Here is a 40,927-nt window from a genome sequence, read left to right as displayed (position 1 = left end):
ATTCTAAAAAATATTTTAGAAAAAACAAAATTATATACTTGACTTCATATAGTTAGTCTCTAGGCTTATTATACATCTAAAAAAAAACCATGTAAACTACTGTTTACATGGCCTAATAATTAATGACCGCAGCTACATCCACATCCACCAGATGCTTGACCTTTCTCGTCAACAAATCTAGCGATTTGATCTAATCCTACGTAAGATTGTGTTCCACTACATTTTTCTACTACTAAACAAGGTACAGATCTGATTCCATACATTGCTGCTAACTCTTGGTTTTCCATTGCGTTTATAACTTCTACACCCTCTGTATCTGCTAATAACTCTTTTGCTGGTCCACAGTATTGACAAGTTGGTGTTGTAAATAACATCATTCTCATAATTTCATTCCTCCATTTATACCTATTCTGTATATAATCATATAATATAAAACTTTAGTTTAAAAGTCAAGAATTTTATTTTTCATATTCTAATAAAATAATCGGATCCTCTATATAAAATGCAGGGCATCTCCACTGAGGCAAATTTTCCAAAACATACCCTTTTTCTTTTGTAGCAATCAGTATTTTTTTCTCGGCTTTATTTATTGTTTCCATACTCAAAGTTATTCTTTTATATGGATGATTTGAACTTTCAGTTATAAGAGTTGGTTCCTCTACCTCTACGTCATCTAAGGTAAAAATAGATCCTGTATGACCATCTTCGCCAACTCCTAAATAAACTGCATCAAACTTTATATCACCTTTAAAATATTTTAATAATCTTTTTTCATAGTCTATCTTAGAGTCTAATGGAGTTTTCAAAATCTCTACTTTATGGATATTTTTTTCTGGAATTTCTATCTTATCTAAAAGATTCTTTTTCAACAGATTATAATTACTATGTTCACTATCTAAAGGAACAAACCTCTCATCTACTAAAAATATATTTATCTTATCCCAATCTATATCCTCTTTCGATAATTTTGTAAAAAAATCTTTTGGTGTTCTTCCTCCTGAAAAAGCAATATTGACAACATCTTTTCCATAAGTCGTTTCTTTAAATATATCTATAGCTTTTTTAAATAAATCCACTTTTTTCGAAACCTTTATCAACCTCATAAAACTCACCCCTTATTAAAATATTTTTACTCTATATATTTTTCTCTATAACTTTCTTGATAATTATATTTCGGAGTTCCTTTTTTATTTTTAGCACCAACTAATGAATAACTACCATCTTTATTTTGTATTCTTAATTTTACATTATCTTTTAAAATATCCTTTAAAAATTGTGTAACTTTTTTTCTATCATCTTTATTTTCCAATGGAAATATCGTTTCAACTCTTCCATCTAAATTTCTTCTCATGCAATCTGCACTTCCTAAATATAGCTCCTCATCTCCATTATTTTCAAAATAATATATTCTATCATGTTCTAAGAATCTTCCAACTAAACTATACACTTTTATATTTTCACTCAACCCTTCAACACCACTTCTTAAACAACAAGCTCCTCTAACGATTAAAACAATTTCAACCCCTGCTTTAGATGCATCATATAACTTCTCAATTATCCCTTGATCTGTCATACCATTTACTTTTATAGTTACTTTTCCTGATCCACCTTTTTTTACATTCTCTATCTCTCTATCTATAAGTTTATATAGATTTGCTCTTAAATGTGTTGGAGCAACGATCAATTTTTTCCAATCGTCAATTTTAGAAAATCCTGTAAGTTTATTAAATAGATGACTAGCATCCACCCCCATCTCCTCATCTTTAGTGAAGAACGAGTAATCAACATACAATTTTGCTGTAGAATCATTATAATTTCCTGTTCCTAAATGGATATATCTTTTTATTCCATCCTCTTCTTTTCTAATAACTAAAAGGCACTTTGCATGGGTCTTTAATCCACTCAACCCATATATAACATGACAACCTGCTTCTTCTAGCTCTCTGGCCCATTTAACATTTCTCTCCTCATCAAATCTTGCTTTTAACTCTACAAGCACAGTTACTTGCTTTCCATTTTCAGCAGCTTTTTTCAAATACTTAATTATTGGAGAGTCTCCACTTACTCTATAAAGAGTCTGTTTTATAGCTAGAACCTTAGGATCTTGAGCTGAAACTCTAACCATATCAATTACATGTTCAAAACTTTCAAAAGGATGCCTCAACAATACATTTTTTTTAGATAAAACTTTAAATATATTCTCTCCTGCTAGTTCTTTATAGTATCTCGGAACATTTCTAGTAAACCTTAGCTCATCAGCCCCACTTACATCTACAACTCCCCATAAAAAAGTTAAATCAAGTGGCCCCAATACAGGGTAAAAATTATCCTCTTCTAACTCAATCTGTTCTTTCAAAAACTCTAAACTTTTTTTAGAAACCCCATCAATGTATTCAACTCTAACAGGATTTCCCCACTTTCTATTCTTTACCTCTTTTTCAATCTCTGAAAGCAAATCTTCAGCACCATTATTATCATCTATTCCTAAATCTTCATCTCTAGTTATTCTAAAATATCCGATATCTATTATCTCATATCCATTAAAAAGTTTCTTCAGATTATTTTTTATAACTTCTTCTAATAAAATGAAATTATTTCCACCTGGTAACTTTATCAATCTATTTATTACTCTTGGTACTTCTACAATTGCAAAAGATATACCATCTTTCTCTTTAACATTCAAAATCAAGTTTATAGCCCCACTATTTAGATGTGGAAATGGCCTAAATGTATCAATAGCCATTGGTGTCAAAATTGGAAAAATCGTTTCATTATAATAGTTCTCTATAAATCTTAACTCTTTTCCAGCTAATTCATCATAATTTTTAATTGAAACTTTTCCTTCATTTTTTATTTTTTCCATTATAGAAACATAATAATTATACTGCTTACTTACAACATCTGTAACCTCTTTTTTTATCATTAGTAACTGCTCTTTTGGAAGAAATCCAGCCATATCTCTTAACTCTAAATTTGACTCCTCTTGAGCTTTTAACCCTGCTACCCTAACTTTAAAAAACTCATCAAAGTTCGAACTTACAATGGCTAAAAATTTCAGTTTTTCTAAAAGTGGGTTTTCAGCACCTTCTGCTTCTGATAAAACTCTTTTATTGAACTCTATCCAGCTCAGCTCTCTATTGTAAAAATCTTTTCCAGTATAAACTACCATTACTCCCCAAACCTCCTATTTATTTTAAGCTCTATATCTAAATCAAACAAATATTTAAATAGTTTCGACTGTTTTTCAAAACTACTTTTCTCCATATAAAAATCTTCATCCGTATCCATCTCTATGAATAAAACATTTGATTCTAAATTAATCTTTTCATTATATAGCCTTTGCTTCTTTCCTCTATCTAAAGCTGTTGCAATCTTTATTATTGCTACTATCTTCAGCAATTTTATTAACTCTTCCCCTTTAAATTCATAGTTATAAAGTTCTTCTAGTTTTGCACTCGCAGTATGAGCTCTCACTATAAACGCTATTTTTTCAATAACCTCTTTATTTAATCCAAAAATTGTTGTATTTTCTAAAATATAAACCGAATGTTCACTATGATTTCTAAAAGCTATAGCCTTTCCAATATCATGAAGATAGGAAGCTACAACAAAATATCTATACTCCTCTTTTCCTAAAGAATGAAATTTTTTTAAACTATCTAAAAGCTTTAAACCTAAATCTTTGACAAATTCAGAGTGTGCTTTATCAAAATCAAATCTCTCTCCTAGTTCTACTACTGAATCTAAAGTTATTTTCCATAAAGTTTCATCAAAACTTTTTTTCAATTCTGGATAAAATTTTTCTAAAGCACAAATATCTTTTATATTAAAATCTAAAAACTTAATCTCTTTAATTTCAAAGTAATCACAGAAGCTTATTATTAAGCAAAGTGATATAACCATCAATTTGGCCATTGATAAAGTACATCCATATTTCAAAGCTATCTCGTTATATGAATGCTCTTGAATAAATTTTAATTTGTCTTTTAAATCAGATAGGGATATATCTTTAAGATCTTTTTTAGGAAATAGAATTTTTATTACCTTTTCTTCAAGTTCTCCTTCTAGAATCATTTTTTTTATAATTTTACGACCAATACCTCTTCTTACAAACTCTACATAACTCTCCATATAGTCGCATATAAAATCAAAAGCTTTTTTCGAGTTGATACCGTTCTCTTCTAAAATAGTGTATAACTTTTCAACTCCCAAATTAATATTTTCGTTTATCGAAAGTTCCCCTTTATAAAATAAATATACATTTGAACTAAATGATTTCATATTAAAAAATAATCGACTCTCTTTTTTTGAAAAAATATCTTTTTCAGAATATATAACTTTTTTTATAGAAAGATATGTTTTCTCACTTAAATCTATATTTTCTACTGGCAAATTCACTTTTAACTTTATTTGATCAACTAGCATTGGAAAATTATTTATATTTTTAAAAAAATCACTAAAAATAATTTTTTTCTCTAAAACACCATAATCTTTTGAAAGATTGTTCATTTTTTTTAAAATTTCACACATTTTTCTCATTTTTTCTAAAGATAACTCATTTTTTTCTCTCATCTCTTTAAATATATTTATATCCTCTGTTATCTTTTCTAAAACTCTATAGCCGTTCTCTTTTTTTTCATATATTCTCATCTCTATAAATGTTGAGTTAATCTCAATTACCGCATAAGTTAACATAACTTTCCCACCCTATTTCTTCAATTTAAACTTTAGCTTTTTATCAAATGTATTCACGAATTTTTTTTGAGAAATAAATAGATCAATGACTTTCAAGTCTTCCTCGTCTTTTTCTTTTATGTAAAATACTATTTCATCTTTGGTTATATCTACATCAAAGTTATGCTCATCTAATAACAAATCATCACTAAATATATTCGTTATATTCAATATTTTTGAAAGCATCATAAATTCATCAATCTCAGAGTCCTCAAAGATATCTTTATATTTCTCTAAACCTCTATATTTTTTATTTCCTCTAGCTACAATAATTGCTGCAGCAATTAATTCATTTTGTTCTACACCCTTTATCCCTAAGTTTAGTATCATATACGCAGAATGTAAAGGGTAGTTTACATAATTTATACATTTCCCTATATCATATAGATAAGTAACAATTTTAATTATCTTTTCATTTATTGAATTAAATCTATACTCTTCATTTAATTTTTCAAATATTTTCTTAAAAATTTTATATTGCTTATCTTTTGCAAAAGGATTTACATTTAGTATTTCAATTATATCTTTAAATCCATCTTCAAAAGGATTTTCTACAACTTTTCCACACTCACTTAAACGTTCATAGAGAACTCCTTCTCTAATCCCATATCCACTTATTATAAGCTCTTTTAATTTAAAATATGTCAACACCTCTTCTACAGCTATAGCAGCTCCAATAAACATATCTGCTCTAGCTTTAGACAATCCTTGAACATCTTGTTTTTCTTTATAATCTAACTCTTTTAATTTATTAACTACCTCTTCTACACCTTTGACACTAACTTTATAATTATGTAGAAGTTCTAATGGGTAGTTATTCATATACAAATGTACTCCTCCAATATTTCTAACTGTTCCCCCAACTCCTATCAATGGTAAATTCTTCAAGTTATCTTTCCAATTCACTACCTCAAATTGCTCTCTTATAAAATCTCTTAAAGTCGCTTCATCTTTTTTCCCCAATTTATCTTTTAAATCAACTACCTCTGATAGAGTTACTGCTCCAAAATTCAAACTAACTCTTTCTAAAGCTTCTCTTTCTTTAAAATGAACTATCTCTAAACTTGATCCACCCAAGTCTATAACCACGCCTTCTTTTATATCCAATGTGTTTATAGCCCCTTCAAATGAAAAGTATGCTTCATCTTCACCTTTAAATACAATCACATCTATTCCTGTAGTTTTAAGTATCTCTTTCAATAGTCTTTCTCCATTAGTTGCAATTCTTAAGGCAGCTGTTCCAAAAGCCACTATCTCATCTACATTATTTTTTAAACAAACTTTTTTAAAGAGTTGTATAGTTTTTAAAGCTAGATTTATTTTTTCTGGTTTTAACTCTTTTTTCTCGTTGATTCCTTCACCTAGCCTAATTGTTTCCTTTATATCTTCGATAGGTATAAAAGCTTTATTCGGCGTTATCTCATAAATAACCATTCTTATCGAGTTCGATCCAATATCCATTACACAAATTCTTTTTCTTAAGTTCATCCTACCCCTCCGATATTTTTTTATTTTTAAGGATTTACTGCTCAATTATACATATTCCTTTCAAAATAAAATTCAGTCTCTTTATTTTGATTTTATAAAAGGAAATGTTATCAATTATATGTACTCTAACTATATGATAATATAAATTAAAGGAGGCGTCTATGACTTCAAATAATAATTCTACAGATCTTGTTAATATAAGAGATCTTTTACCTGAAGATATTCCTATTCTTCCACTTGTTATAAGACCTATTTTCCCAAATATTTTAACTCCAATTGCATTTACTGGAGAGGATTTTTTACAAGCTATTAAAGACGCTGAAGAACACTATAACGGCTTCATTGGACTTGTTTTTGTTAAAGATATAGACGACAACGATTATTTCAATTCTACACTTTATGACGTAGGAACTGTTGTAAAAATTAATAAAGTTACCTCTATATCACAAGATTCTGTGCAAGCTATTGTTTTTGGAGTAGAACGTTTTAAAAAGAAAAAAGTTGTTATTGGAAACTCTAGAATCTGCTGGAAGGTTAAGTATAATAAAGAATCTGCTGATTCTTCAGTCGAATTAAAAGCTTATATGTTAGCTATTATGACCTCTTTAAAAGAGATATTTGAAGTTAATCCTATTTTAAAAGAAGAGTTAAAACTTTTAGTTTCACAAGCTTCATATGATCACCCTAGTATTTTTATAGACTTTGTTTCATCTATGCTAAAAGCTGAGGCTAAAGACTTACAAGAACTTTTAGAAGAGTTTAATATTAATAATAGATCCCAAAGACTTTTAACGATGTTGAAAAAAGAGCTAGAGATTTCTCAACTTCAAGCTAAAATATCTAAGCAGATAGAGGACAAAGTTAGCAAGCAGCAAAAAGAATATTTTTTAAGAGAACAATTAAAACTTATCAAACAAGAACTAGGATTAGAAAAAGATGAAAAATCAGCTGTTGTTGATAAAATTGTTGATAAAATAAATCATATTCATCTTTCATCTGAAGCTGAAAAAATAGTAAACGAACAACTTGAAAAACTATCTATTTTAGATCAAGGTTCACCTGAGTATCATGTGGCTAGAACATATGTTGAATCTATTGTTGAGCTTCCTTGGGGAGTTTTTTCCAAAGATAGATTGGATATTAAAAAATCTAAAATGATTCTCGATAGAGATCATTATGGTTTAGAGGATATTAAAAATAGTATCCTAGAGTTTGTGAGTACTGTCATAAAAACTGGAAATGTAAATGGCTCTATTCTTTGCTTAGTTGGACCTCCGGGAGTTGGTAAAACATCTATTGGTAAATCTATAGCAGAATCATTAAATAGAAAATTCTATCGATTCTCTGTTGGTGGAATGGTTGATGAAGCTGAGATAAAAGGTCATAGAAGAACCTATATCGGTGCAATGCCTGGAAAAATTATTCAATCATTAAAACTCGTTCAGACTTCAAATCCTGTGATAATGATTGATGAAATTGATAAAATTGGAAATAGTTTTAGAGGAGATCCTGCTTCTGCTCTTTTAGAAGTTTTAGATCCTGAACAAAATAAAGACTTTTTAGATCATTATCTTGATATCAGATACGATCTCTCTAAAATTCTTTTTGTTACAACAGCTAATCAACTAGATACTATTCCTAGACCATTATTGGATAGAATGGAGATTATTCATCTCTCTGGTTATATTCTTGAAGAAAAACTTCAAATTGCACAAAAATATCTAATTCCTCAACAATTAAAGGCACACGCCCTAGATAATAAAGAGATTACAATCAGTAAAAATGCCTTAAAATTTATAATTGATAAATATGCTCGAGAAGCGGGTGTTAGGACTCTTGATAAATGTATTCGAAAAATAATGAGAAAAGTTAATCTCAAAATTGCTGAGGGAAATACTGATAAAGTTAGAATTAACGAAAATAATGTCGAATCATATTTGGGAGTACCAATATTTACAACTGAAGAATTATACCAAAAAGAAATCCCAGGAGTAACTCTTGGACTAGCTTGGACCTCTCTTGGCGGTGCCACTTTATATATAGAAGCCACAAGTATAAGTAATAAAGATAGTGGCCTTAAACTGACTGGGCAACTTGGCGATGTTATGAAAGAATCTGCAGAAATAGCATACTCTTATATTCGTTCTCTTTTATTTAAAGAGGAGAAATACTCTCCAGAAATAAAAGAATACTTCGACAAAAACAGAGTTCATTTACATGTCCCTGAAGGTGCGACTCCTAAGGATGGTCCTTCGGCTGGAATTACTATGGCTTTAGCTCTTTACTCTTTAGCTACTAATACACCTATAAAAAAAGGTCTTGCTATGACAGGAGAGTTAACTTTAACAGGAAAAGTTCTTCCTATCGGTGGCGTTAGAGAAAAAACTATTGCTGCTAGAAGAGTTGGTATTTTCGAACTTATTCTTCCTAAAGATAATAAAAAAGATTTCGACAGACTTCCAGATTTCTTAAAAACTGGAATAACTGTAAACTATGTAGATTATTTCACTGATGTCTTAAAATATGCCATAAAATAGATAAAATAAAAGAATAGAAGTGCAAACTTTGCACTTCTATTTTAATTTAATCTCTTTTATAATCTCCCCACTTAAATCTTTTATATAGAAAATATCATTTTCAAATAATCCATAGCTATTTTTATTTCCACCTTTCGGAAGTGTGATTGAACCTGGATTTAATATATATATTCCATTTTGATACTTAGCTACTGGTAAATGTGTATGTCCATATATAAGTACATCCCCTTCAGATATATTTGGAATTTTCTCCTCATTATATATATGTCCATGAGTTGCAAAAATTCTTTTTTTCTCTAAAAATAAAACAGTATAATCACTCATAATTGGATATTCTAATAGCATTTGATCCACTTCACTATCACAATTCCCCCTAACAGCAATTATCTTGCTTTTATATCTATTTAACATTTCTGAAACCTCTTTTGGATTATAATCCTGTGGAAGAGGATTTCTTGGTCCATGATATAATTCATCTCCTAAGATTAAAAGATAATCAGCTTTCTCTTTTTCATAAGCTTCTAATGCTTTATTAAGATAATAGCTTGATCCATGAATATCAGATATTACAAATATTTTCATACTTTAAATCACCTCTTATTTTTTTCTAATTATATATTAATTTCATTTAAAAAAAAAGGAATTTATTAATTTATTTTTAATAATATCCTAGAAAAGGGTTGCCTTTTGAATAGTAAAATGGTATACTTCTTGTCGAGTATACTTTAAATTTGTGTATTCATACTTAATATTTTTAAGGAGGTTATTATGGCTCATAGAATTAATGAAGACATCTGTATCGGATGTGGAACTTGCGAAGCAATCTGCCCAGTTAGTTGCATTTCTGAAGTTGATGGTGGAAAAAGAAGAATCGACGAGGACCAATGTATCGATTGTGGTGCTTGTGCGGGTGCTTGCCCTGTTGAGTGTATCGCTCCAGCTGAGTAATAATATTTAATGAGAGATCATAAATGATCTCTTTTTTATTTTTCAAATCCTACTCTGTATACCGAATCTACTTAATTTCTATACATTTTTGTATTTTTTTATTTTTATGGTATAATAGTAATAAAAAATGCTTGGAGGTCAACGTGGAAGACAAATTTTTAATTGAATCTTTAAATAGCCTACTTAAAGATGATCTTTTTAAAATTTTAGCTAAATTTAATATAAAAATCGCTAAAAGTACTGTAAAAGGGAAAATTATAGAAAAAATTGTTGAGGCTTATGAAAGTAATTCAAATACTTTTTTAGAAGTTTTTTCTAAAGATACATTAACTTACCTTTCTCAATTTAACACTGAAAATCATAAGGTAAGCGAAAAAGACTTCTTCGAATATGAAGAGTTTTTATTACCTTTACAAAGTTTTGGATTTATTTCTAAAACTGTTGTAAAAGAAAAAGATAATAACCACTATGTTATTTCAACTTGGTTTATTGAAACAATAAACTCTTTATCTGAAAAAGATGAAAATAAATCACTTATAGATTTCTATCAAGAGTTAGAGATGCTAATTTTAGGAATGATTAGATTCTATGGTGTTATTGATGAACATAAATTGTTAGATCTTTTAACTCCTACATTTAATGATATCACTCTTGAAAAAATACATGCTTTTATTGATTCAAGATGGATTTTAAATGTATTTATCTCTAAATTAGAAGATTCTGGAAGCAAAACTATATATTTAATAGCTGATTCTGTATCTGAACCTGTAGATATTCTACATGAAACTATTAAGTATGAAGGATTAGAGTATAAAGTACTAAGTAATGATGAGTATAAAAACTACTGGAACTATTTCTACATCGAAAAAACTCAAGAAGTTGCCGATTTAATAGCTCTTTTAATGTCACATAAACTACAAGGTCCACAAATTGGTTTTGAAATTACAACTATTATTGACAGATTAAAAAATAATCTATCAGTTGAATCTATAGTTGAAGATATAAAAACTAGAATTACATTTGAAAACTCAAATGCTGAATCTATATTCTTAGCTCTAATAACTAAAATATCAAAATCATTACCTCTATGGATTTTAAAAGGTCACTCTTATACTGAAATATTTGGAGAAAATCAACCTCCTAGAACGGTTACTAAGATTGGAAGAAATGAAAACTGCCCTTGCGGATCAGGTAAAAAATACAAAAAATGTTGTGGAAAATAAAAAATAGGAGCTAGCTCCTATTTTTTTATTTAATTATATTTGGTTTAGTCAATTTCTATACCTTTATAGTATAGTATATTAAAGATTTTGTCAAGAAAATATTTTTATGCTTTAAAATAAAAAAAGGTTGGAAATTTCCAACCTTTTTAATTAATTAAAAACCTGGTAATAAAACTGAAGCTCCTGGTCCAATTGGTAATCCACTTAACATCCAAACTGCTAAGAATACTGACCATCCAATTAAGAACACTATTGAATAAGGAAGCATTACTGATATTAACGTTCCTAGTGAAGCTTTTTTATCGTATTTTTGCATGAATACAATTATCATTGCAAAATATGACATTAAAGGAGAAATTATATTTGTAGTTGAATCTCCTATTCTATAAGCTAATTGTGTAAATTCAGGTGAATATCCTATTCTCATTAACATTGGTACAAATACTGGTGCTAAAATAGCCCATTTAGCTGATGCTGATCCCATGAATAGATTTAAGAATCCTACAATTATAATGAATCCTATTACTAGTGGAATTCCACCAATTCCTGCAGCTTCTAAGAAATCTGCACCTTTTACTGCTAATATTGTTCCTAAGTTTGTATACCCGAAGTATGCTATAAATTGAGCTGCGAAGAATACTAAGACAATATATCCTGCCATTCCTTGCATTGATTTCGTTAACATATCCATTACATCTGAATCACTTTTAATTGTTCCTATTGATTTTCCATAAGCTAATCCTGGAAGAGCAAAGAATAATACGATTACTGGAACTAATCCATTTCCTAAGAAGTTATGTCCTAATGCTAAATAAATTGGTACTAATAAAACTAGCATAACTACTGTTGCTAATCCTGCAGATCTTAATGCTTTTTTCTCTTCAGGTGTAACCTCTTGGAATTCATTTCCACCCTCACCAGTATATTTTCCTAATCTTGGTTCTACTATTTTATCATTTATTAACGTTCCTAAGAATGTAATTATAAATGTTGATGCCATCATAAAGTACCAGTTTGCTGTAGGTGCTACATAGTAAGTAGGATCAAGTATTCTTGCTGCCTCTGTTGAAATTCCTCCTAGAAGTGGATCTATAGTTCCTATTAGTAGATTTGCTGAGAATCCTCCTGAAACTCCAGCAAATGCTGCTGCCAATCCTGCTATTGGATGTCTTCCAAATGATATAAATATAAGTGCTGCTAATGGTGGTAATACAACATACCCCGCATCTGAAGCTACGTTTGACATTATCCCTAAAAATACAACCATTACTGTTACTAATTTTTTTGGTGTAGAAAGTGCTACTTTCTTTAAAATAGCTGCCATTAATCCCGATCTCTCAGCTATTCCTATACCTATTATTGCAACTAAAACTGTTCCTAAAGGTGCAAATCCAGTAAAGTTATTTACCATTGAAGTAAATATATAGTTTACTCCTTCTTTTGTCATTAAAGATTTAGTAGCAATTACCATCTCTTCTGTTTTCATTGTTTTTCTATTGATTCCAACGAAATCAACTGACCAACCTAAGGCTCCACCTATTCCTGAAATAATTACAACCATTACAGCTAATATTGCAAATAATGTTGCTGGATGTGGTAAGGCATTCCCTCCCTTTTCAATTATATTCAAGAATTTGTCTATAAAACTCTTGTTTTCAGTTCTTTTTAATTCAGCTTGCATAATCCCCTCCATATTGATAATTTATTTTCATTTTATATCAAAATGCTTAATAAACTTTCCAGTATTGTATAAAGAATATCATACTTTTGTCCAAATGAAAAAGATTAATTTTATATATCTTTTATAAATAAAATATATATTGTTCGTCAATTCGTGCTTTTTATGAACGATTTTTTATTTTTTTAAAAAAATTTATTTTATTTTTTTAAAAGTTTTATCTAAAGTTGTTAAAACTTCACATGAGTTTTTTCCAACTAAAATGTCATCTTCTATTCTAACTCCACCAAAATCTGGAACATAAATTCCAGGTTCTATTGTTATGATCATCCCTTCTTTTAATACCTTATTTTCAGCTTTAAACGAGATTCCTGGGTACTCGTGTATTTGTAATCCAAATCCATGACCTAATCCATGACCAAAATTATCTCCATAGCCTTTTTGTTTTATAAAATCTCTTGCTATAGCATCTAATTCATGTACAGTAACTCCTTCTTTTACCGCTTTTATTGCTCTTTCATTTGCTTCTCTAACTATTTCATAAATTTCTAAGTGTTTTTCTGTTGGATTATCCCCTACATAGAAAGTTCTTGTTATATCTGAGGCATATCCCTTATAAAAACATCCATAATCTATTGTCAAAAAGCCTTCTTCTACTAATTTTTCACTAGCAACACCATGGGGTAAAGCCGATCTTTCATTAGATGCTACAATTATATCAAAAGAAGCTTTTGAAGCACCTAACTTTCTCATCTGATACTCTAACTCGGCTGCAATTTCTCTCTCTTTAACTCCAACTCTAATTTTAGACATACTTTCTTTCAACGCTTGCTCTGCAATTTTTACAGATTCTCTTATTATTTCTATCTCTTCTTCTGATTTAATCTCTCTCTCTTTTGTAAAAGTGTCATCTAAATATATAAATTCAACTTCAGGAAAATTACTTTGGAACAATTTAAATTGATCAAGTGTAACACTTTGATTTTCAATTGCTATTTTCTTTATTTTAAACTCTTCTAATAATTCTCCCACTTTTTTTAAAGCTGAGATATTTTCACAAATTAATTCAAAACCATTTTTTTCTACTTCACTCTTTCCTTGAGATACATATCTAAAATCTGTTATAAAAAATCTCTTATCTTTTATAGCTATCGCTACTCCTGTTGTTCCTGTAAAACCTGTAAAATATCTTACATTTAGTAGATTTGTTACTAAAATTGCCTCTACCCCTTTTTCATCCATTAATCTTTGTAACTTCATTTTTTAACCCCCTTAAAATATTATTTTTCCTCCAGCAATAACCAAATCATCACTATATATAACTAGATGCTGTCCTTTAGCATTTTGTGGATTCTCCTCTTCGTATTCTAAATATATCTTTTTATTCTCTTTAATTACTTTTCCATAAAAACCTAAACTAGAAAACCTGGGTTTTACGAATACTCTCATCTCTAAAAGAGTTTCTAATGGAATTTGAGTTTTAAAATCTGCTAGTTCAACTTTTTTTCTATATAACTCTATATAATCACCTAAAATTATCTCATTTTTTTCTGGAATAATATCTATGATAAAATATACTTTTGAAAATAGAACTCCCAATCCTCTTCTTTGACCAATTGTGTACAACTGATATCCTTGATGTTGTCCTAAAACATTCCCATTTTTATCAACATAATTTCCTGGCTCTATTTTATCACCTAAAGCTTTTTTTAAAAACTCTAAATATCCTTCTTTTGCAAAGCAAATACCCTGACTATCTTTTTTATCGTGAACTTTTACTCCATAATTTTTAGCTTTCTCTCTTACCAATGTCTTTTCATACTTTGCTAATGGAAACATCATTCTCTCTATTATTTCTGAATCTATTCTATATAGCATATAACCTTGATCTTTTCTTATATCTTTTGGTTTTTTAAATAAGCTTTTTTCAAATCTATTATCCCTACTTACCTCACAATAGTGACCTGTACCTATGTAGTAAGCATCTTTTGAATTTGCAATTTCAATCAGCTTCTTCACTTTTATGATCTCATCACAAACTACACACGGAGACGGTGTCATTCCTTTTGAATATTCATCAATAAAATATTTTACAATTTTTTCATTGAATTCATCTACTATATCTAAAATAATATGCTCTATATCTAACTCTTTTGCTAAAGATATAGCATCCTTCAAATCCTGTGACTCTCTTTGCTCTTTGCTCACAACTAAAGTCACACCTATAACTTCAAAACCATCCTCTTTTAACATATATGCCGAAGTTGAAGAATCAACTCCACCACTCATTCCTAATACTATTCTTTTTTTATTCATATACTCCTCTATTTTTTTGCTATGTGAATTGAACCAATATTATATCTCTTTATTTCATTTCCTACAAATACCTCAAGAGTTCCATCTTCTAAAATATCTCCAGCAATTCCGCTCTCCTCTTTATCGAATGTAACAATATCAATTCTTCTTCCATACAGATAATTTACTTTATTTATTTTTTCTAGAATTTCTTTCCAACTTCCATTTTTAAACTCTTTAAAATTTTCAAAAAAATCTGAAACTATAGTCATTATAACTTCTTCTAGGTTATATTCTTTTCCTGTTTTTTCTCTTAATGACATACCTCTATCTTTAGCTTCTTCTAAATTTAAATTATTAACATTAAGTCCAATTCCAATTATATAGTGATCTTTTATTTTTTCAACCAAAATTCCACTTATTTTTTTCTCTTCTAAATATAAATCATTTGTCCATTTAAATTTATAATCTAAATTCTCTATTTTTTTTAAAGAATATAATAAAGAATACCCTACTAAAAGTGGAAGTTTCATATACTCATCTTCAGATATTTCGAAATCATGCTTTAAAGCAAAAGAAAATAGTGCTGCTCCTTCTGTTGAAACCCACTTATTTCCTCTTCTTCCTCTTCCAGCATTTTGAACTTTAGCTATTGCTAAATCTTTCTCTAATATATCATCTTTCTCTCTTAAAAATCTATTTGTTGAATCTATCTCATCAAATCTATATATTCTCATTCTTTCTCCTTAAAATAAAAAATTAGGCAGAACTCTGCCTAATTTTTTTAGTCGTTATATCCTTCTGGATTTTCTTTATGCCATTTCCATGCTGTTTCAATTATTGATTCTAACGAAGCATATTTAGGTTTCCATTTTAATTCGTTCATAGCTTTTTGAGAACTCGCAACTAATTTTGCCGGATCTCCAGCTCTTCTAGGAGATACCTCAGCTGGTATTTCATGCTTTGTAACTTTTCTAGCTACATCTATAACTTGTTTAACCGAGAATCCCTCTCCATTTCCTAAATTATAAATTGTACTATCTCCACCATTTTTTAATCTATCTAATGCTAAAATATGAGCATCAACCAAATCCATTACATGAACATAATCTCTAATACAAGTTCCGTCCTCTGTTGGATAGTCATCTCCATATATTCCTATTTTTTCTCTTTTTCCTAAAGCCACTTGCAAAATTATTGGAATTAGATGTGTTTCAGGACTATGGTCTTCTCCAATCTCTCCTGTTGGATATGCTCCAGCTACATTGAAGTATCTAAGAGCTGTATATTTTATTCCGTAAGCATAGTCATACCATTTTAATAGTTTTTCAACCATTAATTTACTTTCACCATATGGATTTGTTGGATTTGTTTCATCCGTTTCAAGAATTGGAATATTTTTTGGTTCTCCATATGTTGCCGCTGTAGAAGAGAAAACTATATTTTTTACTTCAAACTCTCTCATTATATTTAATAAATTCATAGTTCCAAGAACATTATTGTCAAAATATTTAGCAGGATTTGTCATACTTTCTCCAACTAATGAATCTGCAGCAAAATGTATAACTCCTTCTATTTTATTCTCTTTGAATACTCTTTTTAAAAATTCTATATCTCTTAAATCTCCTAATGCTAACTTTATATTCTCAGGTACTGCTTCTACATGCCCCGTTTGCATGTTATCTAAAACAACAACCTCTCTTTTTGCTTCTAATAAAGCTCTAACCGCATGACTTCCTATATATCCGGCTCCACCACAAACTAATATTGCCATCTTTCTCCTCCTATGGTTTTTCTTTATTATATTTTCTTTTTAATGTCCAGTCAATCCTTTTAAATCTGTTTCTATACAATCTTATTTAATTTATTAAAAAAAGATATATTTTGTAAAAATAGCTAGATTAAAATCTAGCTATTTTTATTATCTTATTTTATTTAAAATTCCCATTCCATATACAGGACCAGTATGAGATGCTATAGTTGCCCCAATCTCCATTCTAGCTCTATAATCTAACTTCTTAGTTTTTTCAGCTATACTTCTTAGTTGGTCTGCTGCTTCTAACTCATTACGAGTTCCTCCCCAACCAGTATACATTATAATAGAATTCTTTTCGTTTTTAATAAGTTTCTCCATATAAGATAAAGCTCCTCTTTCACCAAGTGCTTTAGCCTCGATACAAACTTCCCCGTTCTCTAATTTTAAAACAGGTTTTATTTTTAAGAATCCACCAATAACCGATGATGCTCTTCCTATTCTTCCACCTTTTTCTAAATAAGATAACTCTTTTACAACAAAGTAAACTTTCATTTTGCTCTTTGTTTCATCTATCCATTCAATAATTTCATCAAATGATTTTCCATCTTTTACCATTTTTGCTGCCTCAATAACGATATGAGCCAAAGCAAATGTTACAACTTTAGAATCTACTATAGCTATATCATCCTCTTTGTTTAACATACCTCTTGCTACTCTTGCAGCTTGTTGAGTTCCACTCAATTTACTCGAAATATGTATAGAGATAATCTTTTTATATCCTCTCTCTAACAATTTCTCATATAACTCTTTGAACTCTGCTGGTGATGGTTGAGATGTTTTTGGAACAACTCCCTCTTTTAACAATTGTTTCCAGAACTCACCTTTAGACATATCTACACCATCTCTGTAATATGTATCTCCAGCCAATTTGATTTTTAACGGTATAATATCAACATCTAAGCCTTTTATCATTTCTGGAGTTAAATCAGACGTAGAATCTGTTACAATTGCTATTTCAGGCAACTCAGGGTTTCTATTAGTTATATATATATAGTATGGGTAATTTTCTTGCCCTATTACTAAATCTGAATATCTAACTGTCGACTTAATTCCTTTTAAAACTTTATTAGCTTCCTCTGTTGAACCTTTTCCTATACACGCGAATATATTTAAAGTTTCGCTATTTACACACATCTTATAAACAGTTTCTATTAAAGTTTCTAAAGTTGCACCTTTAGCTTTTATTTTTCCATTTACTAAAGCTATATAATCACCTTGAGATATGATCAACTCATCAACTTTCGTATCTCTTACTGCTTGAGTTATCTCTATTGATGTATTAAATGGAAGTTGTTTTAGAATTTCATCCATTCCAAACTCTTTATTTTTTACAACATACTCACCCTCTAGCATAGTTTTAGTTTCTAAAACCATTACCTCTTTTGAAGCTCTTTCTGCAGCAATTTTTGCTGATGATATAATATTTTTGTTATTTGGTAAAATAACTATTTTATCAGCTTTTATTTTATTGATTCCCTCTTCTATATCAGCAACACTTGGATTTTGTGTTTGTCCACCTATTAAAACAGCTGTTGCTCCATTATCTAAGAATAAGTTTCCTAACTCCATGTTATCAACAATAGCAAAATAAGCTATTGGTTTGCTATTTTCATTCTGAACTAAAACTTTTCCTTTTTTATCAACTTTATAATGCTCAGCATCAGCTAATAGCATATTTTTATGTTGAATTTCCATATTATCAATTTTTATATTTGATAAATTTCCTAATTTTCCAGCTATTTCTAAAACTAGCCCTGGATTATTTGTATGGATATGAGTTTTTGTTTTCTTTGATGTCTGTGCACAAACCATTGAATCTCCATGATTTACAATTTTTGATTTATAATCATCTAAATCAAAATCTCCAGATTCTATAACAAACTCTGTACAATACTTAAATTTAATATCTTCAAAAACATGAGTTCCTGAATGTTCCATAATATCTTTTCTTTTAGCTTGAGATTGAACTATTCTCTCTAAATCATGTAACATATCTGGATCTGTAACAGATTTTTCAAATCCTTCTAAGATATAGAATATTCCTTGCCCTCCTGCATCTACAACTCCAGCTTCTTTTAACTTAGGTAATTGATTTGGAGTTTCTTGTACCGCTTCTTGAGCAGCTTCTTTTAAATATACTAAGAACGGAATAAAATCATCTGAAGGTCCTGTATACTTTTCAGCTTCTTCTGCAACCCTTCTTATTACAGTTAACATCGTTCCTTCAACAGGTTCACTTACTGCTTTATATGCCTTTTCTTTAGCAATTCTAAAAGCAATCTTAACATCTTCTACTCCAACTTCCTCTTTGGTTCTAACACCATCTAAGAATCCTTGAATTATTTGTGATAAAATTGTTCCTGAGTTTCCTCTAGCTCCTAAAAGAATAGCTTCTGATACAATATCTGCTAACTCTTCCATATCCGGTTCATGGTTTAATTTTATTAACTCATTCTCCACCGCTTGCAATGTCATTGACATATTTGTTCCTGTATCTCCATCTGGAACAGGATACACATTTAAATCATTTAGAACATCTGAATATTTTGATAACCATCTACTTGCTGCAATTAACAATTTTGTTAATCTTGTAGAATTCAATACCTTAACTTCTATATTCATTATTTTCCTCCATTATTAGAATGTAGGTGGATTTACCACCCAAAGAGCTCTTGCTCTTTTATCTGTATTATTTTTAAATCTATGCTTTTGACTAGATTTAAAGTAGAAGCTATCTCCTTCGTGTAAGTTGTGTACAGCTTCCTCTATATATATATCAATACTCCCTTCAAGAACAAATATAAACTCCTCTCCAGGATGTGTATAATAGCTTCTTCCGCTTTCTCCTCCTGGCCCAATCTCATATAAAATTGGCTCCATGCTCTTCTCTATATTTGATGATGTTAAAAGTGATAATGTTGTATTCGAATCCACACTCTCTACAAATTTTCTCTCTTTTGCTCTAATTAAATCAGAATTTTTCTTTACCTCTTCATCTTCAATTAGATAACTAACTCTTACGTCTAATGAGTTTGCTATTTTCTTCAAATTTTCAATTGAAGGAGATGCTTTTCCTTGTTCTATTTGTGATAAAAAGCTAGCTGATAAATCGACCATTGTTGCCAACTCTCTTAATGATAATGATTTTTCATTTCTGCTCTTTTTTATTCTCTCTCCTATACTCACTTTCTATTCATCCTCCTCTAACATTTTATATAGTTCAAATAGACTATGGAGAACTGTTTTTCTTCTTATTCTCTCTCTATCCCCCGTGAAATTAAATCTAAAACTTGTTATCTTATCTTTCACTCTAACTCCTACATAAACAAGACCAACAGGTTTTTCTTCCGTTCCCCCATTTGGACCAGCAACTCCTGTTGTTGATATTCCAACATTTGTTTCTAATCCATAAACCATTGCTTCTGCTACTTCTTTACTTACAGCTCCATATCTCTTTATTATATTTTTATCAATATTTAAACGCTTCGCTTTTGATTCGTTACTATACGTTATCAATCCCTCTGTGAAAAATTGTGATATTCCTGATACACCGACAATTGTAGATGCTAACATTCCTCCAGTACATGATTCTGCAACTGATATCGTATAATTTTTATTTTTTAAAAACTCAAATACTTTCTCTTCTATTTTTTCATCATCTTCAGTTATAATATATTTTCCTATACTATTATATATCTTTTCCTTAATTTTTTCCACTGTGTTTTTATAGCTCTCTAATGTTTGCATTCTCACTATTATACCATAATCTTTTACTAAAAACTCATACTCTATATTTGGATCTATAAAAAACTCTTTTATTTTCTCTTCTAATATAGATTCTGGAATTCCTGATACTATTATATCCTTTATATATATTGGGTCTATACTCTCACAATAGTTATTTGTATAATATTTCAAAAACTTAGGAAACATATTATAAAGTTCTTTAGGAACTCCTGGAAAAGCTGCAATCCCATCAATAAAAAATGCTGGTGCCATTCCCACATCATTTTTTATTGAAACTGCTCCTTCAGGTTTTTCAACTTCTTTATAGTTCTTTTTTAAGAATTCGATATTTAATTTTTTAAATTTCTGTTTTATCTCTATTAATTCCTCTTCATCAACTAACATCTTTTTATTTAAAAATTTACTGATTGCTTCTTTTGTTAAATCGTCATCTGTTGCACCTAGACCACCAGATAAAATAACTAAATCACTCTTTTCTTTAGCAAATTTAATCGCTTCAAGAATTTTTTCCAAAGAATCCCCTACAGTTAATTTAAAATCTATTTTTATTCCTACTTTATTTAATTCGTTAGCCATAAAAATACTATTCGTATCCAATGTAGCTCCATTTAATAACTCTGTACCCACCATAAGTAAAACACATCTCATTTTTATCTACCTCTTAGAAAAATATAGTCCAAATACAAACCATTAAAAAGTTTCCAATTACCCCTGCTAAGAAATCATCTAAAACAACACCTACTCCATTTCCAAAGAACTGTGATTTATAAATAGGTCCAATTTTTGTTATATCAAAAAATCTAAATATTACAAATCCTAATACTATAGCTACTATTGTTTCAAAAATTCCAACTGGATTTATTAAAAATAACGTTGTTAAAAAACCTAATACCTCATCTATTACTACTTTTTGTGGATCTTTTTCTTTGAATATATCTCTTTCTGCAATATCACAAACATAAACTGATATCGCGAAAAACGTCATTAAAAACATAAAGTAAAATGAGTTATATATCATATTGTTTGGAAATATTCTTTTTAATAAAACTAAACCAATATATATAGGAATTCCACCCAAAGTTCCAAATGTTCCTGGGGCTACAGGCATATCTCCCAAACCGAATACTGTTGCTAAGTTTCTAACTAACTTTATATTCACTTAAAACACTCCTTTTTCATAATTGTAAGGTCTATACTCTCCGTTACCATCTAATATATCCTTTATTTCACTCTCTGTTTCTGTTGTAAACTCTAAAACTAACTCCGAAATTCCAATACTTTCTAAATACTCTTTATCTTCTAATATATTAAGTGGATGCTCTAAATATATTTCACTATTTCCAATATCATTTTGAATAACTGTGAATCTATCCCCTTGTTCATTTTCAATAATTTTTTGATTTTCTGTAGCTATTGATAACTCTGTATACATAGCTCTAGGTCTTCCGTAAGCTAAAATAGCTTTTTTAACTGTCGTTTCTCCAATCTCTTCTAATCTTCTATAGCTAACCTCTGGAGAAACTATTATCGTATCTACATTTGTTAACGTTGAAAAATGATCAAACGCATAACGATTAGATATATTTAAATTCCATCCTAAAGTTATTTCTGAATTTTTATTTTCCAATGCTTGATATAGATTAGTTGCCAATTTATTATATAAATCAACTTTAGTTAGAATCCCCTCTCTCGCTACGTCATAACCTTTATTATAAATTTTTGTTACTCCTAAGTTTTCTAAAACGCTCTTTTGACTATCGTTTGAAACAATAGCTGATATTATCGCCTTTTTTTCTTTTGATTCAAGTCTTGAAAGTTTTATAATCTCTTCAGAAACTTCTCTTCTATAACTTAGAATTAATTTTTCTAAAAGTTCTTTTACAACATCTCTTTTCAGCTGTTTTATAACAGATATTGGTAAGAATATATTTTCATCAATCTCTATATTTTTTACAATCCCTTTAAATGTCGTATCACCAATTTCCAGAATCTTTTCTTCTATAACCTCTTTTGAAGTACCTTTATTTTTAGCTAGTTCAATAGTAGTATCTGAAGATAATTCAGCAGTTATTAATTCTAATCTATTATTTAAAGTCGAAACTTTTATTTTAGGAACATCTCCAAGTTTAGCTGTAAATTGGAACTCTATTAAATGTTTTTTATCTGTTGTTTTTAATTTTTGTTCTATTAAATCACTCACTTCTTTTGAGTAATTTCTATAAACATACTTAGTTCCAACTGGTAAATCTCTCAATACTACCGTTTCTCCAGGATTAGCATCCTTTCTTCCTCTTTCGAATTTAGTATCAATTTTATTTATATAAGTTCCACCGATTTTTTCGTAATCTTTAGATAAAAATGTAACTCCATCACCTAAAATTATTCTCTCTTTTAATTTCAAGTGATTTTCTTTTAACTCACCTAAATTTTTACCTAAATGGCTTGCAAACTCTCTATTCATTATTTCAGGTCTATTTTTATAAAAATACCCTGTGCTGTATCCTCTATTAAATATTTGTGAACTTTTTTCCTCTACATTTTTTCCCTCTATTAGCTCTTTATAATAGCTAACTGTTTGGAATACATAGTTAGGTTCTTTCATTCTTCCTTCTAACTTAATACTATCAATACCTATCTCTTTTAACTTTTGAATCTCTTCAAATCCATATAATTGATCTTTTGGACTTAATAAATATCCTTCTTCCTCTCCATTAGAAGAATATTTTTTTCTGCAAGGTTGAGCGCACATACCTCTGTTTCCACTACGTCCACCTATAAAGCTGCTCATATAACAATTACCAGAATATGATATACAAAGTGCTCCAGAAACAAATATCTCTAGTTCAATTTCACTCTTTTCTCTTATCTCTTTAATCTCCTCAAATGATAACTCTCTTGGTAGAACAACTCTTTCAAATCCTATAGATTTCAAGTAGTTTGCCTCAATATGATTTGCTACCGTCATTTGAGTACTTCCGTGCAATTCAAGTCCTGGATAGTTTTCCTTTATAAATTTTGCTAATCCAAAATCCTGAACAATTACAGCGTCTAATCCGTGTTTGTAAAGTTCTCTCAAATTAATTGAAATTGCTTCAATTTCTACATCCATCATTATCGTGTTTAAAGTTAAAAATACTTTAACACCTCTTTCATGAGCATAATCTAAAGCTTCTTTATACTCTTCTAAAGTTAGATTTACAGCATTTCTTCTAGCTCCAAATCCTTTTAATCCCATATAAATCTCATCAGCACCTGCTTTTATAGCAGCATAAAATCTTTCAATACTTCCTGCTGGAGCAACTATTTTCATATCTTTCCTCTCTCTATACTCTCTATTATTTTTTCTACTTTAATTTTTAATTCTTCTAAAGTTCCATTATTTTCTATAATAATATCAGCTTTTAAATTTCTTTCCTCTCTTGAAATTTGTTTTAAGATAATCTTTTCTATGAGCTCATCATCTATTCCATCTCTTTTTTTTATTCTTTGAATCTGTAATTTTTTCTCTATATCCACAACGATAACCTTATTGCAATACTTATCTAAATTAACCTCAAACAATAACGGTACATCAAAAATTACTATCTCATTACTTTCGAAAAATTTTAAAAATAACTCCTCATAAATTTTTAAAACTTTTGGATGAACAATTGAGTTTAAAATTTCTAATTTATCAGAACTATTAAAAACTATCTTTTTTAATAAATCTCTATTTATAGAATTGTCTTTTAAATTTATAAACTCTTTTCCTAATTTTTCTTTAATTTCCTCTTTTACTAAATCACTTTCTAAGATATTTTTAGCTATCAAATCTGCATCAAAAATCTTTAATCCCATAGATGAAAATATCTTGCTAACTGTCGATTTACCACTACCTATACCACCAGTTAATCCCAATATCATTATTATCTCCTTAAAATCGAATATATTATATTTTAACATATTTTCTGACTTTTTTTGTAAAAAAAAAGAGTGAAATTAAAATTTCACTCTTGGTTTTATATTTAATTAAGCTGCAGTTACTTCTTTAGCTATTGGACCTTTATTTCCTTCTTCTACAACGAATGAAACATTTTGTCCCTCTTCTAAAGTTCTAAACCCTTCCCCAATAATTCCAGTAAAGTGTACGAAATAATCTTTCCCCTCTTCACATGTTACAAAACCAAATCCTTTTTCTTTGTTGAACCATTTTACTGTTCCTTTTAACATTTTAACCTCCGAATAATAAAAAAAGTATAGTAAGTCCCCCTAGGCACTTTATGGATATATTATACATTAAAGAGTTCTTATTTGCAATACATTTTGTTTGTTTTTTGAAGAAATAAATACTTTTTAAGCTCTTATTTAAAATTTAGGACATTTTTTTTGTTTTGTTTAATATTGTAGGATTTTAATAAAAAAAAAGAGAACTACAATGTAGTTCTCTTTTAAAACGAATTAGAATTATACTAATTCGATTATAGCCATCTCAGCAGAATCTCCCTTTCTTACAGAAGTTCTGATGATTCTTGTGTATCCACCGTTTCTCTCAGCATACTTTGGAGCTAAATCGTTAAATAACTTAGCTACAGCCTCTTCGCTTCTTAAGAAAGCGAAAGCTTGTCTTCTGTGTGCAAGAGTTCCTTTTTTACCAAGAGTTACCATTCTCTCAGCAAACTTTCTAAGTTCTTTTGCTCTAGTAACAGTAGTTTCTATTCTATCTGATAAAATTAGAGATATTGTTAAGTTCATTAACATAGCTTTTCTATGATCAGCTCTTCTCCCTAACTTTCTATATGATTTATTGTGGTTCATTAGTCAGTTAGCCTCCTTATCTAATTATTCTACAGATCCATTTCCATTTAGATCGAACCCAAGTTCTTTCATTTTTTCAAGGATCTCATCTAGTGATTTTCTTCCTAGATTTTTTATTTTTAGAAGTTCGTTCATTGTCATTTTAGCCAATTGTCCTACTTCTTCTATTCCAGCTTTCTTTAAACAGTTAAATGATCTAACTGTTAAATCTAGCTCTTCTATTCTTGTATTCATTACATCATCATTTTTGTTTGTTGATGTAGGTGTTTCCTCTTCTTCCTCAAGATCTACTCTTAAGTGGTCCATTCTATTTCCTAAGTCTAGGAATGGGTCTAAATGATACTTCAGAAGTTCAATAGCGTAAGAGATTGCATCTCTTATTTCTACACTTCCATCAGTTTCGATATCTAAAGTTAACTTGTCGAAATCAGTCATTCTTCCAACCATTGTATCCTGAACTGAGTAAGAAACTTTTTTGATTGGTGTATATATAGCATCAACTGCTATAAAATCTACAGCCCAATCTTTTTTCTCTATCTCTTCAGCAACAACAAATCCTTCACCAGTATCAACTATAAACTCCATATCGATCTCTCTATCTGTAGTTAATGTACAGATGATTTGATCAGGATTTACAATTTCTAGTCCAATATCTGGTATTATATCAGCAGCTGTAACAGTCTTAGGTCCCTTTGCAGAAAGAGTCATTTTTCTTTCTCCAGCAGTTTCTGCCTTTACTACTACCTCTTTAACATTTAGCATTATTTCAGTAACGGCCTCTTTAACACCTTCCATAACTGAAAACTCGCTTAGTACTCCATCAATTCTAACTCCTTTAATGGCAGCACCTGGTATAGATGATAGTAAAACTCTTCTCAAAGCATTACCAATTGTATGTCCATATCCTCTATATAAAGGTTCTATAACATATTGACCTGAAAAGTCACTTGTTTTTAATTCGGTAATGTTAATACCCTTAGCATGTTTTTCTATTTTTAACATTTAATCAACTCCTGTCAAAGGATTTATTATCTTGAATAGAACTCAACTATTAAAGCTTCGTTTAGATCGAAATCTAAGTCGTCTTTAGTTGGGTTCTGAAGAACTTTTCCTGCGAAGTTAGCTTTATCTAACTCTAACCATGCTGGAACTGCTTTCTCTTCTATTGCAGTTTTGATTAACTCAATGTTCTTTGAGTTCTCAATTACTGATACTACGTCCCCTGCTTTTACTCTGTAAGATGCAATGTTAACTCTTCTTCCGTTAACAGCAACGTGTCCATGAGACACAACTTGTCTAGCTTGTCTTCTAGTTTTAGCGAACCCTAGTCTGTAAACTACGTTCTCTAATCTTCTCTCTAAGTATTGGATTAAAGTTAAACCAGTAACTCCATCCTTTCTTGAAGCCTCATCATATAATTTTCTGAATTGCTTCTCCATTACATTGTATATAAATTTAGCTTTTTGCTTTTCGTTTAACTGAATTGCATACTCTGTAGGCTTTTTGTTTGCATTTGGTCTTGGTCCTCTGTTAGAAGATTTGTTTACTCCTAAGATAACTGGATCAATTCCAAGAGCTCTACATTTCTTTAAAACAGGTTGTCTATTTCTTGCCATCTCTTTATTGTTCCTCCTTACACTTTAATAAATTACTACGATAATGAGCTTAAAAAGTGTTATTACACTCTTCTTCTTTTTGGTGGTCTACATCCGTTGTGTGGAACTGGAGTTACATCAGTTATTTTTGTAACTTCTAATCCTGCTGCTTGTAGAGATCTGATACATGCTTCTCTACCTGATCCAGGTCCTTTCACTTTTACTTCAACCTTCTTCATTCCGTTTTCCATTGCGATTTGAGCTGCTTGCTCTGCTGCGATTTGAGCCGCGAATGGAGTTCCTTTTTTAGTTCCTTTGAAACCAGAAGTTCCTCCTGATTTCCAACTTACTACTTTACCATCCACATCAGTAATTGCTACTATTGTGTTGTTGAAAGTTGAGTGTATATGAGCTACTCCGTTAGGAATATTTTTCAATTTCTTTTTGATTTTAGCTACTTTTTTCTTAGCCATTTTTTAAGCTACCTCCTTACGATAAAATTCCGTTTTTAACTATACTATAATTAGCTTAAAACTATCTCTTTATAGGTTTTTTAGGACCTTTTCTAGTTCTTGCATTTGTTTTTGACTTTTGTCCTCTTACTGGTAAGTTCATCTTGTGTCTTGAACCTCTGTAACATCTGATGTCCATAAGTCTCTTTATTGCAAGTCTGATCTCTTTTCTAAGATCTCCCTCTACCTTGATAGTTTCAACAATGGCTCTGATTTTGTTTAACTCTTCTTCAGTTAAATCCTTTACTCTAGTGTCAAAGTTTACTCCTGCTTCTGTTAATACTTTTTGTGAAGTTGGTTTTCCAATTCCGTAAACATAAGTTAAAGCAATCTCTATTCTTTTGTTTCTAGGAATATCTACTCCTGCGATTCTAGCCAAAATTCTTCCTCCTCTTCCGAAAATTTTATATATCCGTCAGTATATAAACTGACTAAGACTTTCTTCGGTATGCCTCTTTCGAGTACTAGCTCTACAGCCTAACATACCTTTACAGTACTTCCCATGTCAGTACTAGTTTGCAAAACTTTTCAAGTTATCCTTGTACTTGTTTGTGCTTAGGGTTTTCACAGATAACTCTGATTTTCCCGTGTCTCTTGATAACTTTACATTTGTCACAAATAGGCTTAATTGATACTCTTACTTTCACTTAATTACCTCCTCTCGTGATCATAACTTTACTTTTTTCTGTATACTATTCTTCCCCTAGATAAATCATATGGAGAAATTTGTACCGTTACTTTGTCTCCTGGTAAAATTTTAATGTAGTTCATTCTCATTTTTCCAGAAATGTGCCCTAAAATTGTGTGTCCATTCTCTAATTCTACTTTAAACATCGCATTTGGAAGGGCCTCTAATATAGTTCCTTCTAATTCGATAACATCCTTTTTCGACATACTACCTCCTATCGAACAGAAATTCATATTATTTTAACATTTATTTTACAAAAAGTCTAGCTAATTTTTAACTATTTTTTGATGTATTTACTAGTCTAATTCCGTTAAAATAACTGGCTTCCCATCTATTACGGCAACAGTGTGCTCGAAGTGCGCCGAACGCTTTCCATCTCTTGTCACTACTGTCCACCCATCATCGATTATATTCACTTTGTAGGTACCAATATTTACCATCGGTTCTATAGCTAAAACCATTCCTTCCTCGATTTTTAAACCTCTACCTTTTCTTCCGTAGTTTGGTATACAAGGATCTTCATGCATAGCTTTACCCACTCCATGCCCAGCAAAATCTTTTACTACAGTAAATCCATTTGCTTCAACATATTTTTGGATTGCATTTCCTACATCTCCTAATCTGTTTCCTGCAAATACCTGCTCTATTCCAATTCTTCTTGCTTCTTTTGTAACATCGATTAATTTTTGTGACTCGTCATCAATCTTTCCTACAGGGAATGTAATTGCTGAATCTCCATAGAAACCATCCATTCTAGCCACTACATCAACACTTATAATATCCCCTTCTTGAAGAATTCTACTTTCTTTTGGAATCCCATGAACTACTTCTTCGTTTACAGAGATACAAGATCCTGCAGGATAAGGATTTATTGGTCCGCCAACTCCTACAGTTGCTAGTTCTGCTCCATTCTCGATTAGATAGTTTTCAATAATTTTATTTAATTCATATGTTGAAATACCTGGTTTTATAAACTGAGGTAAATACTCTGAATATAATTTAGCAATTAATTGACATGGTTTTTTGATTTTTTCAATCTCTTCTCTAGTTTTTATTATAACCATATTCTTCCTTTCTAGATATCTAAAAATTATCCTAAAATATTAAAGATTTCCTTTGCAATTTCATTGATCTCTTTAGTTCCATCTAATTCAACCATTACTCCTCTTTCAGTATAGAAGTTAAATAATGGTGCTGTTTGCTCGTGATAAGCTGATAGTCTGTTTTCTACAGTCTCTTTGTTATCATCTTTTCTTACTATTAAATCTGCTCCACAGTAATCACATTTATCCTCTACTTTTGGAGGGTTATTTACAACATGGAAAGATGCTCCACAGCTTGGACAAACTTTTCTTCCTACAACTCTTCCAACGATTAATTCGTCTGGAACATTTAAAGAAATAACTTTGTCTAAGTTCATGTTAAGATCTTTTAAAAGTACCTCTAAAGCTTCTGCTTGAGCTAAAGTTCTTGGGAACCCATCTAAGATAAATCCTTTTTTACAATCTTCTTGAGATAATCTATCCTTTATTATTCCTATTATTGTTGAATCTGGAACTAATTTACCTTCATCCATAAATTTTTTAGCTTCCATTCCCATTTCAGTTCCTTCTGATATCGCTGCTCTTAGCATATCTCCAGTTGAAATTTGAGGAATTCCATACTTATCAATTATAAATTTTGCTTGAGTTCCTTTTCCTGCACCAGGTGCTCCAAATAACATTATGTTCATTTAGTTTCATCTCCTTTATTTTAAATAAAAAGGGCACGACTTATGCCGTGCCTAGATTTTATAAAAATCCTTTATACTCTTTCATGATAAGATGAGCATCTATCTGTTGTACTGTATCTAGTGCAACCCCTACTACTATTATAATCCCTGTTCCACCAAAGAATACTGGTAGTCCAAAAGCCTTAAATAGGACCATTGGTGCAATTGCGATTAAAGCTAAGAAAATAGCTCCACCCCAAGTTATTCTAGTTACAACTCCTTCAAGATAATCAGCTGTATCTGCTCCAGGTCTAATACTTGGAATCGTACCTCCACCTTGCTTTAAATTTTCTGCAACCTTTTCAGGATCGAAAACTATAGAAGTGTAGAAGAACGAGAAGAATATAATTACAGCAGCAAATAGTATTAAATATACAGGATGCTGGTCACTAAATATTCTAGCAAGTACTACTTTTCCAGAAAACTCTCCTGGAAGAACGTTTACTACTAAAGAAGGTATCATCATAACCACTGAAGCAAATATTACAGGCATAACACCTGAACTATTTAATTTCAATGGGATATATGAGTTCTGACCCATTCCATTATTTCCAGCAAATCCTCTTCCTACATAGTGAACTGGTATTTTTCTTTGTCCTAATTGGAAAACAACAATTCCTGCAATCGTTAAAACTGCAGCAACCCCCACTAATAACAAAACAGGAATAAGAAACTTACTCCCTCTCATATCTTGTATAGTTTGAATAACAGCTCCTGGGGCTCCCGAAATAACATTTAAAAAGATTAGTAGCGAAACTCCATTACCTATCCCTTTGATAGATATTTGTTCCCCTACCCACATTAAAAATATTGTTCCTGCCGTTAAAGTTGTTATCGTTGATAAGAAAAATGTAAACCCTGGTGTTGTTACTAATCCTACTGATTGTAACCAAGTGCATACTCCAATTCCTTGGACTATAGCTATTACAATTGTCAGATATCTTGTCCATTGAGTAATCTTGTTTCTTCCTGATTCTCCCTCTTTTTGAATCTCTTCAATTTTAGGAATAATTACAGCAAGTAAGCTAAATACAATTGATGAATTGATATATGGTACAATTCCCAATGCAAATATAGATACTCTTTGGAATGCCCCACCTGAGAACATATTAATATATCCTAGTAAATCACTCTGCGCAGTCATTTGAGCCAAACGATCAATGTCCACACCAGGAGCAGGGATATATGTCCCTACCCTAGCTACTAGGAACATTAATAAGGTGAAGATGATTCTCTCTCTCAGTTCCGGAATTTTAAATATACCTCTAAGCTTCGTTTCAAACTTTTCAATTAAACCCAAAATTCTTCACCTCACATTGAAATAACTAGTTCTTATTACTTGTTATTTTTTGCTACATCAGCAAAAGTTTTTACTTCTATAATTTCTACAGATCCACCTTTTGCTTCGATAGCTGCTTTTGCAGAAGCAGAAACTTTATGAGCTTTTACAGAAACTTTCTTTTCTAGCTCTCCGTTTCCTAAAACTTTGATTCCTGCAAGAGTTTTCTTGATAATTCCAGCTGCTACTAATAGCTCAGGAGTTACTTCAGTTCCCTCTTCGAATCTATTTAAATCACATAAGTTTATTACTGCATAATCTTTTCTGAATATAGCGTTAGAGAATCCTCTCTTTGGAGTTCTTCTATATAAAGGCATTTGTCCACCCTCGAAGTAAGGTTTTACCCCTCCTCCAGCTCTAGAGTTTTGACCATTGCTTCCTTTTCCAGCAGTTTTTCCTAAACCTGAAGACTCTCCTCTTCCGATTCTTTTTCTAGCTTTTCTTGGTACAGAAGGCTTTAATTCATTTAATTTCATTGATTATTGCACCTCCTCTACTTTTATTAGGTAAGAAATTAGAGCGATTTTCCCCATTAATTCTGGAGTCACGTTATGCTCTCTAACATCATTCATCTTCTTAAGCCCTAGCGACTTTGCAGTAGCTATATGGTTAGGCTTTCTTCCGATTATGCTTTTTACAAGCTCTATTCTAAGCTTTGCCATCTTTTTTTACCTCCTAGCTTAAGATTTCCTTTACTTCTTTTCCTCTTAAAGCTGCAACTTCTTCAGCAGTTCTTAATGCTGCTAATCCTTCGATTGTAGCTCTTGCAACGTTGTGCTTGTTTCTTGATCCTTTTATTTTTGTAAGGATGTTGTGTACTCCTGCTAACTCAAGAATCTCTCTACAAGATGATCCTGCGATAACTCCAGTACCTTCATAAGCTGGTGCCATCCAAATTGATGTTGCTCCCCACTTACCAACGATTTCATGAGGAATAGTAGTTCCTTTTAACGAAACCTTTACCATGTTTTTCTTAGCAGCAGCGATTGCTTTTCTGATTGCATCAGGTACACCATTCGCTTTTCCTAATCCCATTCCTACGTTTCCTTCAGCGTCTCCTACAGCAGCTAAAACTGAGAAAGATATTGTTCTTCCTCCTTTAGTTGTCTTAGAAACTCTAGAAATCTTTAATAATTTCTCTTGAAATTGTTTTTCTTCTTTAACTAACTTAGACAAGTGAAGTCCTCCTCTCTACAAGAATTAGAATTTAAGTCCTGCTTCTCTTGCAGCCTCTGCAAGGGCAGCTACTCTTCCTGTGTATTTATAACCAGATCTGTCAAATACGATAACAGATATATTTTTTGCTACAGCTCTTTCAGCTATTAGCTTTCCAACAAGCTTAGCAGACTCGATGTTTCCACCGTGTTTTACATCTCCTTTGATCTCTTTAGCTATTGTAGATGCAGAAACTAAAGTTACTCCATTTACGTCATCAACTAATTGAGCAAAGATGTTGTTGTTTGATCTATATATAGAAAGTCTTGGTCTCTCTGCTGTACCAGAAATTTTGTTTCTGATAGATAAGTGCTTTCTTCTTCTAATAGCGTCTCTATTAACTTTCTTAAACAACGTTTTAACCTCCTTATTCTCAGCATACTAACTATATTTAGTTAGTATTATGATTTCTTACCTTCTTTTCTTCTGATTACTTCGTCAGAATACTTAACTCCTTTACCTTTGTAAGGCTCTGGAGCTCTCTTAGATCTGATGTCAGCAGCAACTTGTCCTACTACATCTTTCTCTATACCTTCAATGTGGATAGTTGTATTTTTCTCAACTGTCATTTTGATTCCTTCAACAGCATCGATTACAACTGGGTGAGAATAACCTAAAGCCATCTCTAATCCAGCATTTTTCTCAGTAGCTCTGTATCCAACCCCTACTAAAGTAAGAGTTTTCTTGAACCCTTCAGAAACTCCAACAACCATGTTGTTTAATAGAGCTCTTGTAGTTCCGTGTATAGCTCTTACAGCTGGTAAGTCATTTGGTCTAGCAACTGTAATTTCGTTGTTCTCTACGTTTATTGTTAACTCTTCGTTAAAATTCTTAGTTAAAGTACCTTTAGGTCCTTTTACAGTAACTACATTTCCTGCAGCTACTGTAACTTCTACCCCAGCAGGTACCACTATGATCTTTTTACCTACTCTTGACATATGGCTACCTCCTAGTTATTACCAAACGAATGCAAGAATTTCTCCACCAACGTTTTCTCTTCTAGCAACTCTATCTGTTACGATTCCTCTAGAAGTTGAAACGATAGCAATTCCTAAACCTGATAATACTCTTGGCATATCTTCTACAGAAGAATAAACTCTTCTTCCTGGCTTAGATATTCTCTTGATTCCTTTGATTACTCTTTCTTTTCCGTCATACTTTAAGTATACTCTTATATTCTTTTTATTTCCATCTGTTACAATTTTGTAGTTAGAAATATATCCCTCTTCTTTTAAAATCTCAGCGATTTTCTCTTTCATGTTAGAGTGAGGAACATCTGTTTTCTCGTGCATTACAGCATTTGCATTTCTAACTCTTGTTAACATATCTGCAATTGGATCTGTTAAAAACATCTATTAAATCCTCCTTTCATCAATTACCAAGATGATTTCTTTACACCTGGAATAAGTCCAGCACCTGCTAATTGTCTGAACTTAACTCTCGAAATTCCGAATTCTCTCATGAATCCTCTTGGTCTTCCATCTAATTGACATCTATTTTTCTTTCTAACTTCTGAAGAGTTCTTAGGTAATTTGTTTAGCTCAAACATAGCTTCCATATCTCCCTCGTTGATTCTCTTCTTCAGTTCAGCTCTTTTTTCAGCATATTTATCGCATAAAGTTGTTCTTTTTGCTTCTCTAGCGATCATTGACTTTTTAGCCATTTATTCTTAACCTCCTCACTATTTACTTTTTGAAAGGCATTCCGAATGCCTTAAGTAAAGCTCTTCCTTCTTCATCTGTTTTAGCTGAAGATACTATAGTGATAGACATTCCTAAAAGCTTGTCAACTTTATCAAACTCGATCTCAGGGAAAACTAATTGATCTCTTAATCCTAAAGAGTAGTTTCCTCTTCCGTCGAATGAATCCGCTGGAACTCCTTCGAAGTCTCTTACTCTTGGAAGAACTACATTTACTAATCTATCTAGAAAATCGTACATTCTCTCTTTTCTTAAAGTAACTTTTGCACCGATTGGCATTCCTTCTCTTAACTTAAATCCAGCTTCTGATTTTTTTGCTTTTCTTACAACTGGTTTTTGTCCTGTGATTATTGCTAAATCAGCCATTGCAGCATCGATTAACTTAGAGTTTTGAGTTGCCTCTCCTACTCCCATGTTAACAACGATTCTGTCTAATTTTGGACATTCCATAACGTTTGATAATCCTAACTCTTTCATTAAGTTAGCAACTATTGTATCGTTATATAACTTGTGATATCTAGAAACGTATTTAGACACTTACGTTCTCCTCCTCTCTTATAAAGTTTCTCCAGATACTTTAGAGTATCTTACTTTTTTACCGTCCACAAACTTGTATCCAACTCTAGTTGGTTTACCAGCTTTCTCATCAAATAACATTACTTTTGAAGAGAACATTGGAGCTGGTTTAGTTACAACTCCACCTTGTGGGTTTATTTGTGAAGGTTTCATGTGCTTTGTAACCATGTTGATGTTCTCAACAACGATTTTTCCTTTTTTAGGGAACACTTTTACTACCTTACCTGTTTTACCTTTATCTTTTCCAGATATTACGAAAACTGTATCTCCAGTTTTTACATGTAATGAATCTGGTACAAATTTAATCTTAGGTTTAGCCACGACAATTAGCCTCCTCTCTCAATTATATTACTTCTGGAGCTAGTGATACTATCTTCATGAAGTCTTTAGCTCTTAATTCTCTTGCAACTGGTCCGAATATTCTTGTTGCTTTTGGTTCATTGTTATTGTTTAAAACAACAGCTGCGTTGTCATCAAACTTAATGTATGATCCATCTTCTCTTCTTAATTCTTTTTTAGTTCTAACAATAACTGCCTTTACTACGTCTCCTTTTTTAACGTTTCCACCAGGTATTGCTTCCTTAACTGATGCCACAACAATGTCACCGATTCTACCGAATCTTCTTCTAGATCCTCCAAGAACTCTTATAACCATAAGTTTTTTAGCTCCCGAGTTATCAGCAACATTAAGGATAGTTTGTTGTTGTACCATTAAATTATCCTCCTCTCAACAATAATTTGGATTATTATCTAGCTTTCTCTATAATATCAACTAGTCTCCATCTCTTATCTCTAGATAATGGTCTAGTTTCCATGATTCTTACTTTATCTCCAGTTTGAGCTACGTTGTTCTCGTCATGTGCTTTGAACTTCATAGTCTTCTTAACTCTCTTTTTATAGATTGGGTGTAATGTCATTGTTTCGATAGCAACAACTATCGTCTTGTCCATCTTATCTGAAACAACGATTCCTTCTCTTAATTTTCTCTCGTTTCTCAAGATTTTGACCTCCTCTTCTTAAGAATCTATATTGTAAACAAAAGATTTAATTATCTTTCGTTTAATATAGTGTTTATTCTTGCGATCTCTCTTCTTACTTCTCTTATCTTAGCAGTGTTAGTTACTTGTCCTAATGAAAGTTGGAACTTTAGGTTGAATAATTCTTCCTTAAGCTCTTTACACTTTACTACTAAGTCTTCAGTAGATATTTCTCTTATTTCCTTAGCTCTCATTAGTTCTCACCACCATTCTCTCTTTTTACAATCTTACATCTGATAGGAAGTTTCATAGAAGCTTTTCTTAAAGCTGCTATAGCTTTCTCTTCAGTAACACCAGATACCTCGAACATTATTCTTCCAGGTTTAACTACTGCTACCCAACCTTCTACGTTTCCTTTACCTTTACCCATTCTCACTCCAGCTGGTCTAGCAGTGATTGGCTTATCAGGGAATATTCTTATGAAAGTCTTACCTTCTCTTTTGAATGTTCTGTTGATTCCAACTCTACAAGACTCGATCTGTCTGTTTGTTATCCATGCTGGCTCAAGGGCTTGTAATCCGTAATCTCCGAAAGCAACAGTGTTACCTCTTTGAGCTGTACCCTTCATTCTTCCTCTAAACATTTTTCTATGTTTCGTTCTTTTAGGCATTAACATGATTACGCTTCCCCTCCTTCCTTCTTAGTTGGAAGTACTTCACCGTGGAAGATCCAAACCTTGATTCCAAGAGCTCCATAAGTTGTATGAGCTGTAGCTGTAGCGTAGTCGATATCTGCTCTTAGTGTATGTAGAGGTACTTTACCTTCTACTACCCACTCAGATCTTGCGATCTCAGCACCATTTAATCTTCCAGAAACCATAACTTTGATTCCTTTTGCTCCAGACTTCATTGCTCTCATAACAGCTTGGCTTACTGCTCTCTTATATGCTACCCTTTTCTCGATAGATGTAGCGATGTTTTCAGCAACTAAAGTTGCATCTTTGTTAAATTCTTTAACTTCTTGAACTTTAACTGTAACTTTTCTTCCAGTTAATGTCTCAAGTTTAGCTCTTAAAGATTCTATTTCAGAACCTTTTCTTCCGATGATTATACCAGCTTTAGCTGTGTGTATTAAAACTACAACGTGTGATGGAGAAGTTCTCTCGATTTTTACCTTCGAAATTCCCGCGTGGAAGTAGTTCTTTTTGATCATTTCTCTGATCTTTGTATCTTCATGGAAGAACTTTGCGTATTCTTTTTTATCTGCATACCAGATAGAATCCCAAGTTCTTGTTATTCCAAGTCTCAGTCCTCTAGGGTCTACTTTTTGTCCCACAGTCTTACCTCCTTACTACTTTTCAGACACTGCCACAACAATGTGTGCTGTTGGTTTTCTTATTATATCTGCTCTTCCCATTGCTCTAGGCATGATTCTTTTTAGAGCTGGTCCGTCATTTATCATTATAGTTGATACTACTAACTTTTCTTCGTCCATATTGAAGTTGTTAGTTGCATTAGCAATTGCTGATGCTAGTGTTTTCTTTATAAATCTAGCTGCTTTTTTGTTAGTAAATTCTAACGTATCTAAAGCTTCTAATGCTGATTTTCCTCTCACTAAGTCTGCTACAAGTCTAGCTTTTCTTGGAGATAATCTTACGAATCTAGTTATTGCTCTAGCTTCCACTAGTCCAACCTCCTTTTTCTACTATCAATTTATTCTATTAAAATCGATTATTTTTTCTTTTTCTTTTTGTCTACACCGTGACCATAGTATGTTCTAGTTGGTGCGAACTCACCTAGTTTATGTCCAACCATTTGCTCTGTTACATGAACTGGTATATGTTTCTTTCCATTGTAAACACCGAAAGTTAATCCTATAAAGTTAGGGAATATAGTTGATCTTCTTGACCAAGTTTTTATTACCGCTTTTATATTTTCAGTAGCAACTGCTTCGTCAACTTTCTTCATTAAGTGGTGGTCACAAAAAGGTCCTTTTTTTAATGATCTAGCCATTACCTATTAGCCTCCTCTCGAAAATTACTTTTCGTTTCTTCTTCTTACGATAAACTTGTCAGAAGTTTTTCTTCCTCTTGTCTTAACACCATGAGCTGGTTTACCCCAAGGAGTCATTGGAGATTTTCTTCCTACTGGAGCTTTACCTTCTCCTCCACCGTGTGGGTGATCACAAGGGTTCATTACAGATCCTCTAACGTGAGGTCTTCTTCCTTTGTGTCTGTTTCTTCCAGCTTTACCTAGTGAAACTAGGCTGTGCTCAGAGTTTCCTACTTCACCGATAGTTGCCATACATTCTCCGTGAACTAATCTTAATTCACCTGATGGTAACTGAACGTGACAGTAAGTTCCTTCTTTTGCAACTAGTCTTGCTGCAGTTCCTGCAGATCTAACTAATTGTCCACCCTTTCCTCTTTGTAACTCAACGTTGTGTATCTGTGATCCAACAGGCATCTCTTTTAATTTAAGAGCATTTCCTGGCTTTATTTCAGCATTTGAACCAGCCATTACGATATCACCTTTCTTAAGTCCCTTTGGAGCAAGAATATATCTCTTTTCTCCATCTGCGTACGATAATAGAGCGATGTTTGCCGTTCTATTTGGATCGTACTCAAGTGATACTACCTTTGCAGGTACATCTAATTTATTTCTTTTAAAGTCGATGATTCTGTAAAGTCTTTTGTGTCCCTTGTCTCTATTTCTACAAGTTCTGTGTCCATAGTTATCTCTACCATAAGCAGATTTTAATGGAGTAGTTAAAGACTTTTCAGGTCTAACTTTATCTAAATCTTCGTTAACTAATCTAGACATATGTCTAGTACCATTAGTTATAGCATTTAACTTTCTAATTGCCATCTTTGTTAACCTCCAAAATTTCCTGACCTATAATTATCTTTAGCTTTATCCTTATTTTATTATTATAAAGAACTAAACTTCTAATTATTTTTCAATTATACTTCTGCGAAGTAAGTTATTGTGTTTCCAGCAGCTAATTTAACAATAGCTTTTTTCTTAGCTTGAGTCTTGTAAAGTTTCATTCCATGTCTTTTAGTAACTGGCTTTACATTGATTGTAGCTACAGATTCAACTTTTACGTTAAATATAGTTTCGATAGCTTTTCTGATCTCAACTTTATTTGCTTTTGGACTTACCTCAAATGTGTACTTGTTGTAATCTCTTCTTAAAATCTCAGTTTTTTCAGTGATTACAGGCTTCTTTACGATATCGTAAGCAGTCATTATGCAAGCACCTCCTCGATTGTCGTTAACGCTTCCTTAGTTACGATAACTTTCTCTTGCTTTAATAACCAGTAAACTCCAATCTCATTTGGTTGAAGAACTACTGCGTTCTCTAAGTTTCTAGCTGATAAGTATAAGTTGTAATCAGCTTCTGTAGCAAGGTCATTTACAACGAATAATTGCTTTGTGTTAGCTGTTAAAGCGTTAGTTAAAGCGATTATTGTTTTTGTTTTTGGAGCTTCGATAGTTCCATCAAGAACTAAGATTTCTCCAGCAGCAACTTTCGCAGAAAGTGCTGATCTTAAAGCAAGGTTTCTTACTTTTTTGTTTACTTTTTTCTCGTATGATCTTGGTTGTGGTCCGAAAGTAACTCCTCCACCTACCATGTGTGGAGCTCTGATAGAACCTTGTCTAGCTCTTCCAGTTCCTTTTTGTTTGAAAGGCTTTCTTCCTCCACCTTTAACCATAGCTCTAGTTTTAGTAGCTGCAGTTCCTTGTCTAGCAGCTGCTAACTCTGCAGTTAATACTTCATGTAATACTGCTTGATTAGGCTCGATTCCAAATACAGAATCTTTAACTTCTACAGTACCAGTTTGGTTACCTGCTAAGTCATATATGTTTAAAACTGCCATTATTTTCCTCCTTCCTCATCTACTAACTAATTATTTCTTTACAGCCGGTTTAACAACGATATATCCGTTCTTTGGACCAGGTACTGCACCTTTAATTAGTAGTAAGTTGTTTTCTGCGTCAACTTTAACAATTTTTAAGTTTTGAACTGTTACAGTTGCATTTCCGTATTGTCCAGCCATTTTTTTGTTCTTAAGAACTTTTCCAGGCCAAGACGACATTCCTATTGATCCTCCAAGTCTGTGGTTTCTTGAAACCCCGTGTGAAGCTCTGTTTCCACTGAAGTTATGTCTCTTCATAACCCCTGAAGTTCCTTTACCTTTTGAAGTACCAGTAATGTCTACGAAAGCAACCTCTGCTAAAGTATCCACTTTGATCTCTTGTCCAAGTTCGATTCCTTCTACTGAATCAACTTTTAACTCTTTAACAAATCTTAACGGCTTTACACCAGCTTTGTTAAAAATTCCCATTAATGGCTTTGTAGTATTTTTTTCTCTTTTTTCGTCAAATCCTAATTGTAAAGCTGTGTATCCGTCGTTCTCTGCAGTCTTCTTTTGAAGAACAAAGTTAGGTCCAGCTTCAACAACAGTAACTGGAATAAATTTTCCATCTTCGAAAATTTGAGTCATTCCAATTTTTTTTGCTAAAATTCCTGACATGTGTTTTACCTCCATCAAATAATATATTGGTTGACAACTTGCCCTCGTGGTTCCACCACTTTTCTTTAAAAAAAACGCCAACTTGTATTATTCTGTAAGGATAATTTAATTCTTAGCATCAAATTACCCGAAAATCAGCTGTCTGCTTTTTTCATCAGAACCTTTTCAACAAACTATTACGCTTGCTTTATTTCGATTCCAACACCAGCTGGTAAGTTAACTGCTGTTAAAGAAGCAATTGTCTTAGGGTTAGAGTTTTTAATCTCTACCATTCTTCTGTGCACTCTCATCTCGAATTGCTCTCTCGAGTCTTTGTTTACGTGTACTGATCTAAGTACAGTATATTTTTTTATTTTTGTAGGTAGTGGCATAGGTCCTGCAATTTCTGCTCCAGATTTCTTTGCTACTTCTACTATCTTTTTAGCTGATTGATCTAATAAAGTGTGATCATAAGCTTTTAAGTAAATTCTTAACTTGTTAGAAGCCATTTTACTTTTCGCACCTCCTTAAAAGTTTCGATTAAAAGAATTAAATAATTCTTTTGTACACTCTGGTAATTATATCACATTTTTTACAAAAAGCAAATGTTTTTTGCTTTTATTTAAAAGTTTTTTTACTTAGCTTTTTTAGGATTATAAAAGGGGACTAAGTCCCCCTTTATATGAACTAAATTTCACTTAGTTTTTAATTCTTGATTTAAGTAAGATTACTTAGTAATTTCTGCAACAACTCCAGAAGCTACCGTTCTTCCTCCT

The 40,927-nt window shown here is 31.5% G+C and carries 52 protein-coding genes; 3 read left to right on the top strand and 49 right to left on the bottom strand.

Features of this window, described 5'->3' with window-relative positions; genetic code table 11:
• Positions 1 to 119 precede the first annotated feature (119 nt).
• The 5 genes from L988_RS11680 to L988_RS11660 form a co-directional block, all read right to left on the bottom strand.
• Entirely contained in the window at positions 120 to 383 is a 264-nt protein-coding gene (locus L988_RS11680; protein ID WP_052191840.1) for a glutaredoxin domain-containing protein, read from the bottom strand.
• Positions 384 to 458: 75 nt separating this feature from the next.
• The gene (pgl, locus tag L988_RS11675; RefSeq protein ID WP_052191839.1) at positions 459 to 1,103 is read right to left on the bottom strand and encodes a 6-phosphogluconolactonase; all 645 of its coding nucleotides are present in this window, start codon (positions 1,101 to 1,103) and stop codon (positions 459 to 461) included.
• 26 nt (positions 1,104 to 1,129) lie between these two features.
• Positions 1,130 to 3,169, bottom strand: a complete 2,040-nt coding sequence (gene ppk1 / locus L988_RS11670; protein WP_052191838.1) for a polyphosphate kinase 1 — start codon at positions 3,167 to 3,169, stop codon at positions 1,130 to 1,132.
• Positions 3,169 to 4,695, bottom strand: coding sequence for an HD domain-containing protein (locus tag L988_RS11665; RefSeq protein ID WP_047384465.1), 1,527 nt, complete (start codon positions 4,693 to 4,695; stop codon positions 3,169 to 3,171). Before L988_RS11665 ends, ppk1 begins: the two co-directional genes overlap by 1 nt.
• Before the next feature lie 12 nt (positions 4,696 to 4,707).
• The gene (locus L988_RS11660; protein WP_047384462.1) at positions 4,708 to 6,222 is read right to left on the bottom strand and encodes a Ppx/GppA family phosphatase; all 1,515 of its coding nucleotides are present in this window, start codon (positions 6,220 to 6,222) and stop codon (positions 4,708 to 4,710) included.
• A 161-nt stretch (positions 6,223 to 6,383) separates the two neighbouring features.
• Here L988_RS11660 and lon point away from each other — a divergent pair, with 161 nt between their 5' ends.
• Entirely contained in the window at positions 6,384 to 8,759 is a 2,376-nt protein-coding gene (gene lon / locus L988_RS11655) for an endopeptidase La (protein ID WP_047384461.1), read from the top strand.
• A gap of 36 nt (positions 8,760 to 8,795) precedes the next feature.
• On the opposite strand, the gene yfcE is transcribed toward lon, so the two are convergent.
• The gene (gene yfcE, locus L988_RS11650; protein ID WP_047384459.1) at positions 8,796 to 9,341 is read right to left on the bottom strand and encodes a phosphodiesterase; all 546 of its coding nucleotides are present in this window, start codon (positions 9,339 to 9,341) and stop codon (positions 8,796 to 8,798) included.
• Positions 9,342 to 9,527: 186 nt separating this feature from the next.
• Here yfcE and L988_RS11645 point away from each other — a divergent pair, with 186 nt between their 5' ends.
• A complete protein-coding gene (locus L988_RS11645) occupies positions 9,528 to 9,707 on the top strand; it encodes a 4Fe-4S binding protein (RefSeq protein WP_023049759.1) in 180 nt (59 codons plus the stop codon).
• 143 nt (positions 9,708 to 9,850) lie between these two features.
• Positions 9,851 to 10,930, top strand: coding sequence for an SEC-C metal-binding domain-containing protein (locus tag L988_RS11640; protein ID WP_047384457.1), 1,080 nt, complete (start codon positions 9,851 to 9,853; stop codon positions 10,928 to 10,930).
• Between the two features lie 154 nt (positions 10,931 to 11,084).
• Here the strand turns inward: L988_RS11640 and L988_RS11635 are convergent, their stop codons facing one another.
• The 43 genes from L988_RS11635 to rpsJ all read right to left on the bottom strand — a co-directional run bounded on the left by L988_RS11635 (position 11,085) and on the right by rpsJ (position 40,660).
• A complete protein-coding gene (locus L988_RS11635) occupies positions 11,085 to 12,611 on the bottom strand; it encodes an AbgT family transporter (protein WP_047384455.1) in 1,527 nt (508 codons plus the stop codon).
• A gap of 192 nt (positions 12,612 to 12,803) precedes the next feature.
• A complete protein-coding gene (locus L988_RS11630) occupies positions 12,804 to 13,868 on the bottom strand; it encodes an aminopeptidase P family protein (RefSeq protein ID WP_047384454.1) in 1,065 nt (354 codons plus the stop codon).
• A 12-nt stretch (positions 13,869 to 13,880) separates the two neighbouring features.
• Positions 13,881 to 14,924, bottom strand: coding sequence for a tRNA 2-thiouridine(34) synthase MnmA (mnmA, locus tag L988_RS11625; RefSeq protein ID WP_047384449.1), 1,044 nt, complete (start codon positions 14,922 to 14,924; stop codon positions 13,881 to 13,883).
• 8 nt (positions 14,925 to 14,932) lie between these two features.
• On the bottom strand, positions 14,933 to 15,640 hold the full coding sequence (locus L988_RS11620; RefSeq protein ID WP_047384448.1) for a biotin--[acetyl-CoA-carboxylase] ligase: 708 nt from the start codon (positions 15,638 to 15,640) through the stop codon (positions 14,933 to 14,935).
• Between the two features lie 47 nt (positions 15,641 to 15,687).
• Positions 15,688 to 16,677: a UDP-glucose 4-epimerase GalE gene (gene galE / locus L988_RS11615; protein ID WP_047384447.1), complete on the bottom strand. Its 990-nt coding sequence runs from the start codon at positions 16,675 to 16,677 to the stop codon at positions 15,688 to 15,690.
• Positions 16,678 to 16,824: 147 nt separating this feature from the next.
• Entirely contained in the window at positions 16,825 to 19,341 is a 2,517-nt protein-coding gene (locus tag L988_RS11610; protein WP_047384445.1) for a DegV family EDD domain-containing protein, read from the bottom strand.
• Between the two features lie 15 nt (positions 19,342 to 19,356).
• Complete coding sequence (locus L988_RS11605) at positions 19,357 to 19,905, bottom strand: helix-turn-helix domain-containing protein (protein ID WP_047384444.1); 549 nt, start codon at positions 19,903 to 19,905, stop codon at positions 19,357 to 19,359.
• Positions 19,906 to 19,908: 3 nt separating this feature from the next.
• A complete protein-coding gene (locus tag L988_RS11600) occupies positions 19,909 to 21,114 on the bottom strand; it encodes a CinA family nicotinamide mononucleotide deamidase-related protein (RefSeq protein WP_047384442.1) in 1,206 nt (401 codons plus the stop codon).
• Positions 21,115 to 21,127: 13 nt separating this feature from the next.
• Positions 21,128 to 21,625: a phosphatidylglycerophosphatase A gene (locus L988_RS11595; RefSeq protein WP_047384441.1), complete on the bottom strand. Its 498-nt coding sequence runs from the start codon at positions 21,623 to 21,625 to the stop codon at positions 21,128 to 21,130.
• The gene (locus L988_RS11590) at positions 21,626 to 23,776 is read right to left on the bottom strand and encodes a U32 family peptidase (protein ID WP_047384439.1); all 2,151 of its coding nucleotides are present in this window, start codon (positions 23,774 to 23,776) and stop codon (positions 21,626 to 21,628) included.
• Positions 23,773 to 24,369, bottom strand: coding sequence for a dephospho-CoA kinase (coaE, locus tag L988_RS11585; RefSeq protein ID WP_047384437.1), 597 nt, complete (start codon positions 24,367 to 24,369; stop codon positions 23,773 to 23,775). The genes L988_RS11590 and coaE overlap by 4 nt, the downstream gene beginning before the upstream one ends.
• Positions 24,370 to 24,474: 105 nt before the next feature.
• Positions 24,475 to 24,675: a cold-shock protein gene (locus L988_RS11580; protein WP_047384435.1), complete on the bottom strand. Its 201-nt coding sequence runs from the start codon at positions 24,673 to 24,675 to the stop codon at positions 24,475 to 24,477.
• A 234-nt stretch (positions 24,676 to 24,909) separates the two neighbouring features.
• Positions 24,910 to 25,260, bottom strand: a complete 351-nt coding sequence (rplQ, locus tag L988_RS11575) for a 50S ribosomal protein L17 (protein WP_023050832.1) — start codon at positions 25,258 to 25,260, stop codon at positions 24,910 to 24,912.
• Positions 25,261 to 25,284: 24 nt separating this feature from the next.
• Entirely contained in the window at positions 25,285 to 26,262 is a 978-nt protein-coding gene (locus L988_RS11570) for a DNA-directed RNA polymerase subunit alpha (protein ID WP_047384433.1), read from the bottom strand.
• 26 nt (positions 26,263 to 26,288) lie between these two features.
• Positions 26,289 to 26,876 (bottom strand): 30S ribosomal protein S4, encoded by a 588-nt coding sequence (gene rpsD, locus L988_RS11565; RefSeq protein WP_047384432.1) that lies wholly within the window; start codon positions 26,874 to 26,876, stop codon positions 26,289 to 26,291.
• Positions 26,877 to 26,938: 62 nt separating this feature from the next.
• Positions 26,939 to 27,328: a 30S ribosomal protein S11 gene (rpsK, locus tag L988_RS11560; RefSeq protein ID WP_047384429.1), complete on the bottom strand. Its 390-nt coding sequence runs from the start codon at positions 27,326 to 27,328 to the stop codon at positions 26,939 to 26,941.
• 61 nt (positions 27,329 to 27,389) lie between these two features.
• Entirely contained in the window at positions 27,390 to 27,746 is a 357-nt protein-coding gene (rpsM, locus tag L988_RS11555) for a 30S ribosomal protein S13 (RefSeq protein WP_023050828.1), read from the bottom strand.
• A gap of 154 nt (positions 27,747 to 27,900) precedes the next feature.
• Positions 27,901 to 28,014 (bottom strand): 50S ribosomal protein L36, encoded by a 114-nt coding sequence (gene rpmJ, locus L988_RS11550; RefSeq protein WP_040407302.1) that lies wholly within the window; start codon positions 28,012 to 28,014, stop codon positions 27,901 to 27,903.
• 28 nt (positions 28,015 to 28,042) lie between these two features.
• Positions 28,043 to 28,261 (bottom strand): translation initiation factor IF-1, encoded by a 219-nt coding sequence (infA, locus tag L988_RS11545; RefSeq protein WP_040407300.1) that lies wholly within the window; start codon positions 28,259 to 28,261, stop codon positions 28,043 to 28,045.
• 90 nt (positions 28,262 to 28,351) lie between these two features.
• A complete protein-coding gene (gene map / locus L988_RS11540; RefSeq protein ID WP_047384427.1) occupies positions 28,352 to 29,119 on the bottom strand; it encodes a type I methionyl aminopeptidase in 768 nt (255 codons plus the stop codon).
• Positions 29,120 to 29,145: 26 nt separating this feature from the next.
• Positions 29,146 to 29,787 (bottom strand): adenylate kinase, encoded by a 642-nt coding sequence (locus L988_RS11535; protein ID WP_047384426.1) that lies wholly within the window; start codon positions 29,785 to 29,787, stop codon positions 29,146 to 29,148.
• A 58-nt stretch (positions 29,788 to 29,845) separates the two neighbouring features.
• Entirely contained in the window at positions 29,846 to 31,126 is a 1,281-nt protein-coding gene (secY, locus tag L988_RS11530; RefSeq protein ID WP_047384425.1) for a preprotein translocase subunit SecY, read from the bottom strand.
• A gap of 35 nt (positions 31,127 to 31,161) precedes the next feature.
• Positions 31,162 to 31,641, bottom strand: coding sequence for a 50S ribosomal protein L15 (gene rplO, locus L988_RS11525; RefSeq protein WP_047384423.1), 480 nt, complete (start codon positions 31,639 to 31,641; stop codon positions 31,162 to 31,164).
• 3 nt (positions 31,642 to 31,644) lie between these two features.
• A complete protein-coding gene (gene rpmD, locus L988_RS11520) occupies positions 31,645 to 31,827 on the bottom strand; it encodes a 50S ribosomal protein L30 (RefSeq protein WP_047384421.1) in 183 nt (60 codons plus the stop codon).
• Positions 31,828 to 31,840: 13 nt separating this feature from the next.
• Positions 31,841 to 32,341: a 30S ribosomal protein S5 gene (gene rpsE / locus L988_RS11515; RefSeq protein WP_047384418.1), complete on the bottom strand. Its 501-nt coding sequence runs from the start codon at positions 32,339 to 32,341 to the stop codon at positions 31,841 to 31,843.
• 24 nt (positions 32,342 to 32,365) lie between these two features.
• Positions 32,366 to 32,734 carry a 50S ribosomal protein L18 gene (rplR, locus tag L988_RS11510; protein ID WP_047384416.1) on the bottom strand — a complete coding sequence of 123 codons (369 nt, stop codon included), beginning with the start codon at positions 32,732 to 32,734 and terminating at the stop codon, positions 32,366 to 32,368.
• Between the two features lie 47 nt (positions 32,735 to 32,781).
• A complete protein-coding gene (gene rplF / locus L988_RS11505) occupies positions 32,782 to 33,318 on the bottom strand; it encodes a 50S ribosomal protein L6 (RefSeq protein WP_047384414.1) in 537 nt (178 codons plus the stop codon).
• An 18-nt stretch (positions 33,319 to 33,336) separates the two neighbouring features.
• Complete coding sequence (rpsH, locus tag L988_RS11500; RefSeq protein ID WP_047384412.1) at positions 33,337 to 33,732, bottom strand: 30S ribosomal protein S8; 396 nt, start codon at positions 33,730 to 33,732, stop codon at positions 33,337 to 33,339.
• Positions 33,733 to 33,755: 23 nt separating this feature from the next.
• A complete protein-coding gene (gene rpsN, locus L988_RS11495; RefSeq protein ID WP_047384409.1) occupies positions 33,756 to 34,043 on the bottom strand; it encodes a 30S ribosomal protein S14 in 288 nt (95 codons plus the stop codon).
• Positions 34,044 to 34,065: 22 nt separating this feature from the next.
• Positions 34,066 to 34,617, bottom strand: coding sequence for a 50S ribosomal protein L5 (gene rplE / locus L988_RS11490; RefSeq protein ID WP_047384408.1), 552 nt, complete (start codon positions 34,615 to 34,617; stop codon positions 34,066 to 34,068).
• Between the two features lie 18 nt (positions 34,618 to 34,635).
• On the bottom strand, positions 34,636 to 34,977 hold the full coding sequence (gene rplX / locus L988_RS11485) for a 50S ribosomal protein L24 (RefSeq protein WP_047384405.1): 342 nt from the start codon (positions 34,975 to 34,977) through the stop codon (positions 34,636 to 34,638).
• 22 nt (positions 34,978 to 34,999) lie between these two features.
• Positions 35,000 to 35,368, bottom strand: coding sequence for a 50S ribosomal protein L14 (gene rplN, locus L988_RS11480; RefSeq protein WP_047384403.1), 369 nt, complete (start codon positions 35,366 to 35,368; stop codon positions 35,000 to 35,002).
• A 34-nt stretch (positions 35,369 to 35,402) separates the two neighbouring features.
• A complete protein-coding gene (gene rpsQ / locus L988_RS11475) occupies positions 35,403 to 35,654 on the bottom strand; it encodes a 30S ribosomal protein S17 (RefSeq protein WP_081982619.1) in 252 nt (83 codons plus the stop codon).
• Positions 35,655 to 35,704: 50 nt separating this feature from the next.
• A complete protein-coding gene (rpmC, locus tag L988_RS11470; protein WP_023050812.1) occupies positions 35,705 to 35,887 on the bottom strand; it encodes a 50S ribosomal protein L29 in 183 nt (60 codons plus the stop codon).
• Positions 35,887 to 36,309, bottom strand: coding sequence for a 50S ribosomal protein L16 (gene rplP, locus L988_RS11465; protein WP_023050811.1), 423 nt, complete (start codon positions 36,307 to 36,309; stop codon positions 35,887 to 35,889). Before rplP ends, rpmC begins: the two co-directional genes overlap by 1 nt.
• A 2-nt stretch (positions 36,310 to 36,311) precedes the next feature.
• On the bottom strand, positions 36,312 to 36,968 hold the full coding sequence (gene rpsC, locus L988_RS11460; RefSeq protein ID WP_047384400.1) for a 30S ribosomal protein S3: 657 nt from the start codon (positions 36,966 to 36,968) through the stop codon (positions 36,312 to 36,314).
• Between the two features lie 15 nt (positions 36,969 to 36,983).
• A complete protein-coding gene (gene rplV, locus L988_RS11455; protein ID WP_023050809.1) occupies positions 36,984 to 37,316 on the bottom strand; it encodes a 50S ribosomal protein L22 in 333 nt (110 codons plus the stop codon).
• Between the two features lie 47 nt (positions 37,317 to 37,363).
• A complete protein-coding gene (rpsS, locus tag L988_RS11450; protein ID WP_047384397.1) occupies positions 37,364 to 37,645 on the bottom strand; it encodes a 30S ribosomal protein S19 in 282 nt (93 codons plus the stop codon).
• Between the two features lie 24 nt (positions 37,646 to 37,669).
• The gene (rplB, locus tag L988_RS11445; RefSeq protein ID WP_047384395.1) at positions 37,670 to 38,500 is read right to left on the bottom strand and encodes a 50S ribosomal protein L2; all 831 of its coding nucleotides are present in this window, start codon (positions 38,498 to 38,500) and stop codon (positions 37,670 to 37,672) included.
• 95 nt (positions 38,501 to 38,595) lie between these two features.
• A complete protein-coding gene (gene rplW, locus L988_RS11440) occupies positions 38,596 to 38,883 on the bottom strand; it encodes a 50S ribosomal protein L23 (protein WP_023050806.1) in 288 nt (95 codons plus the stop codon).
• Entirely contained in the window at positions 38,883 to 39,515 is a 633-nt protein-coding gene (gene rplD / locus L988_RS11435; RefSeq protein ID WP_023050805.1) for a 50S ribosomal protein L4, read from the bottom strand. Before rplD ends, rplW begins: the two co-directional genes overlap by 1 nt.
• A 30-nt stretch (positions 39,516 to 39,545) precedes the next feature.
• Positions 39,546 to 40,172 carry a 50S ribosomal protein L3 gene (rplC, locus tag L988_RS11430; RefSeq protein ID WP_047384393.1) on the bottom strand — a complete coding sequence of 209 codons (627 nt, stop codon included), beginning with the start codon at positions 40,170 to 40,172 and terminating at the stop codon, positions 39,546 to 39,548.
• 176 nt (positions 40,173 to 40,348) lie between these two features.
• Positions 40,349 to 40,660, bottom strand: a complete 312-nt coding sequence (gene rpsJ, locus L988_RS11425) for a 30S ribosomal protein S10 (protein ID WP_023050803.1) — start codon at positions 40,658 to 40,660, stop codon at positions 40,349 to 40,351.
• Between the last annotated feature and the right edge of the window lie 267 nt (positions 40,661 to 40,927).

The organism is Cetobacterium sp. ZWU0022, from assembly GCF_000800875.1.
Classification (GTDB): domain Bacteria; phylum Fusobacteriota; class Fusobacteriia; order Fusobacteriales; family Fusobacteriaceae; genus Cetobacterium_A.
The sequence above is the reverse complement of the archived record's forward strand: the minus strand, read 5'-3'. Positions and strand labels throughout refer to the sequence as shown.

Coding starts and splice junctions, on each gene's coding strand:
- rpsJ (WP_023050803.1), bottom strand. CDS start 40,660: ATGGCTTCTAACAAGTTAAGAATTTACTTAAAAGCTTATGATCACACT.
- rpsS (WP_047384397.1), bottom strand. CDS start 37,645: ATGGCTAGATCATTAAAAAAAGGACCTTTTTGTGACCACCACTTAATG.
- lon (WP_047384461.1), top strand. CDS start 6,384: ATGACTTCAAATAATAATTCTACAGATCTTGTTAATATAAGAGATCTT.
- map (WP_047384427.1), bottom strand. CDS start 29,119: ATGGTTATAATAAAAACTAGAGAAGAGATTGAAAAAATCAAAAAACCA.
- pgl (WP_052191839.1), bottom strand. CDS start 1,103: ATGAGGTTGATAAAGGTTTCGAAAAAAGTGGATTTATTTAAAAAAGCT.
- L988_RS11590 (WP_047384439.1), bottom strand. CDS start 23,776: ATGAAAATAGTTGCTCCAGCAGGAAGTATTGAAAGATTTTATGCTGCT.
- rpmC (WP_023050812.1), bottom strand. CDS start 35,887: ATGAGAGCTAAGGAAATAAGAGAAATATCTACTGAAGACTTAGTAGTA.
- L988_RS11660 (WP_047384462.1), bottom strand. CDS start 6,222: ATGAACTTAAGAAAAAGAATTTGTGTAATGGATATTGGATCGAACTCG.
- coaE (WP_047384437.1), bottom strand. CDS start 24,369: ATGATATTGGGATTAACTGGTGGTATAGGTAGTGGTAAATCGACAGTT.
- L988_RS11580 (WP_047384435.1), bottom strand. CDS start 24,675: ATGTTAAAAGGAACAGTAAAATGGTTCAACAAAGAAAAAGGATTTGGT.
- L988_RS11680 (WP_052191840.1), bottom strand. CDS start 383: ATGAGAATGATGTTATTTACAACACCAACTTGTCAATACTGTGGACCA.
- L988_RS11610 (WP_047384445.1), bottom strand. CDS start 19,341: ATGAATATAGAAGTTAAGGTATTGAATTCTACAAGATTAACAAAATTG.
- L988_RS11665 (WP_047384465.1), bottom strand. CDS start 4,695: ATGTTAACTTATGCGGTAATTGAGATTAACTCAACATTTATAGAGATG.
- L988_RS11645 (WP_023049759.1), top strand. CDS start 9,528: ATGGCTCATAGAATTAATGAAGACATCTGTATCGGATGTGGAACTTGC.
- L988_RS11635 (WP_047384455.1), bottom strand. CDS start 12,611: ATGCAAGCTGAATTAAAAAGAACTGAAAACAAGAGTTTTATAGACAAA.
- rplW (WP_023050806.1), bottom strand. CDS start 38,883: ATGACTGCTTACGATATCGTAAAGAAGCCTGTAATCACTGAAAAAACT.
- yfcE (WP_047384459.1), bottom strand. CDS start 9,341: ATGAAAATATTTGTAATATCTGATATTCATGGATCAAGCTATTATCTT.
- L988_RS11630 (WP_047384454.1), bottom strand. CDS start 13,868: ATGAAGTTACAAAGATTAATGGATGAAAAAGGGGTAGAGGCAATTTTA.
- rpmD (WP_047384421.1), bottom strand. CDS start 31,827: ATGGCAAAGCTTAGAATAGAGCTTGTAAAAAGCATAATCGGAAGAAAG.
- rplQ (WP_023050832.1), bottom strand. CDS start 25,260: ATGAACCACAATAAATCATATAGAAAGTTAGGGAGAAGAGCTGATCAT.
- L988_RS11570 (WP_047384433.1), bottom strand. CDS start 26,262: ATGTTAAAAATAGAAAAACATGCTAAGGGTATTAACATTACCGAATTA.
- mnmA (WP_047384449.1), bottom strand. CDS start 14,924: ATGAATAAAAAAAGAATAGTATTAGGAATGAGTGGTGGAGTTGATTCT.
- L988_RS11600 (WP_047384442.1), bottom strand. CDS start 21,114: ATGAGATGTGTTTTACTTATGGTGGGTACAGAGTTATTAAATGGAGCT.
- rplP (WP_023050811.1), bottom strand. CDS start 36,309: ATGTTAATGCCTAAAAGAACGAAACATAGAAAAATGTTTAGAGGAAGA.
- galE (WP_047384447.1), bottom strand. CDS start 16,677: ATGGCAATATTAGTTTGTGGTGGAGCCGGATATATAGGAAGTCATGCG.
- rplD (WP_023050805.1), bottom strand. CDS start 39,515: ATGGCAGTTTTAAACATATATGACTTAGCAGGTAACCAAACTGGTACT.
- rpsK (WP_047384429.1), bottom strand. CDS start 27,328: ATGGCTAAGAAAAAAGTAGCTAAAATCAAAAAGAAATTGAAAAATATT.
- L988_RS11535 (WP_047384426.1), bottom strand. CDS start 29,787: ATGAACATAATGTTATTTGGAGCACCTGGTGCAGGAAAAGGAACTCAA.
- rpsN (WP_047384409.1), bottom strand. CDS start 34,043: ATGGCTAAAAAGTCAATGATCGCTAGAGAAGCAAAAAGAACAACTTTA.
- rplO (WP_047384423.1), bottom strand. CDS start 31,641: ATGAAATTAAATGAATTAAAGCCTTCTGTACCAAGAAAAGCTAGAAAA.
- infA (WP_040407300.1), bottom strand. CDS start 28,261: ATGTCGAAAAAGGATGTTATCGAATTAGAAGGAACTATATTAGAGGCC.
- rplB (WP_047384395.1), bottom strand. CDS start 38,500: ATGGCAATTAGAAAGTTAAATGCTATAACTAATGGTACTAGACATATG.
- rplC (WP_047384393.1), bottom strand. CDS start 40,172: ATGTCAGGAATTTTAGCAAAAAAAATTGGAATGACTCAAATTTTCGAA.
- rpsH (WP_047384412.1), bottom strand. CDS start 33,732: ATGTTTTTAACAGATCCAATTGCAGATATGTTAACAAGAGTTAGAAAT.
- L988_RS11620 (WP_047384448.1), bottom strand. CDS start 15,640: ATGAGAATATATAGATTTGATGAGATAGATTCAACAAATAGATTTTTA.
- rplN (WP_047384403.1), bottom strand. CDS start 35,368: ATGGTACAACAACAAACTATCCTTAATGTTGCTGATAACTCGGGAGCT.
- rplF (WP_047384414.1), bottom strand. CDS start 33,318: ATGTCAAGAGTAGGTAAAAAGATCATAGTGGTACCTGCTGGGGTAGAA.
- ppk1 (WP_052191838.1), bottom strand. CDS start 3,169: ATGGTAGTTTATACTGGAAAAGATTTTTACAATAGAGAGCTGAGCTGG.
- rpsD (WP_047384432.1), bottom strand. CDS start 26,876: ATGGCAAGAAATAGACAACCTGTTTTAAAGAAATGTAGAGCTCTTGGA.